The 57,671-nt window shown below is 26.2% G+C and carries 47 protein-coding genes and 2 pseudogenes (1 of these 49 running past the window's edge); 19 read left to right on the forward strand and 30 right to left on the reverse strand.

Annotated elements, in window-relative coordinates:
• Nucleotides 1-172: 172 nt before the first annotated feature.
• The 14 genes from KGF39_RS04325 (at nt 173) to KGF39_RS04390 (ending at nt 18,039) form a co-directional block, all read left to right on the forward strand.
• Nucleotides 173-2,485: a glycosyltransferase gene (locus KGF39_RS04325; RefSeq protein ID WP_227821339.1), complete on the forward strand. Its 2,313-nt coding sequence runs from the start codon at nt 173-175 to the stop codon at nt 2,483-2,485.
• Between the two features lie 66 nt (nt 2,486-2,551).
• Nucleotides 2,552-5,188, forward strand: a complete 2,637-nt coding sequence (locus KGF39_RS04330; protein ID WP_227821340.1) for a YfhO family protein — start codon at nt 2,552-2,554, stop codon at nt 5,186-5,188.
• Nucleotides 5,189-5,248: 60 nt separating this feature from the next.
• Nucleotides 5,249-6,028 (forward strand): glucose-1-phosphate cytidylyltransferase, encoded by a 780-nt coding sequence (gene rfbF / locus KGF39_RS04335; protein ID WP_227821341.1) that lies wholly within the window; start codon nt 5,249-5,251, stop codon nt 6,026-6,028.
• Nucleotides 6,028-7,098 carry a CDP-glucose 4,6-dehydratase gene (gene rfbG / locus KGF39_RS04340; protein ID WP_227821342.1) on the forward strand — a complete coding sequence of 357 codons (1,071 nt, stop codon included), beginning with the start codon at nt 6,028-6,030 and terminating at the stop codon, nt 7,096-7,098. The genes rfbF and rfbG overlap by 1 nt, the downstream gene beginning before the upstream one ends.
• A complete protein-coding gene (gene rfbH / locus KGF39_RS04345) occupies nt 7,091-8,434 on the forward strand; it encodes a lipopolysaccharide biosynthesis protein RfbH (protein WP_227821343.1) in 1,344 nt (447 codons plus the stop codon). Before rfbG ends, rfbH begins: the two co-directional genes overlap by 8 nt.
• Nucleotides 8,435-8,503: 69 nt before the next feature.
• On the forward strand, nt 8,504-8,872 hold the full coding sequence (locus KGF39_RS04350) for a GtrA family protein (RefSeq protein WP_227821344.1): 369 nt from the start codon (nt 8,504-8,506) through the stop codon (nt 8,870-8,872).
• Nucleotides 8,873-8,953: 81 nt separating this feature from the next.
• On the forward strand, nt 8,954-10,666 hold the full coding sequence (locus KGF39_RS04355; protein ID WP_227821345.1) for a thiamine pyrophosphate-binding protein: 1,713 nt from the start codon (nt 8,954-8,956) through the stop codon (nt 10,664-10,666).
• A gap of 9 nt (nt 10,667-10,675) precedes the next feature.
• Complete coding sequence (locus KGF39_RS04360) at nt 10,676-11,602, forward strand: NAD-dependent epimerase/dehydratase family protein (protein ID WP_227821346.1); 927 nt, start codon at nt 10,676-10,678, stop codon at nt 11,600-11,602.
• Nucleotides 11,599-12,549 carry a glycosyltransferase family 2 protein gene (locus KGF39_RS04365; protein ID WP_227821347.1) on the forward strand — a complete coding sequence of 317 codons (951 nt, stop codon included), beginning with the start codon at nt 11,599-11,601 and terminating at the stop codon, nt 12,547-12,549. The genes KGF39_RS04360 and KGF39_RS04365 overlap by 4 nt, the downstream gene beginning before the upstream one ends.
• A gap of 102 nt (nt 12,550-12,651) precedes the next feature.
• On the forward strand, nt 12,652-14,250 hold the full coding sequence (locus KGF39_RS04370) for a glycosyltransferase family 2 protein (protein ID WP_227821348.1): 1,599 nt from the start codon (nt 12,652-12,654) through the stop codon (nt 14,248-14,250).
• Between the two features lie 51 nt (nt 14,251-14,301).
• A complete protein-coding gene (locus tag KGF39_RS04375; protein WP_227821349.1) occupies nt 14,302-15,258 on the forward strand; it encodes a glycosyltransferase family 2 protein in 957 nt (318 codons plus the stop codon).
• Nucleotides 15,259-15,307: 49 nt separating this feature from the next.
• The gene (locus tag KGF39_RS04380; RefSeq protein WP_227821350.1) at nt 15,308-16,705 is read left to right on the forward strand and encodes an undecaprenyl-phosphate glucose phosphotransferase; all 1,398 of its coding nucleotides are present in this window, start codon (nt 15,308-15,310) and stop codon (nt 16,703-16,705) included.
• A gap of 46 nt (nt 16,706-16,751) precedes the next feature.
• Entirely contained in the window at nt 16,752-17,189 is a 438-nt protein-coding gene (locus KGF39_RS04385; protein ID WP_227821351.1) for a small multi-drug export protein, read from the forward strand.
• A gap of 142 nt (nt 17,190-17,331) precedes the next feature.
• On the forward strand, nt 17,332-18,039 hold the full coding sequence (locus tag KGF39_RS04390; protein WP_227821352.1) for a PIG-L family deacetylase: 708 nt from the start codon (nt 17,332-17,334) through the stop codon (nt 18,037-18,039).
• Between the two features lie 180 nt (nt 18,040-18,219).
• Here the strand turns inward: KGF39_RS04390 and KGF39_RS04395 are convergent, their stop codons facing one another.
• The 5 genes from KGF39_RS04395 to KGF39_RS04415 all read right to left on the reverse strand — a co-directional run bounded on the left by KGF39_RS04395 (nt 18,220) and on the right by KGF39_RS04415 (nt 22,746).
• Complete coding sequence (locus tag KGF39_RS04395; RefSeq protein WP_413927066.1) at nt 18,220-18,975, reverse strand: IS256 family transposase; 756 nt, start codon at nt 18,973-18,975, stop codon at nt 18,220-18,222.
• A 6-nt stretch (nt 18,976-18,981) separates the two neighbouring features.
• Nucleotides 18,982-19,242: a hypothetical protein gene (locus tag KGF39_RS04400; RefSeq protein WP_227821353.1), complete on the reverse strand. Its 261-nt coding sequence runs from the start codon at nt 19,240-19,242 to the stop codon at nt 18,982-18,984.
• A gap of 125 nt (nt 19,243-19,367) precedes the next feature.
• A complete protein-coding gene (locus KGF39_RS04405) occupies nt 19,368-19,943 on the reverse strand; it encodes a flavodoxin family protein (RefSeq protein WP_227821354.1) in 576 nt (191 codons plus the stop codon).
• A 189-nt stretch (nt 19,944-20,132) separates the two neighbouring features.
• Nucleotides 20,133-20,555 (reverse strand): 4Fe-4S dicluster domain-containing protein, encoded by a 423-nt coding sequence (locus tag KGF39_RS04410; RefSeq protein ID WP_227821355.1) that lies wholly within the window; start codon nt 20,553-20,555, stop codon nt 20,133-20,135.
• Nucleotides 20,556-20,568: 13 nt separating this feature from the next.
• Complete coding sequence (locus KGF39_RS04415) at nt 20,569-22,746, reverse strand: molybdopterin-dependent oxidoreductase (RefSeq protein ID WP_227821356.1); 2,178 nt, start codon at nt 22,744-22,746, stop codon at nt 20,569-20,571.
• A gap of 280 nt (nt 22,747-23,026) precedes the next feature.
• Here KGF39_RS04415 and KGF39_RS04420 point away from each other — a divergent pair, with 280 nt between their 5' ends.
• Nucleotides 23,027-26,206: an SNF2 helicase associated domain-containing protein gene (locus KGF39_RS04420; RefSeq protein ID WP_227821357.1), complete on the forward strand. Its 3,180-nt coding sequence runs from the start codon at nt 23,027-23,029 to the stop codon at nt 26,204-26,206.
• 134 nt (nt 26,207-26,340) lie between these two features.
• On the opposite strand, the gene KGF39_RS04425 is transcribed toward KGF39_RS04420, so the two are convergent.
• The 5 genes from KGF39_RS04425 to KGF39_RS04445 form a co-directional block, all read right to left on the reverse strand.
• Entirely contained in the window at nt 26,341-27,096 is a 756-nt protein-coding gene (locus KGF39_RS04425; RefSeq protein ID WP_227821358.1) for an alpha/beta fold hydrolase, read from the reverse strand.
• A 390-nt stretch (nt 27,097-27,486) separates the two neighbouring features.
• Nucleotides 27,487-28,980: a DEAD/DEAH box helicase gene (locus KGF39_RS04430; RefSeq protein WP_227821359.1), complete on the reverse strand. Its 1,494-nt coding sequence runs from the start codon at nt 28,978-28,980 to the stop codon at nt 27,487-27,489.
• A gap of 326 nt (nt 28,981-29,306) precedes the next feature.
• Nucleotides 29,307-29,849, reverse strand: coding sequence for an N-acetylmuramoyl-L-alanine amidase (locus KGF39_RS04435; protein ID WP_227821360.1), 543 nt, complete (start codon nt 29,847-29,849; stop codon nt 29,307-29,309).
• A gap of 303 nt (nt 29,850-30,152) precedes the next feature.
• Nucleotides 30,153-31,100, reverse strand: a complete 948-nt coding sequence (locus KGF39_RS04440; RefSeq protein ID WP_054274145.1) for a DUF11 domain-containing protein — start codon at nt 31,098-31,100, stop codon at nt 30,153-30,155.
• Between the two features lie 27 nt (nt 31,101-31,127).
• Nucleotides 31,128-31,622 (reverse strand): hypothetical protein, encoded by a 495-nt coding sequence (locus KGF39_RS04445; RefSeq protein WP_227821361.1) that lies wholly within the window; start codon nt 31,620-31,622, stop codon nt 31,128-31,130.
• Between the two features lie 257 nt (nt 31,623-31,879).
• On the opposite strand from KGF39_RS04445, the gene KGF39_RS04450 reads away from it, so the two are divergent.
• The gene (locus KGF39_RS04450) at nt 31,880-33,136 is read left to right on the forward strand and encodes an MFS transporter (RefSeq protein ID WP_227821362.1); all 1,257 of its coding nucleotides are present in this window, start codon (nt 31,880-31,882) and stop codon (nt 33,134-33,136) included.
• Between the two features lie 681 nt (nt 33,137-33,817).
• Here KGF39_RS04450 and KGF39_RS04455 read toward each other — a convergent pair.
• The 10 genes from KGF39_RS04455 to KGF39_RS04495 form a co-directional block, all read right to left on the reverse strand.
• Nucleotides 33,818-36,121, reverse strand: coding sequence for a glycoside hydrolase (locus KGF39_RS04455; RefSeq protein ID WP_227821363.1), 2,304 nt, complete (start codon nt 36,119-36,121; stop codon nt 33,818-33,820).
• 47 nt (nt 36,122-36,168) lie between these two features.
• The gene (locus KGF39_RS04460) at nt 36,169-37,062 is read right to left on the reverse strand and encodes a glucosaminidase domain-containing protein (RefSeq protein WP_227821364.1); all 894 of its coding nucleotides are present in this window, start codon (nt 37,060-37,062) and stop codon (nt 36,169-36,171) included.
• A 218-nt stretch (nt 37,063-37,280) separates the two neighbouring features.
• Nucleotides 37,281-39,578, reverse strand: a complete 2,298-nt coding sequence (locus KGF39_RS04465) for a glycoside hydrolase family 65 protein (protein ID WP_227821365.1) — start codon at nt 39,576-39,578, stop codon at nt 37,281-37,283.
• The gene (gene pgmB / locus KGF39_RS04470) at nt 39,575-40,255 is read right to left on the reverse strand and encodes a beta-phosphoglucomutase (RefSeq protein WP_054274151.1); all 681 of its coding nucleotides are present in this window, start codon (nt 40,253-40,255) and stop codon (nt 39,575-39,577) included. Before pgmB ends, KGF39_RS04465 begins: the two co-directional genes overlap by 4 nt.
• 94 nt (nt 40,256-40,349) lie before the next feature.
• Nucleotides 40,350-40,604 (reverse strand): hypothetical protein, encoded by a 255-nt coding sequence (locus KGF39_RS04475; RefSeq protein WP_227821366.1) that lies wholly within the window; start codon nt 40,602-40,604, stop codon nt 40,350-40,352.
• 44 nt (nt 40,605-40,648) lie between these two features.
• Complete coding sequence (locus KGF39_RS19830; RefSeq protein WP_255643241.1) at nt 40,649-40,777, reverse strand: hypothetical protein; 129 nt, start codon at nt 40,775-40,777, stop codon at nt 40,649-40,651.
• Between the two features lie 227 nt (nt 40,778-41,004).
• Nucleotides 41,005-42,888, reverse strand: coding sequence for a glycoside hydrolase family 13 protein (locus KGF39_RS04480; protein WP_227821367.1), 1,884 nt, complete (start codon nt 42,886-42,888; stop codon nt 41,005-41,007).
• Between the two features lie 256 nt (nt 42,889-43,144).
• Nucleotides 43,145-43,966 (reverse strand): histidinol-phosphatase HisJ family protein, encoded by an 822-nt coding sequence (locus tag KGF39_RS04485; protein WP_227821368.1) that lies wholly within the window; start codon nt 43,964-43,966, stop codon nt 43,145-43,147.
• A gap of 191 nt (nt 43,967-44,157) precedes the next feature.
• Complete coding sequence (locus KGF39_RS04490) at nt 44,158-44,511, reverse strand: hypothetical protein (protein WP_227821369.1); 354 nt, start codon at nt 44,509-44,511, stop codon at nt 44,158-44,160.
• Nucleotides 44,512-44,580: 69 nt separating this feature from the next.
• Complete coding sequence (locus tag KGF39_RS04495) at nt 44,581-46,023, reverse strand: cell wall-binding repeat-containing protein (protein ID WP_227821370.1); 1,443 nt, start codon at nt 46,021-46,023, stop codon at nt 44,581-44,583.
• Between the two features lie 598 nt (nt 46,024-46,621).
• Here KGF39_RS04495 and KGF39_RS04500 point away from each other — a divergent pair.
• Both KGF39_RS04500 and KGF39_RS04505 read left to right on the forward strand, forming a co-directional pair.
• Nucleotides 46,622-47,833, forward strand: coding sequence for an ROK family transcriptional regulator (locus KGF39_RS04500; protein WP_227821371.1), 1,212 nt, complete (start codon nt 46,622-46,624; stop codon nt 47,831-47,833).
• Nucleotides 47,834-47,924: 91 nt separating this feature from the next.
• The gene (locus tag KGF39_RS04505; RefSeq protein WP_003433890.1) at nt 47,925-48,440 is read left to right on the forward strand and encodes a ferritin; all 516 of its coding nucleotides are present in this window, start codon (nt 47,925-47,927) and stop codon (nt 48,438-48,440) included.
• 260 nt (nt 48,441-48,700) lie between these two features.
• Here KGF39_RS04505 and KGF39_RS04510 read toward each other — a convergent pair whose 3' ends face one another.
• Nucleotides 48,701-49,309, reverse strand: coding sequence for an acetate--CoA ligase family protein (locus KGF39_RS04510; protein ID WP_308463830.1), 609 nt, complete (start codon nt 49,307-49,309; stop codon nt 48,701-48,703).
• 162 nt (nt 49,310-49,471) lie between these two features.
• Between KGF39_RS04510 and KGF39_RS04515 the strand changes: the two genes are divergently transcribed.
• Nucleotides 49,472-50,125: a TetR/AcrR family transcriptional regulator gene (locus KGF39_RS04515; protein ID WP_227821372.1), complete on the forward strand. Its 654-nt coding sequence runs from the start codon at nt 49,472-49,474 to the stop codon at nt 50,123-50,125.
• Between the two features lie 119 nt (nt 50,126-50,244).
• Here the strand turns inward: KGF39_RS04515 and KGF39_RS04520 are convergent.
• The 9 genes and pseudogenes from KGF39_RS04520 to KGF39_RS04560 form a co-directional block, all read right to left on the reverse strand.
• Nucleotides 50,245-50,580 (reverse strand): annotated as a pseudogene (locus KGF39_RS04520) (esterase family protein); the annotation flags it as partial.
• Nucleotides 50,581-50,657: 77 nt separating this feature from the next.
• Nucleotides 50,658-50,807: a hypothetical protein gene (locus tag KGF39_RS04525; protein ID WP_227821373.1), complete on the reverse strand. Its 150-nt coding sequence runs from the start codon at nt 50,805-50,807 to the stop codon at nt 50,658-50,660.
• A 119-nt stretch (nt 50,808-50,926) separates the two neighbouring features.
• Nucleotides 50,927-52,093, reverse strand: coding sequence for an AI-2E family transporter (locus KGF39_RS04530; protein ID WP_227821374.1), 1,167 nt, complete (start codon nt 52,091-52,093; stop codon nt 50,927-50,929).
• 148 nt (nt 52,094-52,241) lie between these two features.
• On the reverse strand, nt 52,242-53,606 hold the full coding sequence (locus tag KGF39_RS04535) for an aldehyde dehydrogenase (RefSeq protein WP_227821375.1): 1,365 nt from the start codon (nt 53,604-53,606) through the stop codon (nt 52,242-52,244).
• A 315-nt stretch (nt 53,607-53,921) separates the two neighbouring features.
• Nucleotides 53,922-54,089 (reverse strand): hypothetical protein, encoded by a 168-nt coding sequence (locus tag KGF39_RS20170; protein ID WP_227821376.1) that lies wholly within the window; start codon nt 54,087-54,089, stop codon nt 53,922-53,924.
• 73 nt (nt 54,090-54,162) lie between these two features.
• Nucleotides 54,163-54,447: a flavodoxin domain-containing protein gene (locus KGF39_RS20175; protein ID WP_227821377.1), complete on the reverse strand. Its 285-nt coding sequence runs from the start codon at nt 54,445-54,447 to the stop codon at nt 54,163-54,165.
• Between the two features lie 48 nt (nt 54,448-54,495).
• A complete protein-coding gene (locus KGF39_RS04550) occupies nt 54,496-54,993 on the reverse strand; it encodes a MarR family winged helix-turn-helix transcriptional regulator (protein WP_054274170.1) in 498 nt (165 codons plus the stop codon).
• Between the two features lie 239 nt (nt 54,994-55,232).
• Nucleotides 55,233-55,859 (reverse strand): annotated as a pseudogene (locus KGF39_RS04555) (HflX GTPase family protein); the annotation flags it as partial.
• 19 nt (nt 55,860-55,878) lie between these two features.
• Nucleotides 55,879-57,671: the 3' portion of an ABC transporter ATP-binding protein gene (locus KGF39_RS04560; protein ID WP_227821379.1), read on the reverse strand. It continues 40 nt past the right edge of the window; the window shows 1,793 of its 1,833 coding nt (coding positions 41-1,833); the start codon falls outside the window, past its right edge — the gene reads right to left on this strand; its stop codon occupies nt 55,879-55,881.

The following is a 57,671-nucleotide window of genomic DNA, read 5'->3' on the forward strand; positions in this document are numbered from 1 at the left end:
AGAAAAAGATAGTATTATAGAAGAAAAAGATAGTATTATAGAAGAAAAAGATAGCATTATAAAGGAAAAAAATTTGCATATAGGTGAAGTAGAAAGTAATAAGTTATATAGAATAACAAAGGCTATTAGTAAAAGAATAAATAAGTAGACTTAATATATTAGGAGAAAGTCAATGAAAATAGATGTAATTGTACCAATTTACAATGCTTATGATTATACTGTTAAGTGTGTAGAATCTGTTTTAAATAATACAGATTCTACTAAGTATAATTTAATTTTAGTTAATGATAAAAGTACTGACAATAGAATTGATGTATACTTAGAAAATTTGAAAAGTAGTAATATTGATAATTTATACATTTTAAATAATGACAGTAATCTTGGATTTGTAAAAACTGTAAATAGAGGAATGAGTTTTAGTAATAATGATATTGTGTTATTAAATAGTGATACTGAAGTAACAAAAGATTGGTTAATGAAGATGAGCAGGGCAGCCTATTTAAACGAAAATGTAGCTACTGTTACTCCATTAACAAATAATGGGACAATATGTTCTGTGCCTGAGTTTTGTAAAGACAATGAATTACCAAAAGACTTAACTTTGGATAATTATGCATATATAGTGGAAAAAACTAGTTTAAAATTATACCCAGATATCCCAACTGCTGTAGGGTTTTGTATGTACATAAAAAGGAAAGTAATAAATGAAATTGGAATGTTTGATTCAGAGACATTTGGTAAAGGATATGGAGAAGAAAATGATTTTTGCTGTAGAGCTATAGAAAATGGATATTCGCATATACTTTGTGATGATACTTTTGTTTATCATAAAGGAAGTACATCATTTTTAGGGGAGAAAGAAGAACTTTGCAAAAAAAACTTAAAAATACTAAATCAAAGATATAAGTACTATGATAGGATGATAAATGACTTTGTTAAATCTGATGTTTTGAAGCCTATTTCGGATAATATTAATCTTCAATTAAAAATTAGAAATAATAATAAAAATGTTTTATTTATTTTACATAATGATTTTCTCAAAGGTATAAATCATCCTGTTGGTGGCACAGAATATCATGTTAAGGATTTAATTGAAAATATAGATGGAATTAATTTCTTTGTAATGTATGTATCTGATAATAAAATTAATTTGCAATTGTTTAACAATAATTCAAAACAGATAGGTTTTAATATTCCTATAAAAAGTTTAATAACAAATTTTACATTTGGAAGTACTAACTATAAAATTAATGTTGAAAAAATCATAGAATATTTTGATATAGACTGTATACATATTCATCATTTTAAAACAAATACTTTTGATATTATTGATATAGCAAAAGAAAGAGAAATACCTATTTATTTAACTATACATGACTTTTATTTAATCTGTCCAACTATAAATCTACTAGATGAAGAGAATACTTACTGTGAAAATATAAGAGGAAAAGAAAAATGCAATAATTGTTTAAAATCAAAACTTGGATGCTATACAAATGTCTTGCCTGTTTGGAATAGAAAAGTTTATGATAACTTAAAAAGATTTGATAAAGTATTTACTCCTTCAGAATCCTGCAAAAAAATAATAGATAATTATTATAAGGAAATATATGAAGATTATAAAATAGATATAGAAGTTGTAGAACATGGGCTTGGAGAAAAGTATCTAAGTTCTGAAAGAAAAAATAAAAATGATAATTTTAAGGTAGCCTTTATAGGTGGGATATCTGTTCATAAAGGTAGTGGGATAATTTACGATTTGGTAAAAAAAAATAATGATAAAAATATTGAATGGCATATTTTTGGAGATATTGGAGATTCGAAATTAGATGTATTATTAGATAAGCATATTATAAAGCATGGTAGATATGATAGAAACAATATAGAGAAATTACTTAATGAATATCAAATAGATTTAGTTTGCATATTATCGATATGGCCAGAAACATATTCTTATACTTTGAGTGAAACTATTTTAGCAGGAATTCCAGCTTTAGTAACTGATATTGGAGCATTAGGTGAAAGAGTTAAAAAATATGAATGTGGTTGGTGTATTTCAAGAAACTTAAATTATAAAGAAATATTAAATTCAATTTATTCTATAAAATCTGATATTGATTCTTATAATGAAAAAATTGAAAATATAAGGAATATAAAACTTTTAAGTAAACAAGAAATTGCTTCTAAATATAAACAATATTATTTAGATTCAAGAAAGAACTATTTTAAGTCAAACTTATATTATAATCGTGAAATGTTTGATTTATATTTAATTAGTAATGATGAATATGAAATTGAAAATATTGAGAGCATGTCTAGAGCAATTCAGTTTATAAAAAATGAAAATAACAATTTAAAACAAGAGATATTAACTATGAAAAATACTTTAGGATGGAAGATATTAAATTGTATACGTATAAAATTTCCTTTTTTAAAAAAAGTAACAAGAAAATTTTTATATTTTATAAAAACTTTTAAGTCATAAAACTTTATTTGAATCAAAAAAATAGATTAGAGGGAGATGAGTACAATAAAAAATATTCTAAAAAAAATGACTAATGATAAATGTTTTGTTATATTAAATTTTATAGTTATTATAATATGCTCAATTATTTATTTTAAATATATAAGTTTAGATAAAATATACTTACTTACAGATGTTGGTGCTGATAATATAAATTATCATTTACCTGTATATCAATATATTATAGAAAAAATAAAAATAGGAACAGAACTACCATTTTGGTCATTTAACATAGGGATTGGGACAAGTACACTTACAATTCAAAACTTTATTTTTGATCCATTCAATATAATATTACTTTTATTTTCAGTAAAAGATATTTATTATGGTTTTGTCTTTATTGTTATTTTTAAAATATATTTTTCCACAATAATTTTTTATAGATATTTAGAAAAAATAAATATAAAAGGAAAAAGTTCATTAATTGGAGCAATAATGTGGGGATTTAGTGGATATATGATTTTATGGTGTCAACATTATATTTTTGGAACAACAACAGTATTTTTTACATTAATAATGTATTCTTTTGAAAGATATATTAAAGATAATAAAGCAATAATGTTTATAATTTCGATAGCACTATTAGCTATTAATTCAGAATATATGTTATATGCTGTTAGTATATATATATACATATATATGGTATTAAGATATATATGTATATATGGTAAAGATATAAAAAAAATTATAAAAAAAATTATGAGAGTATCTTTATTATATATATTAGGTATTGGAATTAGTGCTGTTGTTTTTATACCTTCTGCATATGTAATTTTATCTTCACCAAGATTATCTTCAACTGTAGATTTTAGTGTTTTTTCAACATGGGATTTTAGTAAATTAGTCTCTATTTTTATAAGATTATTTTCAGCTAATCTTTTAGGAATAAACAATTATGTAGGGGCATTAAGGGACTATTATGAAACAATGATATTAAGTAGTAGTGTGTTAGTAGTGTTATTGATACCACAGTTGTTTATTATTGTACGAAATGATAAAAGAAAAAAAATTATATTAGTATGCTCAAGTTTAATGATTATTTTAGGAATTTCGTTTCCATTAGTATCATATATATTTAATGCTTTTTCAGCTGTTGCAACTAGATGGACGTATTTGATTACTTTTACCCTTATTTTAGGTACATCTATATCAATTGATTTTATAATTAAAAATAGGATGATTAATATTAAATTATTAATATATCAATGTATAGTAAGTATCTTGTTATTAGGTTTAGGTATAATATATTTATTTAAATATACAGGAAATATCAGCAACATTGTATTATTCAAAAAATCCTTATTACTATACATTGTGATATCTTTAATTATGGTATTATTTGTTTTTATGTTATATAAATATACAAAATATGAAGTTTCTATAAGTGTTGTAATAGTTATTTTAATTTTTGAAATTATATCTAATAACTATGCAACTGTAAATTCTCGACTAGTATTGGAAGATTCATTTATTAAATCTAAAACAGGATATAATGATAATACCTATGATGTAGTTGAGTATCTAAAGAAAATGGATAGGAATTTATTTTATAGAATAGAAAAAAATTATAGCTCAGTATTTTTAAATGATGCGATGTATCAAAATTATTATGGAACAGCATGCTATAATTCATTAAATTCACCAAGTTATACGGAATTTTTAAAAGAATTTAATTCATTATCTTTTAATAATAATTTTTTATATCCTTTACTTGAACGAGAAAAATTAGATAATTTCTTAGGGGTAAAATATATACTTTCATTAAATGAAATATCTAGAGATGATACTGAGTATTTAGGAAAATATAATGATATAAATATATATTTAAATAAAAAAGCTCTTCCATTAGGTTTTACATATGATTCATATATAACTAGACAAGAATTTGATGAATTAGATATTTCTTCAAAAGAAGATGCAATTTTAAATAATATTATACTTGATGATAAGGTTAAGTATATGAAGAAAGGAAAAATACCTCAATACAAGAATATAAGTAGTTTTATTTATGATTATAAAAATGTAGATGTAATAGATAATAATAAAAGTTATATAGAATATAAAGTGGTAAATGATGATCCAAATGTAAATATATTACTAGGTAATGAGGAACGGAATGGTATAACATTAACCTTAAATATTGACAGTGAACAAATTGGAGTAGGTCAAGTTTTTTACAAAGATAGCAATAGTGACTTTTCAGAGGATAAATCTATAAAGTTTAATGTATTTCCAAACAAAAAAGAGTATAATGTTTTTATAAACTATAAAGATATAGATAAATTAAGAATAGATGTTGGAAATTATAATGAAAAAATTAAATTAAGTAATATTAAAGTTAGAAAAGACGAAAATGAAGATTTTCTAAACAATAAAAATGTTTTTGAAATTACATCATTTAAAGAGGATAAAATAAAAGGGACAATACAATCTAGAAAAAAAGAGATTATAAATTGGACAATACCATTTGATAATGGTTGGAGAATAAAAGTAGATGGGAAAAAGGTCAAACCATTGAAAGTAAATATAGGTTTTTTAGGTGCAGAATTGGATGAAGGAAAACATGAGATTGAATTAAAATATATTCCACCAGGATTGATATTAGGAAGTTTTATTTCACTTATTTTTATTGTTATTACATTTATATTTAGAAAAAGATTTTAACCTAATAAGATGTAAACAAAAACTATATTATTTTTTCAAAAAGAAAAGGGGGATATTAAGATGAAAGTAGTTTTATTGGCAGGAGGATTTGGAACACGCATAAGTGAAGAAAGCTATTTAAGACCAAAGCCAATGATAGAGATTGGTGATATGCCTATATTATGGCATATTATGAAATTATATTCTTTTTATGGATACAATGAATTTATTATTTGTTGTGGGTATAAGGCACATGTAATAAAAGAATATTTTGCAGATTATTATCTTCATAGAAGTGACATAACATTTGATTTTACAAATAATAATAAAATGACAGTACACTCAAATGTAGCAGAGCCATGGAAAGTAACATTAGTTGACACAGGTATGGATACAATGACTGGAGGCAGAGTTAAACGTATTAAAAAATACATTGGAGATGAAACATTTATGTTAACTTATGGAGATGGTGTTTCAAATGTAAATATTAATGACTTAGTTAACTTCCATAAAAAACATGGAAAAATAGCAACAATGACTACAATAAATATAGGTCAACGCTATGGAGTGCTTGAAATAGATGATGATAATAACATAAATTCTTTCAGAGAGAAGTCTGATAATGATGGAAGTATGATTAATGCAGGGTTTATGGTATTGAATCCAAAAATATTTGATTTTATAGAAGGTGATTTAACTGTATTTGAGAAAACTCCTTTAGAAACCTGTGTAAATAGAAAAGAACTTGTGGCTTATAAACATTTAGGTTTTTGGAAATGTATGGATACTCTGCGTGATAAACAACAGCTAGAATTATTATGGGAATCTGGAAATGCACCATGGAAAGTGTGGAATGACTAATGTTTGATGTGGAATTTTATAAAAATAAAAAAGTTTTAGTTACAGGACATACAGGGTTTAAAGGAAGTTGGCTTTGTAGAACTCTTATACTTTTAGGTTCAAATGTAACTGGATATTCCTTGGAACCAAATAAAAATAACAATTTATTTTATATATCAGAAGTTGAAAAAAATATGAATTCTATTATAGGAGATATAAGAGACATGAATTCTTTAATGAAGGTTTTTAAGAATGTAAAACCAGAAATAGTATTTCATTTAGCAGCACAACCAATAGTTAAAGAATCATATAACGATCCTCTGTATACATATGAGACAAATGTAATGGGTACTGTTAATATTTGTGAGTGTATTAGACAAAGTTCTTGTGTCAAATCATTTTTAAATATAACAACAGATAAAGTATATAAAAATAGAGAATGGGAGTGGGGGTATAGAGAAAATGAATCATTAGATGGATTTGACCCTTATTCCAATAGTAAATCTTGTTCTGAATTAGTAACACATAGTTATAAAAATTCATTTTTTAATGATTTAAATGTAGCTACATCTACTGCAAGAGCTGGTAATGTTATTGGTGGAGGAGATTTTGCTAATAACAGAATTATTCCAGATTGTATAAGAGCGGTGATAGAAGATAAAGATATTGTAATATATAATCCTAATTCAATAAGACCATATCAACATGTGTTAGAAGCCATATTTACATATTTACATATTGCTCAGATGCAATACATTGATAAAAAATATTCTGGTTATTATAATGTTGGTCCAGACGATCAAGATTGTATAACAACAGGAGAATTGGTTAACTTGTTTTGTTCAAAATGGGGTAACAATGTTAAATGGATTACAAAACAGGTGGATGGTCCACATGAAGCTAATTTTTTAAAATTAGATTGTTCAAAGTTGAAGTCTGTGTTTGGATGGAAGCCAAAATGGGGGATAGAAGAAGCTATAGATAGAACTGTAGAATGGTATAAAATGTACCTAAAAAATAGTAATGTATTAGAGTGTATGGATAAACAGATTTATGAAATTTTAAGAGTAGGAGAAAGTAACAATGTTTGAAAATATGAATGAAAAAGAAGCAAGAGTAGAAATTCTAAATATGGTTGAAAATTATTGTAATACCTATCATAACATATCAAAAGAATTTAAGGAAGGAGAGAAAATACCATATGCATCTAGAGTATATGATAGTCATGAAATGATAAATTTAGTAGATAGTTCTTTAGAATTTTGGCTAACATCTGGAAAATATACAGAAAAATTTGAAACAGAATTCTCAAACTATTTAAATGTTAAATACTGTTCATTAGTTAATTCGGGATCTTCTGCAAATCTTATTGCTTTTATGTCTCTGACATCACCATTATTAGGTGATAGAAAAATTTATCCAGGTGATGAAGTAATAACAGTTGCTGCAGGGTTTCCAACCACTATTACTCCAATTATACAATATGGAGCAATTCCTGTATTTGTAGATGTTACAATTCCACAATATAATATTGATGTAGAAAAATTAAAGGATGCCTTATCTGAAAAAACAAAAGCAGTTATGATAGCACATACATTAGGTAATCCATTTGACTTGAAGTCTATAAAGGAGTTTTGTGAAAAATATAATTTATGGTTAATAGAGGATAATTGTGATGCATTGGGCTCTAAATATATGATTGATGGTGAAGAAAGATTTACAGGGACTATTGGAGATATTGGCACATCTAGTTTCTATCCTCCACATCATATGACTATGGGAGAAGGGGGAGCCGTATATACTAACAATTCATTATTAAATAAGTGTATTAGATCTTTAAGAGACTGGGGAAGGGATTGCGTATGCAAGTCTGGTAATGATGATTTTTGCGGACAAAGATTTAATAATAAATATGGAGAGTTACCACTAGGATACGACCATAAATATGTATATTCTCATTTTGGGTATAATTTAAAAGCTACAGATATGCAAGCAGCTATTGGGTGTGCACAATTGGAAAAAATTAAAAGTTTCACTGAAAAGCGTATATACAATTTTAATAAATTGAAAGAAGGGCTAATGGATATTCAAGAAAAAATAATTCTTCCAGAAGCTTGCCCTAAATCAACCCCAAGTTGGTTTGGTTTTTTAATTACTTGCAAACAAGGTGTTAAAAGGAATTTAGTCGTACAGTATCTTGAGAAAAAAGGAATTCAAACTAGAATGTTATTTGCTGGAAACTTAATTAAGCATCCATGTTTTGATGAGATGAGAAAAGAAATGAGTGGTTTTAGAGTAGTTGGAGACTTAACTAATACAGATAGAATTATGAATGATACATTTTGGGTTGGTGTGTATCCTGGAATGACAGAAGATATGCTTAATTTTATGATAAAAACAATTAGAGAGTCTGTTGATTTAGTTTAAGATAATAAATAAAAGAAAAGGTATAAATATGATATTTGATATTAAGAATAAAAAAAAATTTTAAATTTAATGTGTCAATTTACAAAGTTTGGTATAGTTGGTTTTTCTAATACAATAATATTTTTATTAGTTTATTATGTATTAATATTTTTTAAAGTGAACTATTTAATTGCTAATGCTATTGGATTTATTATAAGTGTAATTAATGCATATTATTGGAATAGTAAATATGTATTTAAGAAAAAAGAACATAGGAACCATAAAATAGCGTTTATTAAGGTATTCTCATCTTATTTTTTAACTTTCTTATTGAGCACACTATTTTTAATTATTATGGTAAAATATATGGATATATCAAACACTATTGCGCCCATTATTAATTTATGTATTACGATACCATTAAATTTTCTATTAAATAAAGTATGGGCAATGAAATAAAATTAAAAAATACTTGATAGAATTAAAGAGTAATTATGTTGAATTATATACTTTAATAAACAATTTAGAAGGGAATAAGCTATGAAAGTTTCAGATTATATAGTAGAATTTTTTATATCAAAAGGAATAACTGATGTATTTGGATATCCTGGAGGAATGACAACTCACTTGATGGATTCATTTAATAAATACAAAGATTCAATAAAGTCTCATGTAAATTATCATGAGCAGGCTTCTTCTTTTGCAGCCTGTGGATATGCACAATCTTCATTAAAACCTGGTGTTGCTTATGCAACTAGTGGTCCTGGTGCAACAAATATGGTTACAGGTATATGTAATGCATACTTTGATTCAATACCAGTTATTTTTGTAACTGGTCAAGTTAACACTTATGAATCAAAAGAGGGTTTAAATGTTAGACAAAAAGGATTTCAAGAAACTGATATAGTAACTATGACAAATATATGTACAAAATATTCAACAAAAATTGTTAGTGAATATGACATAAAGTATGAGTTAGAAAAAGCATATTCAATTGCTATGAGCGGAAGACCAGGACCTGTTTTATTAGATATTCCTATGAATATACAAAGGATGGAAATTAATTTAGAAGATTTAAAAAGCTATGAAGAAGAAAGTATAGAATATAATGTAGATGATATGGTTTCTTTAATTTATCAAGAGTTGGAAAAATCGAAAAAACCATGTATTCTTGCTGGTGCAGCAATACAAAATAGTGGAATGGTGGACGTTTTTAGAAAACTTATAAGTAATTTAAAGATACCAGTAGTAACAAGCATGATTGCTATTGATACTATTAATCGTAATGATGAGTATAATTTTGGATTTATAGGTGCATATGGAATGAGATACTCTAATTTTATTTTATCTAAATGTGATTTAGTAATAACTTTAGGGACAAGATTAGATGTTAGACAAACAGGTGTTACAAAAGAAAATTTTGCAACAAATGCTAAAATTATAAGAATTGATATAGATGAAGGAGAACTTACAAATAAAATTCACAAAGATGAAATTCAATTAATATCAGATTTAAAAACAATATTGCCAAATTTGTATGCTGAATCTAAAGAATGGATGGCAAAAGGTATAAATTTTTATAAATGGTTAGATACATGTAATATCATGAAAAAAAAGTTAGCAAATATAGATGAGAGATATCCTAATAAAATTATAAGAAAATTAAGTGAATGCATACCATCAGATTCAATTATAACAACAGATGTAGGACAAAATCAAGTTTGGATAGCACAATCAATAGAAGTGGACAATATGAGAGTGCTTTTTTCTGGTGGCCATGGAGCAATGGGATATTCTTTACCAGCTTCTATTGGAGCATATTATGGAACAAAAAAAAATGTTATAAGTTGTAATGGAGATGGAGGTATTCAAATGAATCTTCAAGAGTTGCAATTCATAGCACGCGAAAAGCTTCCTATAACTATTTTAATATTTAATAATTATTCTTTAGGAATGATTAGACATTTCCAAGAAATGTATTTTGATAAGAATTATGTACAAACAAATTCAACGAGTGGCTATACAGTTCCCGATATGGAAAAAATTGCATTTTCTTATGGAATAGATTATCATAAAATAAATAAGATTGAGGAGATGAATGTAGATATTATGACAAGTGAAACGCCTAAAATAATAGAAATAGAACTAAGTGATACCACATATGTTTTTCCTAAATTAGCAGTGGGTAAATTAAATCAAGATCAAGAGCCTGAAATTGATAGAGATTTATATAAAGAACTAGAAAGTTTATAGTGGATAATTATGAAACAAATTGTGATAACAGGAGCTACTAGCTTTATAGGGAATAATTTAATAAAAAAATTTTTAGAGTATGACTATTATATTTATGCAGTAGTCAGACCTAATACTAAAAATATTAACTCAATAATAAAACATAAGAATGTAGAAATTATTGAACTTTCTATTGAAGATATGTGTGAACTTTCTAAATTTATATCAGGTGAAATTGAATTCTTATTCCATTTGGCATGGGAAGGTACTAGAAATCCATATAGAGATAATAGTATTATACAAGAAAAAAATTATAAAGCATCAATTCAAGTTATAGAGGAAGCTAATAAATTAGGATGTAAAAAATTTATTGGTATTGGTTCTCAAGCGGAATATGGTATAGGTAATGAGAAGGTTGATGAGTTATCTGTAACTAACCCATTGACTGAATATGGAAAATATAAGTTAAACACTAAAGAATCATGTGAACAAATAGCTTTAAAAGTAAATATGAAATTTATATGGGCTAGAATATTTAGTGTATATGGAATACATGATAATAATAAAACCTTAATCATGTATTGTTTAAGGCAAATGCTAAAAAATGAAGAGGTTTTATTGACAAAATGTACACAAAAATGGGATTTTACATATGTAGATGATGTTGTAAATGCTTTGTTTGAATTAGCTATACAAGATTGTGAAAACGGAGTTTACAATATATCAAGCGGAAATACAAAAATATTGAGTGAATTTATATTGGAAATGAAAGAAATAACTAACTCTAAGAGTAAGTTGAGTTTTGGCATAGTACCATGTGATGTATCGAATTCAGTTGGATTTGAACCCATAGTAAATAAATTAAAAAAAGAAACTGGATGGGAAGCTAAAATTAGTTTTAAAAAAGGAGTACAAGAGTTAGTAAAATATATGAAAAATAAGGAAGCAGAATTATGAAAAAAATAAGTGTACTTATTCCAACTTACAATGAAGAAGAAAATGTAGTGCTATTAAGTGAAATGATAATAAATGAGTTTAAGACTAAGCTAAATAAATATGATTATGAGATAATATTTATAGATAATTATTCAGTTGATGATACTAGAATTTTGATACAAAAATTATGTAATGAAAATAAGAACATAAAAGCAATTTTTAATTCAAAAAACTTTGGTCAATTTAATTCTCCATATTATGGATTATTGCAAACAAAAGGTGACTGTACTATTTTAATGTGTGCAGATTTTCAAGAGCCAATAAGTATGATTTCTAAATTTGTGAATGAATGGGAAAAGGGCTATAAAGTTGTTATTGGAAAGAAAGTAGCAAGTAAAGAAAATAAAATTATGTACTTGATGAGATCTTTCTACTATAAGCTTATAAAAAGATTGTCAGATATCGAACAAATAGAACATTTTACTGGTTTTGGTTTATATGATAAAAGTTTTATAAACATTTTAGCTCAATTAGATGATCCGACACCATTTTTGAGAGGTATAGTAGCTGAATTTGGAATAAAGAGAAAAGAAATAGCTTATGAACAAGAAAAAAGAAGAGCTGGTAAAACAAATAATAATTGGTATAGTCTATATGATGCTGCTATGTTAAGTTTTACTTCTTATACAAAAATAGGTCTTAGATTAGCAACTATATTAGGATTTATATTTTCTGGGTTAGGTTTAATTGTAACTTTTGTGTATCTGATGCTAAAATTAATATACTGGGAAAGATTTGTTGCAGGTGTTACACCTATTTTAATAGGTATTTTCTTATTTGGATCAATTCAATTATTTTTTATAGGTTTATTGGGAGAATATATAATGAATATGAATACCAGAATTATTAAGAGGCCATTAGTTATTGAAGAAAAAAGAATTAATTTTGAAGATATGAATAAGAGTTAAATAGTATATATTTGGAATTAATTTGATTTAATTATAAAGTCAGTAGTAGGATTGTAAATAGTGTTTATATTTTTATTAAAGTGTTAGGAGTTGAAAATTTTGATGTCATTTTCCATTAGTAAGATAATAAATAGTATTAAATATTTAGGAATTAAGAAAACATACTATAAGGGAATTAATAAATTTTATGTAAATAATATAAATAAGATTTATTACCAAAAAAACAAAAATATATCACTAAATCATGAAAATAAATTTGAAAATATCAAATTTAGCATAGTTGTTCCTATATATAATACTGAAGAAAGATTTCTGAGAGAGATGATAGAGTCTGTATTAAATCAAACTTATAAAAATATTGAGCTTTGTATTGCTGATGGAGGAAATCAAATTGATAATCAAAAAATAATTTTAAAATATCAAGAAAAAGATAATAGAATTAAGTATAATAAGATTGGTTTTAATGGCGGAATTGCATTTAACACTAATAAGGCTATAGAGATTTGTAGTGGAGACTATGTTGTATTTATAGATCATGATGATTTTATTGATGAAAATTCAATGGCTTGTATTAGTAATTGCATAGAAGCAGAGAAATGTGATGTTTTATATACAGATGAAGATAAGGTTGATGAGGAAAGTAAAATTTTTTTCGAGCCTCATATAAAGCCTGATTGGTCACCAAGATTGTTAAAATCATATAATTATATATGCCATATGTTTGTTGTTAAAAAAGAACTAATTGATGTGCATGGATTAATTTTAGATGGTTATGATGGAAGTCAAGATTATGAATTTATATTAAGAATGTGTAAAAATGCAAATAAAATAGTTCATTTACCTATAGTATTGTATCATTGGAGAGTTAATAAAAATTCTACTGCAGGAGATATATTTAAAAAAAAATATGCTATAGATAAAGGAAAGAAAGTTCTAGAAGACTTTATGAAAATAGAAAAAGTAGATTGTAAAGTTATTTCTAGTGATTATATTGGAGCAAATGAAATAATTTTTGACTTTAACTATAATAATATCATAACAATTATATTATATGGGGAGAAAATAACTATCAAGGAATTAGAAGTTAAATATGAATATATGAAATATGCCCTTAACATTGATTCATTTGATATGTATTTTTATAATTACAAAGAAGAAACAATAATGAATCTAAAGGGCAATGTCTTAGATACAAATATATTTAACAATAATTGGCTTATAAATAAGTATGTTTTAGTTGTTCATAAAGATGTAAAGTTTTTGAGTGAAAATATTTTAAGTACTTTTTTAGGTGAAGTAAATATGGATGATACAGCAATTGTTTTTCCAAAAATTTTGAAAGATAAAAAAACAGTTAGGTCTTTTGGACTGTCAATCAAAAATAAAAAACTACATAGAATATATGAAGATTTTAATAAGAATATACCTGGATATATGGGACGTCTAAACCTTACAAATAATATTTTATTTGCAGAACCAGTAGTATTTTTTACAAAGAAAGATATTTTTTTAGAAAATATTAAGTTTAGTTTTGTAAATGAACAAAATTGGATTGATTTATTAATAGAATTATTTTATTCTAAAAAATATTGTTGTATAACACATAATGTTGAAGTAGTAACAGATTTAAATTTAAATTGGGAAAATGTATATTTAAAAAACTTACAAGAACCATATTTTCAAATAATGGAATACAGTTAAAGACACAATAAAGTTGAGGTTAAAAAATATTTAATAATATGGAGATTTTTTATGGTTGATATAATAATTCCAAACTATAATGGTAGTAAATATCTAAAAAAGTGTATAGAATCTATTCTAAAACAAAAATATAGTAAATTTAGAATAATAATAATAGATAATAATTCAACTGATGATATTTATAATATCATCAAAAATTATAAAAATTTAATATTTAAGAAGTTAGATAAAAATTATGGATTTAGCAAGGCAGTAAATGAAGGGATTAAGTTATCAAAGTCTGATTATGTAGTGCTCTTAAATAATGATACAGAAATTAAAGACGATTGGCTAGAGAAAATGTTAGCGAAAATAAAGTCAGATGAAAAAATATTTTCAGTCTGTTCTAAAATGATAAAATATAATGATAAAACTTTAATTGATGATGCAGGTGATGAATATACTCTATTTTCATGGACAATAAAACGTGGAGATGGAAAAAAAATAAATAGATTTAATAGAGATAAAAGTGTATTTAGTTCATGTGCAGGGGCTGCAATATATAGAAAAGATATATTAGAAGAAATAGGATATTTTGATGAAACCTTTTTTGCATATATGGAAGATGTAGATATATGCTATAGAGCTAAGATAAATGGATATAAGAATATGTATTGTGCAGATGCTCAAGTTTATCATGTAGGAAGTGCAACTTCAGGAAGTAAATATAATTCGTTTAAGGTAAAATTATCTGCAAGAAATAATGTATATGTTATATATAAAAATTTACCTTTTTTTCAAATTCTTATTAATGGCTTATTTATTTTAATGGGTTTTTTAATTAAATATATTTTTTTTAGTAAGAAAGGGTATGGAAAAGAATATAAAAAAGGTTTTATAGAAGGTATTAAAACCTTGAAAAATGTAGAAAAAAATACTTTTAAATTTAAAAATATGTTAAACTATATAAAAATAGAGTATTTACTTATAATTAATATGTTTAAATATATTTTAAGTATAATATTTTAATTATAAGGATATATCTCATAATTAAGATGCATTAGGAAAAGGTGTTATTATGATAAAGGAAAATCAAAAAGTGTTGAATAAAATGCAGATGTTATTAGATATATTGATAGTATTAGTTTCTTTTTTATTAGCTTATATTACCAAGTTTATCTTTTTAGGAGGAATAAATTCCATAGGTATTAGAGGTTATATAATAACAACTGTGTTGTCACTACTTCTGTATTTTATACTATATAATATAGTAGATTTATATAGTACAAAAAGAACTGTAAATTTATATAAAGTAATTAAACAAATAATAATAGCTAATATAATAAGTATATCAATTTTAGCATTTACATTTTTTATAGTAAAATTGGTAAATTATTCAAGAACAGTGTTAATTTTGTTTGTAATATACAATACAATATTAACAAGTATGAGTAGAATAATTATAAGATATGTGTTAAGACGATATAGAAGAAATGGTTACAATCAAAAACATTGTTTGATAATAGGTTTGAATGAGAGTTCTATTAAGCTTGCAGAGAATATAAGTAAAAATAAACAATGGGGATATAATATAGTTGGATACTTAGAAGAATATAACGATAAAGGAAATTATAGATCTAATATAAATAAAGTGCTAGGAAATGTAAATGAGTTAGAAAATATATTGGAAAATAATTGCTTAGATATAGTATTTATAGTATTACAAGAAGAGGAGATTTCAAAGTTAAGACATATAATAAGGCAATGTGAAAAAGCTGGAGTAAAAACAAATATAGTTCCTCATTATTATGAGTGTTTTCCATCAAAACCTTATATGGATGACCTAGATGGTATTCCAATAATAGAGACAAGATGTGTACCTTTAGATAACTATTTTAATAATGCATGTAAAAGGATATTTGATATAATATTTTCAATACTTGCTATACTGATAACTTTTTTAATAATGCTGATTTCAGTAACACTAATAAAAATAACATCTCCAGGACCAATAATTTATAAGCAGACAAGAGTAGGATTAAATAGAAAGAACTTTGATATGTATAAATTTAGGTCTATGAGAGTTCAAGAAGATAAAGTAGAAAGAACTCAATGGACAACTAAAAATGATCCTAGAAAAACAAAGTGGGGATCTATAATTAGAAAAACAAGTATAGATGAGTTACCACAATTTTTTAATGTTTTAAAAGGTGATATGTCAATAGTAGGGCCAAGGCCAGAAAGACCTTTTTTTGTGGAAAAATTTAAAGATGAAATACCAAGATACATGATAAAGCATCAAGTAAGGCCTGGAATAACTGGATGGGCTCAAGTAAATGGATATAGAGGAGATACTTCAATAGAGAAGAGAATAGAGCATGACTTATATTACATAGAAAATTGGACATTTTTATTTGATATAAAAATAATATTTTTAACACTATTTAAAGGAATTGTAAATAAAAATGCATATTAGAATAATAAGTAGTGTTTTTAGGAATCTAAATACAAGGAGAGATAGATTGGAATATATAAATTTAATATTTTTTTCTATGATACCAGTCATAGAACTTAGGGGAGCTATACCAATGGGTTTGGCTCTAGATTTAAATCCATTATTGGTATATTTATCATGTTTAATTGGCTCTACTATAATAGGTATACCAATATTACTAACATTTAGATATATATTAAATTATTTCAAACTGAAAGGATATTTCAAGTATTTAATTGATTTGTTTGAAAATAAATTACGTAAGAGAGCGAAACAGTTAAAGTCAATAAGTGTAATTGGAATAATCTTATTTGTTGGAATTCCGCTACCAACTACAGGAACTTGGAGTGCGGCTGGGATTGCATCATTACTTGAAATGAGATTGAAAGATGTAGTTTTAGGCATATTTTTTGGCAATGCTTTATCTGGATGTATTGTATTTGCAATATCGTACCATATTTTTTAAGAAAAAATTAAAATAGTAAATATTTAAAGATTTTATATATTTTTTATATAATATTTTGCCAGGAGCAAAATATAAAGTAAAAATTATTTGTTATTAAAAACTACAACATTAATAGATTTTTATTAAAAGGGAGGACAGAATATTGGTAGAAGCAACTTTATTTTTTTCACCACATCAAGATGATGAAACTTTAAGCATGGGAAATGCAATAATTGAACATGTTGGAAAAAGTGATACACATGTAATACTATGTACAGATGGTAGTAAATCAATAATAAGAAAGGTATTAGATGATGGAGGAACATGCTCATATCATATAAAAGACATACATAAATATTCTCTGCCAGAAGAAGAATTCTCAAAAGACAGAGATGAAGAATTTAAAGATAGTTGTAAGGAAATGGGAGTTAAAGAAAGTAATATACATATAGAAGAAAATAGAGCTCATGATGGAGAATTGAGTAAAGAAAAAGCAAAAGAAATAATATTGAAATATCTAGATAAATATCCAAATGCAAAAGTAAAAACAGTAACCCCATATAAAGCTAGTGGAATACATGAAGACCATAGAGCTTTAGGTGAAGCAGCATTAGAGTTATATAAAGAAGGAAAAATAAAGGATTTAAGATTTTATGTAGAACCATATGATTATAATGATTTCACAAAAGTTAATCCAAATGTAGACGTATGGAAAGTTTTAAATAGCCAAGAAAATAAACTACTGAATGCTATGAATGTTTATAAAAAATGGAATCCAGAGAATGGACAGTATGCAATAGGATATCATTCTGTAAAATCACACTTTGATGAATTAAAGAAAAATAAGATTCAATATGTACATACACCTTAACATCTAATATATTTATATTACTTAAATATATAGATAGGAGCTGTCGCATGAGCAAATTAAATTTTTACTGATAGGGCTATGGCTTTAAAAATCATAGCCTTATTTTGATATTTTTTCCATTTTTGCAAAAATTATTACCCCTTTAAGAAAATTTCTTAATTTTTTTGAAATATTTCTTTATTAATTTAGAGTTAAAATTCTTTCTTCAAAATAAATACTTAAATGAGCTAAAATTTGAGTCCAATTTCTAATCTTTTGAGTCCATTTTTCCTCTAAGAGCGATAGCTCACTTAACGCTACCTCTTCTGTAATCGCAGCATATACTTTCTTTAAATCTTTTGCAAATTCTTTTCTATTTTTATATGATACATAATTTAAAGTATTTCTAATTTGATGTACAACACATCTTTGTATTTCAGTATCAGGAAATACTGCTTTAATTGCATCAGAAAATCCAACTAGTCCATCTACAGAAGCTATTAATATATCCTTAACTCCTCTGTTTTTGACATCTGTAAGTACCTTTAGCCAATACTTTGAACTTTCATTTTCTCCAATCCATATTCCTAAAACCTCCTTTATGCCTTCTAAGTTAATACCTATAGCTATATAGGCTGCTTTGTTTATTATTCTACCTTCACTTCTAACTTTATAATGTATAGCATCCATAAATACAATTGGATAAATCATATCAAGAGGTCTGTTTTGCCATTCATGAGCTAAAGGTAGAACTCTATCAGTAATTTTAGCTATTAGAGAATGAGATATATCAATTCCGTAAATACTTTTAAGGTGGCTTGATATATCTCGAGTGGACATGCCTTTTGAGTACATTCCAATCACTTGGTTCTCTATTCCTGATATATCATTTTCATAATTTCTAATTACCTTTGGTTCAAAATCTCCATTTCGGTCTCTTGGAATATTTAAAGTTATTTCTCTCTATATTTCTCTTGAAGAATAAATACAGTTCATGTTTGCATATATTATAATTTTCAAAAGTTGTCTAGGGGTTACTCTATTTCCTCTAATTCGAGAATAAGTCTTATATAGTTTTTCTAAGTTCATCTCCTCAATAATTTGACTTAATAACCTTACAGAATCATCTTTTGGAATCATATAATCAATATTTAGTGGTAATTTAAATTGATAATTATCACCATAAATAGTATAATCAAGTTGTATAATGTTTTGTTTTGACATACAATTATTATACAAGAATCCCAGGCTCTTTTGAACTTGGGATTTATTTTTTTTATACAAAAAAGGGCGTAGCACTATTTTCTAGTGCGACAGCCCCTTAACTATGCTCTAAATTAAAATTTTATCTATTCATTGATATCAATGGCTATTTTCATTCCAAGATTATAGGCCTTTCTCAATACCTTAAAATTTTTTCTAGTGGAATTCCTTTCAAATGCTTTGGTTACAACTATAGTTTTGTAGTGATTTAAGCCCATGCCCTTTAAATGTTTTGCAGTATACTTAAAATATTTTTTAAATAAAAACGAAATAGGAGCTGCTTGAGTATAGACCATTATTAACCTTTTTTGACCAAACCTAGGTGTATGCTTAGACTTATTTATCTCTGTTAAAGGATACAATCTATCTAAAAGTAGCTTTGTTTGAGCTGATACCTGACATATATATACTGGCGAACCAATTATTATATATTCGGCACTTTTTATATCTTCATATATGTCAATCATATCGTCTTTAAATGCACAAGTAGGAACTTTTCTACAGTATAGACAGCCTTGGCATCCTTTAATATTCATATCATTTAGATAATATTTTTTAACTTCAACATTATTATCATTTACACCTTTTATTATCTCATCAAGTATTGTGTCTAAATTCCCGTTTTTCCTTGGACTGCCCATAAAGGCTAATACTTTTACCATATTGAGTTCTCCTGTCTAATTTATTTTTCTAAATTTAACCTAAAACACACTTTATTCTAACAATATATTTTATATACTTTATCAGAAAATACTTTATATCTGTTTTATGTTATATTTTATATTACAAAAGTATAGCAAAAGATAATTCTTAACACAAGTATTTAAAAGGAGTATAGCAATTTAATCCAGTTATTTATTAAACTCTAATGCTCCTGTAGGACATACCATTACACAAGGCGAATCCATACCACACTTATTTCTTTCAATGCAACCATTACATTTATTTGCCTTACCATCCTTTCCATAAATCAATGCTCCATATTCACAAGCTTTTTCACAAAGTTTACATCCTATACAGTTTTGATTATCTAATACAACGAACCCATCTTCTTTTCTAAAGCATTCTTTAGGACATACATCTAAACATTTTGGCTCATCACAATGAATACATGATAATGAAAAATATTCTACATTTTCACCTTTTTCCACTGTAAATACATGTCTAAAAAGTTCACCATTATCTATATTATTATCATTTTGATCTATACAAGCAAGTAGACATGCTCCACATGCTGTACATAACTCTTTGTTAAATTTAAATAAATTTTTCATTATATCCCTCCATTTATCTATTCATCTTTTCAATCTTACATTTACAACTTCTATATGCAGGGAATCCACTATAAGGGTCAAAATTATCACAGACAATACTATTTATATCAGCTTCTCTGTATCCATGATACATATGTATATTTCTGTATAAAACTCTGTCAGTAACATTGACCTTTACATTCAAACTTCCTATCTTAGTAGTTATTTTTATATAATCTCCACTAATAACATCCAATTCTTTTGCATCTAGACTAGAAATATCGCAACTAGCTTCATTTTTTAATATTCTTGAAAGTTTGATGTCATGAAGTCTTGAATGTAGTGCATTTGGAATTCTTGCTCCTGATGTCAATAAATAAGTATAATCATCATCTATATCACCATTAAAATCTTTATATGTTGGTAATGCGTCCAATCCAAAATCTTTATACTTTTCAATAATTGTAGATTTTAATTCAAACTTAGATGTACTAGTATCGTATCCATCTCTTGTATATGAGCCTACTATGTATGGCTTAAAATCTCTACATTTTAATGATAAATCACTTTCTTTAAGTTTATCTATATCTACACAGGTATCTTTGAACATATGTCTTATACTTGCTTCATAACCTGCCTTCAATAAATCATCTTCTATATCCATAACATTTGCTAAATCTGAAAGTATTTCTACATCTGATTTTGAATCATATAATGTATCAATAACTTTTTTAGTATATGTAATATATCCCCCTGGATAACTCTTACATTCTTCTCTCTCAAAAGATGTACATGCAGGCAAAAGTATATCTGCATATTTTGATGCATCTGTCATAAATAAATCTACATTTACAAAAAAATCTACAGTGTCCAATGCTTTGAAAAGTCTTCCTGAGTTAGGAAACATTCTAGCATTTATACCATGACAAAACAAAGCTCTTATTTCATATGGTGTCTTTTCTTCTATTTGTCTAGGTAAGTCCATAGCTTGAAATTGAGTCACCATCTCATTCCATAGAGGGAATCTTTCTCCACCAATTCTTTCATTTATATTTTTAGGTAGAACTTCTTTTACGAACTCTTTTTCTAGTGATTGAAATCCACCTATCTTACCAGCAAAGTAATCTTGTTTTGGTATATTACCTCCTATCCTGTCATAGTTTCCTGTTATGGCAGATAAAGACATCATTGCTCTATAGTTTTGGAATCCATTTTGATGATGAACTATTGGAGCTGCACTTTCATTTATACAAAATGGACCTTGTGACAACATCTCTACAGCTTTTACTATATCGTCTTTAGAAACTCCTGTAATTCTACTTACAGTATCTAAATCAAATGATTTTACATATTCTTTATATTCATTAAATCCATGGACATGTTTTTCTATGTATTCTTTATCTATTAAATCTCTTTGTATAAATAAATTTGCCATTCCAAGAGCTAAAGCCCCATCAGTTCCAGGTTTAACTCTTAAATGTAAATCTGCTACTTTTTGAGTTGTTGGTGTTATTCTAGGGTCTACAATTATAAATTTTAAACCTTTTGCTTTTAATTTTGTTAGATTTACACTATTTAAAAATTTAGAGTAATATGGATTAAATCCCCACCCTAAATAAGTTTTTGCATTCTCCATATCTTGCATTGTAAAGTTTCTTCCAGTAGCAACATTTCCAGCCATCTGTGCTGATGTTGAACATGAACTAGATTCTGTACCATAATTAGGAGATCCAAATGAAGATGCAAACCTTTGTAAAAACGGTCTGTACCACTTTCCATAACCTGTAAAAAAAGCTACATGTTTTGCTCCATACTCAGACTTTACTTTATTTAATTTTTCTCCTATTTCTCTATAAGCCTCTTCCCATGATATTGTCTTAAATTTACCTTCACCCCTTTTTCCAACTCTCTTTAGAGGTGTCTTTATTCTATCTTCTCTATAAATATATTCTCTATTACAAAGACCTTTTGTACATAACAATCCTTTATTCATTGGATGCTCTTTTGTACCTTCTATTTTTATTACTTTACCATCTTTAACGTATGCATCGATTCCACAATGTACTCCTGGAGAACAAATATCACATAAAGTTCTCTTTATTTCTATACCAGTTTCCTTACATGGTATTTTAGCTTTAAGTTGTTTGCAACTATCCATATTAATATTTTCCTTTCCTAATAATAAATACAAATTACTAAACTCATTATACATTCTTTTTATTCAAATATCATACTCTATATTTTATGTATTGTAATTTCCAAGAATATTTCTAATAATAAAATTTTATATTTACTAATAATCTATTTGTATAATTATTTTTCACTCATAGTTTATAAGATAATTCAACAAAAATCTAATAGTAAATTGTTATTTACATATATCTTGCAATAGATAAAAACTATTCATATCTACCTTAATTTTAGTCTTAAATTTAGAGTGTAAATTGAATGTATTTAGATTATAATATATACAGTGAGGTAAGGTGAATAATATGAAAATAGATATGATATATAAGTTAATAAGAAGAAATACAGAACCATCAAGATGGTCAAGAGGTGTAAAATACTACACCAACCAACTGGTTGATTATATAGACATAGATATTGATGACCTACAAAATAACCTATTAACATTTCGTGGTGGAGTCAATTCTGAAGATAATTATAGCTTTTATTTTAATTCAATAACTATAGATATAATACATTTTAGGATAATTGAAAGTGATTGTAGTTGTGCTGATTGTCAATCAAATAGTACAAATAAAAGTATTTTCATATGTAAACATATAGTTGCTATTGTGATAAAAAGCTTAAAACAAATAAAAAATAAAAAAGATGTCCCTCCTATTCTAGTAGAAATATTAGGTAGTGATAAAATTTCTAATACTAATTCTAAATCCAGCTTAGACTTAAGTAAACAACTACTTTCTTTTCTAGATAACACTAAAAGGGAAAGAGTTAATTTAGATGTATTGATAAACGTCGATTCAAATAAAGCAATTGCTGAATTTAAAATCGGAATTGATAAAATGTACATTTTAAAAAACATTACTGAATTTGCATATTCAAAAATTAATGGATATGAGTTAGATTTTGGGAAGAAATTTATTTACAACCCCAACATTCACTATTTTGCTGATGAAGATGAGCAGTTAGTAGATATCATAGAAGAATATGGTACAAATCTTTCATACAACTTTTCTTCATCATACTCAAAAAAATTTATGGAAATAAATGCAAGTTCTTTAAAACAATTTTTAAATGCTATTAAATACAAAGATTTTACTCTTATTTTTTCTAAAGAAGAATATCATCCAAAAATATTGAATGATAATTTACCAATAAAGTTTAATTTTAAAAATATAGAAGATAAAATAGTCTTATCTTCTCAAGATTCACTGCCTGTTCCACTTACTAGAAAAAATGATGTACTTTTATATAACGGTAATATCTACTTGTTATCACATAAAAAAGCTCATGATTATTCAAAAGTCTATCAAGTGTTATCAAAATCTAAAGAGTTGAAATTTGATAAAGAAGATTCTAAAGATGTTTTAGGATTGTTAGTTCCTAGATTAAAATCAATAGCTCAAGAAGTTTATTTGGATGATAGCATAAAAAATAATATAACAAAAGATTTTAAAGCTGAGTTCTATTTTGATATAATTGATGGCAATATATGTTGTGATGTAAAGTATATATATAATGATGAAGGCAAAAAATTTGTACTTCCCGACACACAAAAAGAAACTAAAATTGAAAACAAACTGACTTCTTCACAATTTATAAAAGAAAATAATAATTATGTGTTTAAAGGAACAGACTATGACCTATTTACATTCTTAGATTTACAATTAGAATCTTTAAAAGAATTTGGAGATATATATTATTCTGAAAAGTTTAAATTGAAAAAGATATATAATTCTTCATCAATTCAAGCTTCAATCAATCAGACTAATCAAAATTATTTAGAATTTAACTTTAATATATCTGATATAAATCCAAAAGAGTACAAAGCTATTTTAAAAGCTTTTCAAGAAAAACGTACTTTTTATAAACTTAAAGATGGAAACTTTATAGATTTATCAGAAAGAGAGACAAAAGATTTTTTTGAATTAGTTGAAAATCTAGATATAATTGATAAGTCAAAAAATAATAAGATTCATAATAATAAAGCCCTATATATAAATGACATGATACAAAGTAAAAATTTAAAGTTTATAAATGGCAAAAAAGAACTACACAGCATATGCGAAAAATTTAGAAATTTTGATAACATAAATTTAGAAATTCCTCAAAATTTAAAAGCAAACCTTCGTGACTATCAAATAAATGGTTTTAATTGGTTTAAAGTTTTAGATTATTATAAATTTGGTGGTATATTAGCTGATGAAATGGGGCTTGGTAAAACAATACAGACTATTACATTTTTATTATCATTAGCCAATAAAAAAAGTCTAATTGTGACACCAACATCACTCATTTATAATTGGAAAAATGAATTTGAAAAATTTGCCCCAGATATAAAAGTTTTATTGATACATGGAAGCAAAAGAGATAGAGAAAAATGTTTTATGGAGTTAGAAAATTTTGATGTAATACTTACAACATATGGTACTCTTAGAAATGATTTAGAAAAATATAGTGAAGTAAAGTTTGATTATTGTATAATAGATGAAGCTCAAAATATCAAAAATCCAGTAGCTTTAGTAACTGAATCTGTAAAAAGTATAAATGCAGAAAACAAATTTGCACTTACTGGTACACCTATGGAAAATAATCTGCTAGAATTATGGTCTATATTTGATTTTGTAATGCCTGGTTATTTATATAGTAAAGCAAAGTTTCAGGAATTGTTCATAAATAAAGAAAATAATGTTAAAAATTTGAAAAAACTAATAAAACCTTTTATTCTTAGAAGAAGTAAAAAACAAGTTATGAAAGAGCTTCCAGATAAGATTGAGAAAAACTTTTTTGTTGAATTGAATAAAGACCAGAAAAAGATATATAGTGTATATGCAAAAGATATACAAGATAAAATAAAAGATAAAAATCTAAATAAAGATAAAATAGTTATCTTTTCTTATTTAACCAAATTAAGACAACTTTGTTTAGAACCAAGCATAGTAGTAAAAGATTACAATAAAAAAAGTTCAAAAATTGAAACATGTTTAGAAATACTTAGGGATAGTATAAACGAAAACCACAAAATATTGTTGTTTTCACAATTTACTTCTGTACTTAAGAGCATAAGTAAAGAACTTGATAGGTATAAAATTAAATACCATTATATAGATGGTAAAACTAATGCTAAAGAGAGACTTGAACTTGTAGATGAGTTTAATAATAGTATGGATAAAAAAGTTTTTTTAATATCTTTAAAAGCAGGTGGAACTGGATTAAACCTTACAACTGCTGACATGGTAATTCACTTTGACCCATGGTGGAATCCATCAGTAGAAAATCAAGCTAGTGATAGAGCTCATAGATTTGGACAAAAAAATTCAGTACAAGTTATAAAACTAATTGCTAAAGGCACTATAGAAGAAAAAATAATAAAGTTACAAGAAAGTAAAAAAGAACTTATAAACCAATTTATAAATGGAGAACTTTCTAATGAAGGTGTATTAAGAAGTCTATCTGATGATGAGATAATGGATTTATTTAATTAAATTATTTAATCTTAAAGTTCCACTACATAAATTTATTCTAAAACTTATGTAGTGGAGCTCTAAAGCTTATGTAAATAGAATTTGATATTATATTCACTAAAATAGATATTATCAATACATAATAAATACACTAACTATTCTTTTAAAAATTTTTTTGCTACATTTGAAAAATTTAGTCCATTTGATAAAATTGCAGGATGACCACCTTCATCAAACAAGTGCATTTTACCATTTTTAATTTTTTCAATAAGCCCTAAAAACAAATTTTCATAAAAGTCATAAGTTACAAATTCATCTTTTCTACTACCAGTTAAAAGTACCTCTGATTGAATAGTCTCTAGCGGTTTATGAAAAAATTTTTTTATAGTTTTATAGTGTTCAAGAATAGCTTCTGTATCATTATCCACAACTTTTTCCCAGTTTTCTCCTTGATTATAAATATAAAAAGCTTTTGCACCATCATCTTGTTTCGATGCTTCACGCTCTATTTTCACATTTTGCACAAATGACTCTAGAGGAACTTCTCCTTCAAAACTATCTGCAATTACCTTATTCACTAAATCAGGTCTTTCAAGTGCAACATTTAGTGCAACAAGAGCTCCTCCACTACTACCAATTATGTTTACTTTTTTATAATTCATTTTTTCTAAAAAACATATCACTTGCATAGCCTCATCAAACCATAAGTCAGCAGAAAACTTATCAACCATTTGAGATTTTCCATGACCTACAAAATCAATTAATATTACTTTATATTCATCTTTATAAAAATCGATTATATCGTTAAACATCTTAGAAGAGGCTGTATTCCCATGTAAAAAAAGTAATGGTGTACCATCTCCAATTTCATTATAGTAGCACTGTTTGTTATTATAGTTAAAATATGCCATATATTCCCCCCTTTAATATTTCTATAATATATATTTATTACTTATATTTAAAATAACTATTATCATTATTAAGGATAGTATAATTCAAAATATAGATAAAATCAATAATCCCTTTATTTTATTTGTTGTTTATTTAATTTATTCCAATTTAACTTCTATAAAATTTCTTTTTTGTGCGAAAATGTTCCTTCCATTTACAACAATCATTCAAATGAATTCTTTGTGTACTTCGCTTAGTCCGTTTCCGAAATATTTCATATAACACCTCTTAATTAAATTCTTTTTCCTATTAATTTTATTTTATCTAAACAAATAATAAGTTCTTTCTCATTTTTATAAAGATATAAAACTAATTCACTTGATTATACTTAGTTAATAGCAATAATTAAATTATCGTATATCTCTTTTCACCTTAGCCATCTTTTTCTTTATAGGTATCTCCTTATATTTTTTTAATATCAAATCTCCCTTATAATTTAATATATCTACATATGAACATAAATCTTGAACTTCAATTACACCTATATCATCATTAGTGATACCTTTTATATTACTAAATGCTCCAACTACATCTAAGACTCTTATTTTCTTCTTTTTACCAGCATTTAAATATAATTTAACAACTTCACTTTCTGTATTTGGTTTTATCTCTTTACTTTTGTAAGAATTTTTATCAGCTTTTTTTCTCTTTGATACTTTTTTTAGGATTGCTTTTGAATGTTCTTCAAATAAAACTTTGCCCTGCGTAATTCTACTTTGTTCTATATCTTTTAATTCATTTATTTTATATCCTATATACATTTCTATACTCTCTATATATTTTTCATCCTTTTCAGTTACTATAGTAATAGCCTTTCCACTATTTCCTTTTCTTCCAGTTCTACCTATTCTATGTATATAGTTTTCTTTGTCTTGTGGCACATCATAATTTATTACTAAAGAAATATCATCAATATGTATTCCTCTCGATGCTACATCACTACTAACTAATACATTAAACTTTTGATTTTTAAAATCCTTAATCACAAAAATTCTTCTTTCTTGCGATAAATCTGCATGTAACTCTCTTATCAAAAAACCTTCTTTACTCATTTTATTATATAATTTAGATACTTTTTCTTTAGTATTACAAAATATTATTACACTTTTTGGATTTTCGCTGTATATTAATTCTTTTAAAATGATATACTTCTCTCTTTCATTTGCCTTGATTATTTTGTCATCTATTTGTCTTGTTCTTTGATTGGTATTACTTTCATTTTCCTTTATATTTATAACACTGTAATCTGGCATATATTTTTCACATACATATTTTATCTCTTCACCTATTGTAGCTGAGAAAAGACCTACTATCTTCTCTTTAGGTAGATTTGTTAATATATTTTCCATTTGTTCAACAAATCCTTTATTAAACATTTTATCAGCCTCATCTATTACTAAATATTTTATGTTTTCCAACTTAACAGTACCTTTATTTATATGGTCAATTATTCTACCTGGAGTAGCTACAACAATATGAACCCTTTGCTTTAACTCAGCTATTTGTTCTTTTATAGATTGTTTGCCAAATATAGCACTACATCTCACCTTTTTTAGCCTTCCTATATTTGATACCTCATCTTTTACTTGCAAAGCTAATTCTCTTGTTGGAACTACTATAAGAGCTTGAATATTATTGCACTCTACATCTATATTCTCACATATAGGTATTGCAAAACTTGCTGTTTTTCCACTTCCTGTATTTGACTTCACTGCTATGTTTTGACCATCCAACAATTTTGGAATAACTTCTACTTGTACTCTAGAAGGTATATTATATTCTAAACTCTTTAATGACTTAAGTATCTTTTCATTTAATTTAAAACTTTCAAATGTATATTTCATATATTCCCACCTTGTTATATTTATCTTGTTTCTTATATTTTTCTACATTATATTATTATAATACAAAGTTGTGATATTTTTATATTATTTATTAGATTGAAGATAAAAATAGATATTATACAAAGCTATAGTTTAACACCAAATCAATTAAATTTTTACATTTAAATACCCCTTGAAAATACTGATAAATCAATATTTTCAAGGGGTATTTCTTGTTGATAACTAAACTAATATATCTTTTGTAAGTTTAAATTATACTAATATATTGTATTTTAGTTTGTATCTAAGATTAAAAGGTATTAATCAACACCTAAATCACCGTAATCTCACATATTTATATCTTTATTCAATATACCTTCTGTAATCAATCGTGCTATATAATCATAACCTGCTTCATCTGCTTTGTTACAATCATCCACATTATCACAGAAAAAACTTTCAATCTGTATTGCAACTGGATTTGTATTTCTCAATATATATAAATTTTCTCTTTTTTTAGCTCCTCTATTTTTAAATAATTCTCCAAGTCTATTAGATACTCTTTTAGCATATTCTAAACCTTCATTACCATAATAAAGCACTTCTGTACCAGATTTTGTTCCGTCACCTTTATTTAAATGTAGCTCTACTAACAAATCGTATTTACCACTATTTACCTTTGGAACTCTATAGAAAAACTCTTCTCTCTCTGACATAAAATGTCTTTCTGGGCAAATTATTACATCTACTGTATTACCTTGACTTATAAGCATCTCAGCTAATATAGGAGCTAATTTTTTGTTATAATTATATTCATCAACTATACCATTTACACCTGTACTTTTACCACCTTTTAGTATACTATGACCTACTGTTATGCATATTTTCATTTACTTTTTTCACCCTCTTTTAAGCCATTTTTTATATAATAGTAATATAATTTTAAAGTTATTACTAATAATAATATATTAATTGGAGAAGGCAAAAGTTCTCTGTGATTATCATTTTTTCAACATATTTGTCTTATTTTATCGTAAATCTATACATTTGAAATATTATATTACACATAATACTTATCATTATTTAAAACTAACAATTTCTATTAATCATTTGCATCTATAAGACATATGATAATATCTTTCTTCCTTTAATCAAAGACTAATGCAACAAATTCAAATTTTAGGTTTGAATAATTAATAATACAATAATAGTGATGTATTTATAAATAATTCATCTGGATTCAATTCATTTATTGATGTATGTTCAATTTTTATATTTATCTCTTTCATATCTTCATAAACAATTCCAACTGGTGAACAAATTAAACAAGAAAATCCAAAAGTTTTCATTATCTTTTTGATTTTATTGTCACTAAAACTTATTTGTTTTCTATAATCACTTATATTTTCATTATTATTTTGTACATCATTGTTATAATAATCATCTTCTTGAATATTATTAGATTTTTTTACCATTTTAAATCTACTCCGATTTTTATAACTATAGTCCATTTCAAACTCTATACTTCCAAAAACTATTAAATCACATAGTTTCGTATCTTTGCCTTTATTTATAGAGTTTTTCATAATTTTAACATCAAATACTTTACTATTTATATTTACTTTTAATATTTCCTTTAAATTTTTAGGTGCCTTTAAAGTATTACTTATATTTAACTGCTTAAAAACAGTTTTATTTATACTCGTATAGACTTTATTGCTTTCTACTGATATTCTTGTTGGAAATTTTTCTAAATCATACTTATAGTAATAGTATATATTGGCATTATTCTTTATAACTCTATATGACGAATTTGGCAAAACCACACTTTTAAAAGATATTATTTTTTTGCAACTTGCATCTATTCTTCCTATGTAAAAACCTTGTTTTGGGTCTAATCCACACTTTATAATACCATTAACTTTTACAGTATTATTTATAAACTCTATATATTTAGAAATATAGTCTTTGAAAAATATATTTCCAGTTTTATACCTACTCATATTTGTAACAATAACAGTATAGGTCAAAATATCAAATACAGATGCACATTTTTTATCAACATATTTTTCTACTTTTAAAATACTTCCACTTACATCATTTGAAAAGACATCATTAAAAGTAGTTTTCGCTATTCTCATTGCATCCACCTTTCTATAATTTAAAGATTACTCTCTTTTAGAATTATTTTCATAACTTATAATTGCAGTCACACTAATAAATAAATTATTATAATCTAAAATAGACGTTGTCATGTCTTGTATAAAATACTTTAAATTAATTTTATCTTTATTTTCTGTCTTTCTAGGCATTTGTATAAATGTGCTAAATGGTATTTTCAATTTAAGTATATTTTTTTTGTTAGAATTTTTATTTCTCTTATTACCTACATAATCTAGTATTACATCAGTATCTATATCGCCAACTAAAATCAACTTCTTTCCTGTCATTTGCTCATCTTCTAATGATGCACATTGCATAGTATCAATAAGACTTATATTATGAACATTCATATTGCAAACAGATGCATCTAATGAATTTATTACATATTTTTTAGAAGCTAATTTAAAATTTTTATATGTATTAAACTGAGATAAATAAAAAGTATTTTCTAGTCTTTCACATCTTTCAAAATTATAGATTACCTTATTATTTTCATACATAATCACATCAATCTCCCTATATCTATATATTAATACTATTCATAAAAACTACTTCAAATTACCATTTTTAATTATTCACTATCTAGTTGCTGCTCATTTTAAGACATCATAATTTTTGACATGCATTAATTTCTATTTGACAGTAAAAATCTATCTTGGCATTTTTCATTTTATATACCCATTGACTTTTTTTATATAATTGATTATAATTTTTATAGACTGACGGTCAGTCATAAAAAAAGAGAGGTGTTCTATAAATGCAAAATTTAGATAAAATAAATAATTCTTTTAACAAAAACTTTAACCTTATGATATTTGGTCAAATTATATCTATACTGGGTTCATCATTATTAAGATTTGGTCTTTCTACTTATATTTTAGACATAACAGGGCGTGCAGATATTTTTGCAACTTTATATGCAATCTCAAATATCCCCCTTCTATTGTCTCCAATTGGCGGTGCAATAGCTGACATATTCAATCGTAGAAATCTAATGGTTATATTTGATTTTATGAGTTCTATAATTATTCTCACTTTTATCTGTCTTTTTTCTACTCTAAATAATTCTATTGTATTAATTGGTATTGTTATGATAAGCCTATCTATTATTAGTTGTATGTATCAACCTACTGTACAGGCAAGTATACCTTTAATAGTAAATGAAAAAGATTTAGAACAAGCCAATGGAATTGTAAATGGAATAGGTGCACTCTCAAGTATGTTTGCTCCTGTACTTGGAGGTATTTTATATGGTCTTATTGGAATTAAAATGCTTCTTATTATAAGTTGTATTGCTTTTTTTTTATCAGCAGTAATGGAAATGTTTATTTATATACCTTTTAACAAAAGAGAATTTAATGGAGACATAATAATGACCATAGTTAGTGACATGAAAAAAGGCTTCTCTTATGTTATAAAGCAACCTTATATTAATAAAGCTATGATTCTAGCAGCTTCTTTAAATTTATTTTTAACTCCATTCTTACTTGTAGGAATACAATACATTTTACGTATAACAATGCATAGTAGTAATAATATGTATGGCATAGGGATAGGAATTATTGAATTTAGTAGTGTTTTAGGTGCACTTTCAATAGGTCTGTTTGCTAAAAAAATGAAAATGAATACACTATATCGCTGGTTAATGCTAATTAGTATTTTGATGATACCAATGGCCATTTCTATTTCACCTTCAATGCTTAGACTAGGATATTATCCATCTTTTATATTACTATTTATTTGTGTTATACCTATAGCCATGTCTATGACAATTATTACTATATTCGTTTTAACTATTGTTCAAAAACAAACACCTAATGAATTATTGGGGAAAGTAATGGCTACTATTACAGCTGTATCACAGTGTGTTGCTCCAGTTGGTCAAATTATGCATGGAAAATTATTTGAAGTTTTCAGTTCTAAAGTTTATATACCTATAGTATGTATGTTCATAATTATGCTATCAATTTCAATCCTTGCTAAATATCTGTATAAGAATGAATCAAAAGCATAAAATATAAAAGAATAAAAAAACATTTAATTGTTTTATAAAAAGCAACAGATAAATAAAGTATGACACATTATTATTTGTTGCTTTATTCATTAGAACTATTTTTATTAAATATACAATTATACTTCTATGTCTTCAACTTTTGAGATAAGCCATAAATACGAAAGACTAGCTAACACTGCTGCTACTATCCAGACAGTAATAAAAGGAATATATGTGTGAATCATAGTTGTTACAATGTTTGATAACCTCTTGATTATCAAATACTTTTACCAAATCTTGAACTTTAATGATTGTATTTATCTTCTTTAATATTTTCCTTTCTCTATGAATCAGTCTTTGTTTTTAGTGTTTATTAAACCTTTCAAATTTGATTCTTTCATAAAATAATATCACTTTAAATAGACAATATAGTATCTTATTCAAAAATACTATCTTCAATTTAAAAAGTCAATATATTGTCTAAAATAAATTTTATATTTATTGAAAGGTACAATGGGTATGGTATATATTGAAATAATTCAGATATTTAATATTACTTGGGCAAGGTTTTCAATATTAAAAATAATATAAAAATAGTGACTATCTTAATTATTAAAATTAATACAGTCACTATTTTGTATAGTCTAATTAAATATCATTTTATTTTATATGTGAGTTTAATATAATTTATTTTAATTAAATCTATTGTTCTGGTTTATAAATAACTTTCTTATTATTATCATATATTACCAAAGAATTTGATTTTACAATTTCATTTTTATACTTAACATCTTTTTCAGAGAAATTAGCCACTACTTTTAAATCATCTCCATATTTAGTCATTTGAACTAGTCTATCATCAGAAATAAACTTAAAATCTGTCATTTCTCTTTTAATAGCCTTTTTATTAAACTCTGACCATACTTTATCGTGAGAAATTATTTCTCCTTTATGTTTTTCCCATTCAGTTCTATCTATATAATACATAGGTGGTGTATTATATAGTACTTCTTTCATCATTCTACTTCCAACTTCTCCCTTAATTTTGAGAGTTCCCCATAGCCATTGATGAGAAGATACAACAGAATCATTATAAACTAATCTAAATAAGGGTAAAGAATAAGTTGGGTCTATAAATATTTTTTTATATTTTTCTTTTACAGGTATCTGTTTTGAAAAGACTTCTGGTACTCCTCCTGTTGGAGAATAGTATCTACCAACATAATATTCACTTTCTTTGTTCTTACTCATATCTTTATCTACCCAAGCAAATGCTGGTGTCTCAAGCCCATGTGCAAATGCTATAGTACTACTTGAAAAGTCATTTCCTCCTTCTGAACCTATAACCATATTAGCATTATCTCTTATATATGACATTCTTTCAAGTCTAGCCTTTAAATCTTGTGACTGTGTTGTTATATGATTTGGAGAATAATCATCATATATTTCTCCTGTAGCATCACAGTCTATAAACCAAGAATTAAATTCATATCCTTCATCCAATATACTTTGTACTCTATCTTTTACACTTGGTAAAGATAATGTAGGATTTAGCTTTCTTCCTTCTCCTTGAAATCCAGTTTCTTTTTCACCTTTTTTATTTTCTATAGTAGCATTTTCATATAGTGACTTATCTTTAAATGATGCTGTACTCCATTTTTCTTCTCCTGGCTTGTGTATAGAATGGTATGAATCATATGGTCCTACAAGATAACCTAAATCATTAGCTCTTTTAACCATTTCTAGAGAGATATAACCTTCCTCCATATCATCAAATCCTATCCAAGCATTTTTAATACTAGATTTATTTATATCATTAATCACATCAACAGTATTATATTTTGCCCATGTAGCAACATCATTCACAGCATATCCTAATTTTGATTTTAATAACTTCTTGTTAAACTCTATAAGCTCTACCCTACTTAATTTAGATACATCTTTATCCAATACTTTTTTTATCTCTTTATCCTTGCTTTCAAAAACTTTTTCATTATAAAAAGTATTCATCTGCATAACTTCATTAAATGCTTGTACTATTTGATTCTTTTGATATTTATCTATATAATCTTGAGTTTTTATTTGATTTATTACTTTTAAAAATTCACTATCGCCAGACTTCATACTTAAAAGCTCTTTTATCCAATTAGTCAAATTATCTGATAAGTTTTCTTTTAATTTATTCCATTTAATGTCATTTATTGTGATTATAGATTTATCTCCAAAATAAATCTGTGGCGCTCCATAAAGTTTTTTAATATTTTTATTTTCCTTAGATTTTTCTTCTAATGTTTTAAACTCTCCTTTATCAACTATATATTTTTTATAAGTTTTTGCTACATCTGTAATATTCTTATTAGTCAAATATATCTTAAACCCATACTCTTTATTTTTATTGATACTTGGATATTCATGTTTAAATGTAAAATTAATCTTATCTTTAGAACTAAATTCAATTATATTATTAAATTCATTTTCAATAATGTAAAGTACAGAATATTTTTCCTTGTTTACTGCGAAGAATTGCATTGAAAAAGATTCTATAACACTATAAGTTGACTTATTTAGGTACTCCTTCCAATCCTTATCATTACTTGGTATAAACTTCCCCTCATAAAGTGGTAGTACATAGCTTTCACCTTCAACTTTAGGCCAATTGAAACTCGTTTCTTTTTCTGAATTAGATTTAATATTTACATCTAAATAGCTGTCCTCTTTTTTTATATTTATGTCTATATTTTCATCAGGATATGTCCATGATGCTTCTGTCTTCGTCTTTTTAAAATTTGATACTTTCCTTTCTTTTGATGGTTCAGATATCTTTTCTTTTGAACCATCAGATTCAACTGATACCTCAAATGTTTCAGGTTTCACCTCAAAACTAAAATCTAAATTTTTAACACTATTAATGGATGCTGTGTTTTTAGTCACCTCACCACTACTGCATCCACAAATAGTAGTTACAACAACCATACAACCTATAAATATCGAGACTATTTTTTTCATAAAAGCCACCTCCTCGATAAATATATCATCCTTGTGTTACGTCGAAGTTACATTTCACTTTGAATTTCACTATCTATTAATTGAAGATTATATTGTTGAATTAGTTCTATCAGACGCATTGCATATATATTATTTCCATTTTCATCCTTTGCAGTACTATAACCTGCTTTTTCTAATGCCTTAGCTTGATATATATACGTTTTTGCATCAAATACACCATTAGTTCTATATCTTTTATTTGTGGCTAAAAACTTTGCATGGTCTTTTATAGATTCATTTTTATCATCATATATTCTAAATTTATCATCTATAATTGTGTCTAAATGTTCTTTTGTTTCTAAAGTTACTGACCTACCTTTCCAAGAAGCATCAGCCTTTATACCAAATAGATTATTATATTGTTTTGCTAAAGTTGACTTGCCCCAACTAGATTCTATTATAGCTTGTGCAATAGTTATAGATGGAAGTATTTTATAATCCTTATAATTTTGTATAGCTTCTGTTTTAATTTCGTTGATAAACTTCATATATTGTGTGTCAGATTTTAACCTTTCTGGTTTTATACCATAATACTTAAGGTCGTCTATATAATTATCAACCAATTTTTTTTGTTTATTATTAAATTCTAAATCATCCAAAACATTACTTAACTTATTTACTTTATCATTTTTAGAAAAACTCTTAACAAATAAATCTGATACTTCTTGTATTTGTGAATCTTTAACATTTTTCAAGTTATTTTTATTTAACACAGCAACAATGGAAGCTACATACTTCCAGTTAACTTGTACATTATTTTCACTTGCTAAATCAGCATATTTTATATACTTACTGACATTTATATCATCCTTATTTATATCTCTAGATGAATATTCCTTCACTAATACACCTATAAAAACTGATATTATCAGTATTATAACAATGAATTTTTTATTCTTCATAAATATTGTCCTCCCTTATATTATCTGCTGAATACAATATATCTTACTTTTGTGACATATTCTTTACGAAATTCTGAAGATTTTATGAAGATTTATGAAATATATTTAATTAAAAGCACGATTATTGTTATAACATATAGTTTTCTATTAAACAAAAAATAGTTAAAATAAATTCATAATTAGATAAACTTATTTTAACTATTTACATAATAAAAATATTATTTAAATCTATTTTTATCAATTTTTATATATTTTTCTAATATATATTTTTTTCCATATACAATAATTTTTATTGGTTTGCCTTTTAAATTTTCTATTTTAATTAAATCACTACATACATCTACATTAATAATATTATCTCTATAATTTATATTGAAAGAATAATTTTTCCACTCTTTAGGCAACTTAGGGTCAAAAGACAGTGTTTCATCCCATGTTCTCATACCTGCAAATCCATGTACAATGGAAAGCCATGAACCAGACATTGAAGTTATATGAAGTCCATCATTTGTATCATTATTGTAATTATCTAGGTCAAGCCTAGCTGTTCTTGAGTATAGTTCATAGGCTTTTTCTAGGTTATCTATTTCAGAAGCAATAATAGAATATATACTAGAAGATAAAGAAGATTCATGGACAGTATATTTTTCATAGAAGTCAAAATTTCTCTTTTTCTCTTCTTTAGTAAATTTATTTCCAAAATAGTAAATTCCCTGTAATACGTCTGCTTGTTTTATAAAACACGACCTAAGAATCTTATCCCAAGACCAATTTTGATTAAGAGGAAGATTTTCTTTTGATAAATCCTTTACTTCTATAAATTCTTTGTCTAAAAAATTATCGTTTTGAATTATTATTTGTAATTCCTCATCATATGGCAGATACATTTTCTTTGATATTATTCTCCAGAATTCAATTTCTTCCCTAGTCACATTATTTCTGTCAATACATTCATTATACTCTTTGTCTAATCGTAAAATATTTTCTACAGCATAATCTAAGCACCATTTAGCTATATAGTTAGTATACCAATTATTATTGATATTGTTTTCAAATTCATTTGGCCCTGTAACTCCATGTATCATATACAAATCTTTTTTTGTAGATAAATGTACTCTACTTGCCCAAAATCTAGCTATTTCTATTATTACATCTATTCCTTTTTCTTTTATGTATTCAAAGTCACCTGTATAATTTGTATAGTTATATATTGCATATACTATACTTCCATTTCGGTGGATTTCTTCAAATGTTATCTCCCACTCATTATGACATTCTACTCCGTCAAAAGTAACCATTGGATATAAAGCACCTTTAAGTCCTAGTTTTTTTGCATTATCCTTCGCCTGTTCTAACTGATTGTACCTATACTCCAAAAGATTTCTAGTTACTTTCTTATCTGCTACACCTAGATACACTGGAACACAAAACGCTTCTGTATCCCAATAGGTAGCACCTCCATACTTTTCTCCAGTAAATCCTTTTGGGCCTATATTTAATCGTGAATCTTCTCCATAATATGTTGAAAACAATTGAAATAAATTATATCGTATTCCTTGTTGACTGATTTTATCTCCTTTTATTTTTACATCTGCACTTTCCCATCTTTTATTCCATAGCTTTGTGTGTTCATTTAATATATCATCATAATCTTTAGATAGCTCTCTATTTAAAATATCTTCACATTTTCTTAATAACTCACTTTCATTATAATCTCTAGTTGAAGTTATGGATACATATTTTTCTATATTTACGACCTCATTTTTTAGAACATCCATTGTTATTGAATTATCACAGTAATTATAATCACTTTTATGAGATATAGATTGTACTTTACCACTTGCCTTAATATGCATCATTGCACCCACAGTGAATACAGGTGTATTAAATGTATTTTCCTTTGTTCGTGAAAGTATACTCCCTTTATATTCTAAAGAATTTGAAGAAATTCCATTCCAAAACTCTTCCTCATAATTTGAATCTTCATTTTTTATATTTGAATCTAAATATGGTATAAATTTTACTTTAGAATCAAAATTTAATGCTTTTATACTGTATTTAATTACTGCTAACTCCTTAACAGATATACTTAAAAATCTAGTGACATTAGCTTCAAATTTTTTATCATTTATATTTACAATAAATCTACGATTTAAAATACCATTTTTCATATCTAATTCTCTATAAAAATCTTCAATTTTACATTTTGCTAAATCTAATTCTACATCATCAATGAAAACTCTTATACCTATATAGTTGACTGAATTAGGAATTTTACCAAAGTATTCTGGATATCCATTTTTCCACCATCCAACACGAGTTTTATCTGGAAACCATACTCCAGCTATATAAGACCCCCTATGTGTATCTCCACTATAATTTTCCTCATAGTTTCCTCTCATACCCATATAACCATTACCTATACTCATTATGGATTCTGCTAATCTATTTTCTTTGATTTCAATATTATCTTGTATAATCTTCCATTCATCTATATTATCAAATAAACATTTCATATAATTCTCCTAACTATATATTCATTATACTTTTCTTGTATATATTTAAAATTTAATTGGCTTGTTGAATCTACAACTAAATTTGCTTTTTTTAAATTATCATAATTTCCAACACCAACAGAAAACATATTGGCTGAGTTTATAGCATCTATCCCTGCACTTGCGTCTTCTATACCTATACAATTTTGTGGATTTACATCAAGCCCTTTCGCTGACATAAGAAATATATCTGGATGTGGTTTGCTGTTTTTGCATTTTGCTGCGTCAGCTATAAAATCAAATTTATCACTTATGCCCAAATGATTTAATACATTTGTTGCATTCTTACTTGAAGAAGATAGACCTATTTTTATATTATTAGATTTTATATCAATTAACAAGCTTTCTATTCCAGATAAAATATCCTCTGAAGTTATATCATTTATTAGCGATACATAATAATTGTTTTTTTCTTCGGCCATTTCCAATTTTTCTTCTTCTGAAAATAAATCTTTTTTGTTTCCAAATTCTAATATTCTATCTAGTGACTCCATCCTACTTATGCCTTTTAAAGATTCATTAAATTTTGTATCTATATTTATACCAACCTTATGTGCTAGCTTTTTCCAAGCCATATAGTGATAATATGCAGTGTCTGTAATTACGCCATCTAAATCAAATATAAATGCTTCAATCATTCTTATTTCCTCTTTCTACAAGAATTTTTATACTAATAATCAACTTATTTTTTTACCTTATCTCTTGTATTTAAGATACTATTTATAGAATTACTTATTTTAGTTCAGTCTTTAATTCAAAATCTACTTCAATTTTACTTTCTTGCACACCATATTTTTTTATTGTTCTATAAAAATTTGACCACATTCTTCCAGAAAAAGCTTTTAAATAGTTTATATTACAAACAAATTTTCCCTTTTCAATTTCTTTCTTATATAATTGTGGTCCCACTATATATGTTGGAAACATAGCCCATGCTTCTTTTCCCCCGTATTTTTTTGCAAGCTTTGTATAGTTTCCGTTCTTCATAACACACACTATGAATACACATACAAACGGATTTTCTTCAAAATCTATTCCAAAAGAAAAAGATATATAAGAAATACATTTACAACAATTCCAACTAATAAAAATATAACGCCTAAAATTAGATTTACATTACCAGGTTTTACTATAACTATATGTTCTTTATAGTCATTCATCTCTTTCCTTCCCCCTACTTATTCAGTAATTACCTATTTTTTACTGAATAACAAATCATTAGAAGTTTTAACATTTGTTTTTGTGCAAATAAAAATTTTACTTAATAAATTTTACTAAAAATAATTTCTCTATAAAATTATACTGAATTTATTTGTAATGATTAATAATTCTTTATTTAAATAGTATAACAATTTATCATGAAAACCAAAATAAATACATTTTTGTATTATTTTAAAATAATAAACTTGTATTTCTTTAACATTATTTCTTCTTTTAAATCAACTATTTCTTCTTCATATAAATCTTTTACTTTTTTATTTGCTAAATAATCTGGTAATGTTAAAGTTATATCTTTAGATGAGTTATTTATTATTATATAAATGGATTCTTTTTTTAACATAATTGTTCCATTTTCTTTATCTACTAGCATCCATTCATTAGACACAGACCTAAGTTCTCTATTTTCTTTACGAAGTCTAATAATCTTCTTCATAAAATTAAATATATCCTTATTCCATTTTTCTTCATTCCATTCCATACATTTTCTTTGTCCTTCAGATATTGAACTTAGTTCTCCTTCCATCCCAATTTCGTCACCATAATATATACAAGGACTCCCTGATTGTATAAACATAAATAAGTATGCAAGTTTAAATTTATCAACATTACCATTAGCGTAGTTCAATATTCTTGTAGTATCATGACTTCCAAGCAAATTAAAAATAACTTCACTAACTTGTATTGGATAGCTTACCATTATATCATTTATCATATACTTAAATTCTTCAGCGTTTATCTCATTTGTGCAAAAGAATTTTTTCATAGCTTCATACATTAAATAATTCATAACTGAATCAAATTGGTCTCCCATCAACCATGGTAAGCTACCATGCCAAATTTCTCCCAATATATATATGTCTGGTTTTATTTTTTTAACCTCTTCTCTAAACTTTCTCCAAAATACATGGTCCACTTCATTTGAAACATCCAATCTCCATGCATCTATATCGAATTCCTGTATCCAATACTTGCCTACACTCAGTAAATATTCTATTACTTCTGAATTTTCTGTGTTAAGTTTAGGCATATATTTTTCACATCCAAAGGTTTCATAAGGTATGTTTTTTTCATCTATTTGTTCTATTGGAGTATCAATTTTACTCATATCTTTTATATAAAACCACTCTTTGTATCGAGAATTTTCCTTATTTTGAACTACATCTTGCCACTGTTTAGAATAATATCCTATATGATTAAAAACAGCATCCAACATTATTTTTATATTTCTCTTATGTGCTTCTTTTATTAGTTTTTTTAGAGTATCTTTATCTCCCAATGTAGGGTCTATCTCCATATAATCTATAGTATCATATCTATGATTTGTTTTTCCAACTGTAATAGGACAAAAGTAAATTCCATTTATTCCTAAATCACTCAAATAATCTAAGTGTTCTAACACACCTTGTAAATCTCCACCTGTAAAATTGTCTCCTGTTGGAATAGCCCCCCATTCTTCCACTCCTGTTGGGTTTATAGATGGGTCACCATTTGCAAATCTATCTGGAAATATCTGATACCAAATAGTCTCCTTCACCCAATTTGGTACTTTAGGTATATCTATATAGTTTAAATATGGATATCCAAAGAAATTACTTATTTCACATAGTTCTTTTTCATCATTTTCATTTCCTAATTCTACTATTCTTTTTTCTGTAAATAAAATCTTTTCTTCTTGACCTTCTATTATAAAACTATATCTTGAACGTTTATTTAAAGGTTTGCACTTAGCTATCCAATAATCAAATAAATCAGTTTCTACTTCTTTGCTCATTATTATATTTGTTCCACCAGACCAACCAACTCCAGATGCATTCAAATTTCCTCCTCCTGCACCACCCTTATCCCATACATATTGGTCTCCTATTCTCAAAATTACTCTTTTTACTTCATTTTTTTTAGTTCTAAGTCTTATATGTAATGTTTCTCTATCGTAACCATAGGCATAGTTACTCATTGGTATATGTAATATAGCTTCTTTCGTTAAACTACTTTGAGTTGTTCCTTTGATTTGATTACTTAAAGTTATATTCTCTTTATTTTTATTAGACAATTTAAATTTTCCCTCCTTTATAATAATTTATATAATTTAAAGATAGGTTAATATATTTTACTATTATATCACAATAAAAATATATAATAGTAAAATATATTAACAATAACTATTCAATTTAAAATAAACAATCTCATTTAAACTTAATTTCCTTTAGTTATTTTTGTAAAATAAAAACCTCTAGTATTTTTCTAGAGGATACAATATTATAACTATTAACTTTTTGACTATACATTAATTCACTTCAAAACACGCTCTAAGCTATATTGTTAGATTTAACTTTTTCTATGTCAATAAAATCAGTTTCTCTTTCTTTAAATAAAGATACATATTTAAAATCAAGATACTTAAGCATATCATAAGCCACATCAAAATCTTTACATATATCTTCTACTCTATGAGAATCAGAACCTACAGTAACTATGAATCCTCCAAGTTCTTTATATCTTTTTAATATATCTTCATTAGGATGTATAGCATTTAGTCCATATCTATAACCAGAAGTATTTAGCTCTATACCACTCCCATTATTGATTATTGACTTCAAAACCTCATCAATAACATCTTTAAAGTCATTGTATATAACTCTATTATCTGAATATATTCCATACCTAGATATATAATCCAAATGCCCATATATATTGTAATCTCCAAATTCACGATTAGTTTCAAGTATGCTATTAAAATATTTATAATATGCACCTTCTTTGCTCAGCCCTTTAAAGTACTCATTTGATGGAACAGGTATATTATCAATTGTATGAGTTGAACACAATATAAAATCAAAAGGATTAGAATTTATTATTTCTTCTATTTTATTTTTTAGATGTTTTCTATAACCAACTTCAACACCTAGTAATAACTCTATGTCCTTTTTATATTTTTCTTTAAACTTATTAAATACTGGAACATAGTCATTATAATTTATACAAAAACCTCTATCTTCATCATGTTCTAAATGGTCTGTAAAAGTTAAATATCTAACACCAATACTTATAGCCTTTTTTATTGTATCTTCCATTGAATCCTTTCCATCACTTGAAAAATTAGTATGAATATGATTATCTATTAAATTCATATTATCCCTCCCTTTATTTTATCTATCTTAATTATACAACAAGTTTATTGTATGCAATTGTTAAAAGAAAATTATAATGGTTAAATTTTATTTACATATTTATCTTTTTACACAAAAAAGAAGTATCTATGTTTGATTTTAGAAAATCATTAAAGATACCTCCCATTTATTCCATTTATATAGCCTTCAATTTAACTTTTAAAAGTCTTAATTTTGTAATAGAGCTTAGCTGTTATATGTCCAATCATATAAAAAGCTGCATACAGTAAAACATATATATATGCTGAATCGTTTAAAAATATATACATTAATACTATATAAGTTGATAAAGACACAATAAGTGATAAAATCCAACTAATTTTATTTAATGCACAAACTATCCCTTGTATAAAAAAAGAAATTGGAAAAATCAAAACCAGCCCTATTACAAAAATTCCCATAGATTGAATATCTGGAATATTAAATATATCTGTAGCAAAAGTTAAAAATATTAATACCATTATGATTGTAGGAAATATGATACTAAAAATGCTACTCTTTTTCATAATAATCATCCCTTATTTCTTGACTATTTGATAAGCTTAAGTAAGCATATCCTTAAATTAATACTTCAATTACTTTGTTAACTCAATTTCTCTCATCATTCTAACTAAATCTTGTCCATATTGACCTCCAGCCCAATTATTAGATAGACTTTCAACTGTTTTGGCTTTCCCAAATAAAGATTTTTCATGTCTAGGGTCTACTGGATTTGAAAGTGGATAACCATCTTGTCCTGCATATAAGCATAAATGTTGAATTTGAGCTAGTATTCCTTCTTCCCAAGTATCAAATCTTGAATGTGAGTTCTTATCAGTATCAGAACCACCTACAGAAGTCTTAAGTCCACAAGGATTTTTAAATGATGCATCTAATACTCCACCAAAATTACAAAAACCAGTTTCTTTTGCAGATTGAGCTACTGCTAAGACAGGATTCACACCTTCCTGAACAGCAGTATCATATAATATTGGTATTAACTCTATAAATAAATCATTAGCTCTTTTAGATTTAGCCCATTTTAAGCAAGCTTCTAAGCTAGCTGTTGGCTGACCTAATATGCTTGTCTCATTTTTCATAGGTGAGTCACCTTTTGTAGATGAATCACCATTATTTTGTGCAGAAGAAACACACTTATTATACACACTATCACTTATTGAACCTAATCTAGTAATCTTATCTGCTCCTGCTAATATAGACTTATCACTACTTTCAGACACCAATACAATTGGATTTTCCTTAGCAATTGTAGAACCTGTAAGTGCATTTACTAAATCATATCCATCACTTAAATAAAATTCTGATGCATCTGGATAAAATTCTTTTATAACTTTCTTATTTGTGTCATATCTATCTGAACCACCAAGTCTTTTAGCATTAGTTTTGTTAACTAGGCTAGTACTCATAGATATACTTCCACCTACTGCATATGTTTTTACATTACTTGTTGAAAAAGGCACACTCTTTCCATCGGTAAGTACGATAGGCGCTACGTCTCTTACTGACACAGGTGCAGCACTTATAGTATCTGCTTCTCCTTTATATGCATTAGTTAGTATCATTTCATCAACTTTTTTAATACCACTTACCTCTTTAGCAACACTATAACTAGTCTTTATTCTGTCATCTCCGCCCAGTCTAGTTACTTGTGCTCCTGTTTTTTTCAGTTCAGTTTCAACTGACTTACTTATTGATAATTCTTTACCTATTATGTATATTTTTTTAACATTTTTTAATCTTTGTCTTGTTTCATTTGGTATTTTATTTTTTTGTGCAAGTAAAATTGGAGCATCAACAGCACCAGCAAGACCACTCGCTGAAAGACCATCTGCTATAGAATTATCCATATTTACCATGATTGCTGTATCATAACTCTTTTTATCTGCTATTAATCCAGCAGTCTCATATATATTGTTACCTTTAATCGTATCTGATGTTAATGCATTTACATTAGGCACATTTATTAGAAATATAGCTAATGTTAGACCTAATGTTAAAACTCTTCTAATTGTTCTCATATTCTTCCCCCTTGATATATCAAGTTTAATTCAAAAATGACTATAGCATAGTAGTACATCTACGCTATAGTCATTTATTATAATTTAATAATTATATATTTGTTATTATATCATAAATTACAAAAAGTTTCCATAATATTGTATAGATTAAAGGAAAAATTTACATTTTAGTTACAATTTCCCATATTTTACTTCTATTTTATATATATATGGTAACAATTTGTAATAAAAATCAATATTTATATTCTATATTTATTGTACTGCTTTACAAAATGAAATTTTATTGTATACAACAAATAGATTACAGCTTTACATAATCTATTTATTAATAAATCTTTTATCAATATCATTAAGGATGCACCCTGCATCAAGTTTATTATGTTTCAATTTTTTGATTAAGTATTTACTATTTATTTATATGTCAATCTACTTTTCTACCTTTAATTTAATTCTAACATATTTTTTATGTGTTTTATGATATATAATATGATATATTCTAATTAATGATATTTTCAAGTAAAAAAATGTTACTCTATTATAAAGTGATAGTATGCTTGAAAATAAATAAAACACTTAACTTTATTTAAGGAGATTTACGATGAGTAACAAACAAGGTTCTAATATAAAAGATGTAAAAATTAAAAATAAGTTAATAATATTGAAATTACTTTCTACAAATACACCTATGTCCAGAGTTGATTTAGCTAAGTCTACAGGTCTTACTAAAATGACTTTATCAAATCTAGTTACTGAACTTATTAATGAAAACATGATTAGAGAAATAGAGTCATCAACTTTAAATGCACATTCATCAGGTCGTAAACCTATTTTATTGGATATTTCTAATATATCACCTTGTATCTGTGGAATTCTAATAAGAAGAAATATATGTAAGGTAATTATTTCAGATTTGAAAGGTAATATTGTAAAACAACTTTCTGAAACTTACCCTAAATATCTATCAAATGATGTCTTAAAAGATATAATAAAGAGAATGTTTACTAAAATAATGAAAATCAATAATAGAGATATAATTGGAATTGGTATTTCTTCAATAGGTCCAGTAGATAATATAAATGGTACCATACTAAATCCTCCAGACTTTGGAAATGTATCAAACCTAAATATAGTAGATTTTATAAAAGAAATGTCTGATTTTCCAATATTTTTGATAAATGATGCTAATTCGGGTGCATTAGCAGAAAAAATGTATGGTTTAGGTAAGAATATATCAAATTATATATACCTACACATAATGAATGGTATTGGAGCTGGTCTAGTTCTAGAAAATAAACTTCATACTGGTAATCTAGGACAGAGCGGGGAAATAGGACATACATCAATTAATTTTAGTGGACCATTATGTAGTTGTGGTAATAATGGATGTCTAGATTATTACACAAGTGTCAGTAATCTAATTAAAAGAATTGAATCATTGAGCCATATTTATCCCAACTCTCCATTAATTAACTGTAAAGACTTTTCTTTAGTCAAGTTAATAGATGAGGCAAATAATAAAGATGCTCTTTCTATGTTTTTGCTTGATGAATTTTGTACATATGTATCATATGCATTGATTAATACACTTACATTGATTGATTGTAGTTCTATAATAATAGGCTATGACTTTAATATCCCTGGTACATTTATAGAAAATACATTATTAAAAAAATTGACTGCTTCAGCAAGTTTTTCTAAATATAAAAAAATAAGTGTAAGACATTCAAATTTTGGAGCAAATGCACCACTAATCGGCTCTATAGCCATTGTCAGTTATAATTTTTTTAATGGTAGTATAAATTTTTATTAAATATGTAAAATATTTAAACACTTTTATTGAATATTTTTCCATTTAATATTATTATATTTTATAAGAGCATTTAAAATTTGGAGGTATAAAAATGATTTCAGCTAAAATGGAAAAATTACTTAACGAGCAGATTAACCATGAATTATATTCTGCGTATCTTTACCTTTCTATGTCTTCTTACCTTGAAGCAGAAGGACTTAAAGGATTTTCTAATTGGTTTTATGTTCAATATAAAGAAGAGACAGACCATGCTATGTTTTTTTACAAATACTTACATAATGTAGGAGGAAAGGTTCAGCTTGATGCTATCCCAATGCCAGATTCAGACTTTACTTCTGCAATGGATATTCTTGAGCGTACATTGGCTCATGAAAAAAAGGTTACAGCTTTAATAAACAATTTAGCAGCTGTAGCAAACTCTGAGTCAGACTTTAGAACTTCTCAATTCTTACTTTGGTTTATATCTGAACAAGCAGAAGAAGAAACAAATTGTGAAGACAATATAAAACGTGTTAAACTTGCTGGAGAGGGTGGTCTATTCTTTGTTGACCAAGAATTTGCTAATCGTACATACGCAGCTCCAACAAATCCACCTGTGACAATATAATGTTTAAAAATTTTTAATATAATAAATAAGGTGTTTTAATGAAAATCAAGATTGATTCTGCCCATTAAAACACCTTTTATTATTCGTTTTATATGTAGTATTTTATTGTTTATACAGTACTATTTCACAATTAGACTTAAAACTATACTTTAAAATATTTTAACTTTAAATTTGGGGTGACTGAAAATCATACTATTTAATTTATAAAATGTGATTTTCAGCCGGTGCTTTAATCATGGTTGAATACCAAAACTTATAAACTATTTATATTTAACTATTAAGGCGTCTACTGCACATACACCTTTTCCTTTAGGATATACAAACATTGGATTTAAATCTATTTCCTTAACCTCATCCTTATTTTCATAAGCATATTTTCCTAACTTAACCATCATATCTGCAAGAGCATCAATATCGCAAGGTTCACTTCCTCTATATCCATTTAAAAGCTTAAATGATTTTAATTTTTTAAGCATCATGATAGCTTCATCGTGATTTATAGGTAGTGGATATAAAGTAGTATCTTTAAATACTTCTACAAATACGCCTCCTAAACCAACTAGTAACATTGGGCCAAATTGGTCATCATTAGTTATACCAATAATAATTTCTATTCCACTTTCTACCATTTCTTGAACTAGTATACCATCAATCTTAGCATCTGGTTTTTCTTTTTTTACATTGGCTAAAATCTCATTATATGCATCTACTGCCTCATCTCTATTCTTAATCCCTATTTTAACTCCTCCAACATCAGATTTGTGACTTAAGTTTGACAGTTTATTAGAATTATTATTTTGGCCAGCACCATTATGTACAGGAGTAATATTTGCACCATTTGTAATCGGACTTTCCTGGAAAGGTGCTATCTATGCTGTTATAGTTAGTATGATATTGGCATTATTAAATATGGTTGGCATTCTTACTGTCTTTGACAGAATTTTAATTCCTATAATAGATGGTTCTATTACAATATTTATAGTTAGTAAATTTTCAAAAAAAGATTGAAAAGAGAGGTATACACAGTAAATATGTCAAAATCAGAAAAAGGCAAAGAAACAAAAGCTAGTATTATAAGTGCTGCTAGAGAATTATTTTTTGAACAAGGTTATCATAAAACGACAACTAGGCAAATTGCAGAAAGAGCTAATACAAATTTAGGTCTAATAAGTTATTACTTCTCAAGTAAAAGCGAAATAGGAGCTATAATATATGAAGATATAAGAGATGAAATGCATTCTTTAATCTATAACTATCATGAAGAAGGTACTATGATGATGTTCTTTCTTGCTATGAATGCTGACCTTTGTTTTCTTCTAAAAAATGAAGCATATCGGAATTTTTATTTGGATATAGCTTATGAAGAAGCTATTTTAAGCTATCAACGAAATGTAACTGAAATGGTTATGAAAAGATATGTTAATGATAAAGAATCTATAGAACATGATGAGTTAATACTTTCTTGTATTGGTATACTTGCTATGAAACCTGAGATAATTAGGGTTTATATTTCGCACAAGTACGATATATCTTCTCAAGCTGTAATAAAGTATTTTACAAAACAATTTCTCATTAACCTTGGTCATAGCACTGATTTATGCGAAGATATTTTAGAAGAGCTGAGTAAATACTATATAGATATAGTTGATAACTTCACTCCAATAATAACTCGCATAAGAACTTAATAGAATTTTATCGGATTCTTAGAGACTGAAATTTTAAAATCGCAATTGGATTTTAGGTTTTCAGTCTTTACTATATCTAAAGATATTTTAGAGTATTTTTTCTTAATAGTGCAAGTATTCTACACAATCATATCTATAAATTTTTTTATCCATAAATTCCAAAGACGCCATTCATGACCTCCAACACACTCTTCATATGTAATATCTATATTTAAAGACTCTGCATACTTCTTAAATGTCTGATTATTTTTATATAAAAAATCTCTATCACCACAGAATTGATAAATTTTAGGAATATCTTCATTTCTTTCTTTAAGATTCTTAAGTATGTAGAGCAAATTATTCTCACTATTTCTAGCACCTTCTGTTCTTCCAAAATCATGAAATAGGATATCTGCGTTAGTTTCTATTTGTTGATTTTCTAACTCATGAATCATATCAGGTGAACCAGAAAAACTTGCAACTGCTGAAAATTCTTTTGGTTTTGAAAGTGCTAACTTTAAAGCACCATGCCCTCACATAGACATTCCAGCTACAAAGTTATCTTCTCTCTTATCTGATAGAGGAAATATAGCTCTTTACCAATAAAAAGTTCTTTTCCATTTGCTACAGGTAAAACTACAATTACATCAGTTTCTCCTCCTGTATATTTAGATTTAAATTTACATTCTATAAATGCCACAAAAAACACCTCTTCTATAATGATTTTATATCTAAAAAGCACCAAGAGTTTAGCTTTCTCAGTGCTTTAAATATTTCTTAACTTATATATTTTTAACTACAAATAACATCTGTTTTTGGCTACATATAATCGGAAGTATCTGTTGGTAATCCCTTCTTATCCAATTTCTCTTCAACAATATCTTTAATTATAGAATAAATCACAGCAAACATAGGAACTCCTATAACCATTCCAATAAAACCTAATAGCTTTCCTGCAACCAATAATGAGAATAAAATCCAAAATGCAGATATACCAATTGAATCTCCAAGTATTTTAGGTCCTATAATATTTCCATCTATTTGTTGTATTATTAATATAATCAACAATAACCATAATGCTTTTATAGGAGAAACAAACAATACTATTATTGTAGATGGTATTGCTCCAAATAAAGGCCCAAAGAAAGGGATAATATTCGTAATACCAATTATAACTGATATTAATAATGCATATGGCATTTTAACTACTGTAAGTATCACAAATGTTAAAATACCTATAATGAATGAATCTAATATCTTACCGCCTAGAAATCTTCCAAATGTATAGTTACTTCTGTGAGTTAACTCTAAAATTCTAGAAGCTTGTGTTTCTGTAAATAGGGCATAAGTTATTTTTTTACTTAATCCATAAAATTTTTCCTTATCAATTAGTAAGTATACTGAAACAATTAGTCCTAACACAATGTTCCATATACTAGAAGCTACATTCTTTAATATATTTCCTAATATTGGTATTAAATCTGTTACAAATTTTATGATGTATGCAACAAACTCATTCCATTTGTCTACTGCCAAACTAAAGTATTGTTCATCAAGATTTAAATCAATCATTAATTTATCAATAAGCTTAGTTGCATTATTTACATACATAGGTATATCATTTGCTAGTCCAACAATACTCTCAATTACTTGAGGCAATACGAAATACATAAATAAGTAAAGTATCAATGCGGCTGTTGCATATGTTAATAAAAGACCCAATCCTCTTTTTGATTTTTGTTTTAGGTTTTTTAATTTCTCACTTTTTATAAAAACTCTATCTTCATAAAACTTTAAAATAAAATTAAGAAGATATGCAATAGCAAATCCTATTATAAAAGGCTGTAAAGTTGTAAATATAGCATCTAAATTATTAGAAAACACATCAATTTGTGATGATACTAGATAAAATATAATACTAGAAGCAGTTATTATAAATGTATAAATTGCTATCGTTGTGTACTTTGTATTCCAATTAATTTTCATTTTTTCCTCCTTATTTCTATATAATTAAATTTTATCACAAAATCACCACTATTATAACAAATATGCCAAATTAAAATTTTAATTGCATAAAGTATATTCAAAATACAAACTTTTAATTTTATTTATGTTCATTTTTCTACAATATAAGCTACATTATCTTTTTAAGAATCTTAATTAATTTATCATTATATGGCGCATATCTAATAGGAATATCCAAATTTAATTTTTTTAACACACTCTTATAATGTGTAAATGTATCAAATCCAGATTTTCCATGATATGAACCCATACCACTTTCACCAACGCCACCAAATGGCAAGTAATTCGTAGCTATATGCGTAATTGTATCATTTATGCAACATCCCCCTGATGGAATCATTTCTAAAATTTTATCTTCTAGATACTTATTTTTTGTAAAAATATAAACGGCTAATGGATTTGGTCTTTTTATAATTTCTTGTATGACTTCATCCAAATCTTTGTAAGTTAAAATAGGAAATATAGGACCAAATATCTCTTCTTTCATTATATTATCATCCCAATTAGCATTGTCTACTATAGTTGGTTCTATTTTTAATGTTTTACTATTATAACCTCCACCATATACTACTTTATCTGTATCAATAAGAGATACTATTCGCTTAAAATGTCTTTCATTTATGATTTTAGGAAATTGCTCATTATTACATGGATTATCTCCAAAATACTTATTGATATAATTTTTTATTTTTTCTATTAATTCCTCTTTTCTATCTTCATGCACTAAGACATAATCTGGAGCCACACAGGTTTGCCCTGCATTTATTAGTTTTCCCCATGTAAGTCTTTTTGCAGTAAGGTCTATATCTGCATCTTTTAAAATAATACACGGACTTTTTCCTCCAAGCTCTAAAGTTATAGGAGTCAAATAATTTGATGCCGACTTCATAACTATTGTGCCAACATTAGTACTTCCTGTAAAAAATATATAATCAAATCTTTCTAAAAGTAATTTTTCACTTTCTTCCTGATTTCCTTGAACAACTGCAATATATTCTTTTGAAAAGTTATTTTCAATTATGTCATTAATAATATTGGATGTTGATACAGCGTATTCAGAAGGCTTTACTATGATGCAATTTCCTGCTGCCAATGACCAAACTAATGGTATAAGTGCTAATTGAAAGGGGTAATTCCAAGGTGACATTATGAGCGTAACACCATAGGGTTGTGGAATAATCTTAGATATAGATGGAAAATTAACCATACTTGATCTAACTCTTCTTGTCTTACTCCATTTTTTTATATTCTTTATAGCAAAATCTAATTCACTATAAAACATACCTACCTCTGTCATAAAACCTTCAAATTCCGATTTATTTAAATCTTTCTTTAGTGCTAAAAGTATTTTTTCTTCATTTTGTAATACAACTGACTTAAGTTTCTTTAACTGCTCTAAACGAAACGATATATCTCTTGTTTTACCTGTATTATAATATTTTCTTTGCATTTTAACTAACTCTTTTATCTCCATTGTTAGAAATCCTTTCTTTAAGAATTATACCAGTACATTTTTAGAAAAAGATTTAAATTTATCTTAACATTGTTTTTTATATCATAATAAATTCATCTCAATATAACATAAATCTTCCAATAAAAAAAGCCCCCTTATTAAGTATAAGTAAGCTTATAAAATAATTTATTTTAAAATCAACACTTTTTAAAATTATACCCTTATTGAAACAATTAAATTATCCATCTTTAATAATATTATTATTTTATAAATAATGTCTAATAAATTTCTATAGAGTCTAACTTTAGATAATAAATAATTGTAAGTATATACCTCTTAAAGTGCTCTTATATAATCGAGTATTGGGTCTAGATTTTCTTTATTACACCAATCAAAAGCTTCTCCAGACAATAAAGGTGCTTCTATTGGTTTAAGACCTTGACGTTCTTTTTTAGCTATAGATTTTTTAAAAAAGCTACAAAGAGTATAGTCTAGCAAAGACATTTTTGTCTCATCCCATGCCCCACGACAATAAAAACAAGGAACATTATTTAATTCACCCTTAAAGTTTACTTCTTTATAATCTCTTTATTACTTCATCATTATATGGAGTAGCTCCTACACCAAATACTACTAGATTTTTTTTCTGTAATTCTTTATAATTTTTTTTAAAAAAAGAAATTCCTGCTATATTACAAGCATAAAGACCTCCTCCTAAAATAATCGTATCATACTTCAAAACCTTTTCTATATTAATATTCTTAGTTTCAAAAATATCACAAGACAATAATTCTGAAAGCCATTTAGCATACTTCTTTGTTGAACCATATTTACTCTTATAAATCACTACTACATTTTTCATATAAATTGCCCCCTTTTTGATACCATACAAAGTTGATTTGACACTTGCTTACTCTCCAAGGTCATTATTTTCTACATAATTCTTTATATTTTCAATTCCTGTACTTAATTTCATAATTCCAAAAAATAATTGTTCCACTTCTTTCTCTGTAAAATCTTTAAATAAAAGCTGTAATACTTTTTCCTGCATACCTCTTACTTTTTCAGAATACTCTTCCACTTTATCTTTTGTTAGAAGACAAGTAGCTCTTGAATCTTTTTCATTTTGCTCAATTTGTATAAAACCTTTCTTTTCTAAAGCAATAGCCAATTTTTTTACATTTTGTCTTGAACACCCCATTAGTTCTCCAAGTTTAGTTAAGGTAAGAGTTTCATCTACAGACTCTGCAATAGCTAAAAGTAACCATTGTTTCATTGTTAGTTCTGGGTCTAATTTATCACATGTAGTTTGAAGTTTATTTTGCATTACAAATATACTTGCAAATATAGCTTGTTTTCTACTATCATCATCTACCATAAATTTTTTCATTAAAGTTTCTACATCCATTATTATATACCTCTCTTTATCTTAGATTTTAATTTTTTAATAATTTCAAATAGTAACTAGTTACTATATATTATAGTAATTAGTTACTACTATGTCAATAAATTTATTTTTATTATAAATAGCAAAACGGCATAGCTTTATGCCATACCGTTTCACAAAATCATATTTTACAATCATTCTATAAGTTATTATAAAATTATACATTAAATATATTTCAAGTTATAATAACTTTTCAAAACTTACTCTAAAACATACTTTCTATACTTATTATATTCTATATTGCTACATTCCACATCTAAAAGAGTCCCTTCTTCTCTGTATTCTGTATTTATAACACTTGTATTCTCATTAAAATAAGAAGCTACATGACCTTTGTCATATGGAATTAAGAGCTTGCATCTTATATAATCTTTAAATATACTATCACAAATACATTTTATCATTTTATCTATGTTTATATTTTCTTTAACCGAAATAAAGAGACCTTCTTTATCTATACCACCTACAACATTATCTAATAAATCTTCATCAATTAAATCAATTTTATTATATATATGAATTATAGGTATATCATTTGCACCAATTTGTTTTAGAGTATCTTCTGTTACTTTAATATGACTTTTATAGCTTGGATTTGAAATATCAACAACATGTAACAATATATCTGCTTCACATGCTTCTTCTAATGTTGATCTAAATGCTTTTACTAAATCATGTGGTAGATTACTTACAAACCCAACAGTATCATACAATAAAAATTCTTTGTTATTTGCAAGAACTATATTTCTAACAGAAGTTTCTAGTGTGGCAAATAGCATATTCTTCTCAAACACTTTCTTTTCTTCAGAATTCTTAATAATACTCATATACTAAGACAATTCTTTATTACATTGCTTCATCTTCTTCAAATTGAGAATTGTAAAGATTAGCATAGAATCCGCCTTTCTTTAGAAGTTCCTCATGATTTCCTTGTTCAACTATATCTCCATCATTCATAACTAGAATCATATCAGCATCACGTATAGTTGATAATCTATGGGCTATTACAAAACTTGTTCTACCTTCCATAAGATTATCCATAGCTTTTTGAATCAGTACCTCTGTTCTAGTATCGACAGAACTTGTAGCCTCATCTAATATCAAGATTTTAGGGTCAGCTAAAATAGCACGAGCTATAGTCAATAATTGTTTTTGACCTTGAGAAACATTACTTGCTTCTTCATTTAATTTCATCTTATATCCATCTGGTAATGTCTTAATAAATCTATGAACATGTGCAGATTTAGCAGCCTCTATAACTTCTTCATCTGTAGCATTCAACTTACCATATCTTATATTTTCCATAATTGAACTACTAAATAACCATGTATCTTGAAGAACCATACCAAACATTTCTCTAAGCTCGCTACGATTGAAATCTTTAATATTATGACCATCAATCAATATTGAACCACTATTAACATCATAAAACCTCATTAAAAGTTTAACTATTGTAGTTTTTCCCGCTCCTGTAGGTCCAACAATAGCAACTTTTTGACCAGGTTTAACATTTACTGAAAAATCATTTATTATAGTCTTGTTTGGATTATATCCAAAGTTAACATTTTCAAAATCAATTTTGCCTTCTAGGCCATCTATTGAAACTGCATTTTCAACAATTTGGTCTTCCTCTTCCTCTTCTAAAAACTCAAATACTCTTTCAGAAGCTGCTGCTGTTGATTGTAGCAAGTTGGCAACCTGTGCAATCTGAGTCATTGGCTGTGTAAAGTTTCTTACATATTGTATAAATGATTGTATATCCCCAACCTCAATAGTTTTCTTAATTGCAAGCCAACCTCCTAAAATTGATACCATTACATATCCTAAGTTTCCAATAAACATCATAAGTGGTTGCATTATACCTGATAAAAATTGAGATTTCCATGCTGAATTATACAAGCTATCATTTAACTTATCAAATTCTTCAATTACTTCATCTTCACAATTAAATGCTTTTACTATTGTTTGACCACTATAAGTTTCCTCAACTTGACCATTTACATTTCCTAAATATTCTTGTTGATATCTAAAGTATTTTTGTGATTTCTTTACTATTCTTGAAATTACAAACATTGATATTGGTAATATTAAAATTGCTACCAATGTCATAATCCCACTTATAGATAACATCATTATCAAAACACCTATCATAGTTGTTACTGATGTTATAAGCTGTGTCATACTTTGATTTAAACTTTGGCTTAGAGTATCTATATCATTCGTAATTCTTGATAATATTTCACCATGTGTCTTAGTATCAAAATATTTCATTGGCAATCTATCCAATTTTACGGAAATCTCTTTTCTTAAATTATAGGATACTTTTTGAGAAATTCCACTCATTATAAATCCTTGTACAAAAGAGAATAATGCACTTATCAAATAAAGGCAAAGTAAAAATGCTAAGATTTTTCCAATTGCATTGAAATCTATACCTACATTTCCTCCAGAAACCTTACTCACTAATCCTTCAAATATCTTTGTAGTTGCCTTACCTAAAATTTTTGGACCTACTATAGAAAATGATGCACTACCAATAGCAAATACAATTACTAAAATTATTGATATTTTAAATTTAGATAAGTATGCAATTAGTTTTCGCATAGTCCCTTTAAAGTCATTTGCTTTTTGTCCTACTC

Source organism: Clostridioides sp. ZZV14-6345, from assembly GCF_020657775.1.
In the GTDB taxonomy this organism is placed as follows: Bacteria; Bacillota; Clostridia; order Peptostreptococcales; family Peptostreptococcaceae; genus Clostridioides; species Clostridioides difficile_D.

Coding starts and splice junctions, on each gene's coding strand:
- KGF39_RS04325 (WP_227821339.1), top strand. CDS start 173: ATGAAAATAGATGTAATTGTACCAATTTACAATGCTTATGATTATACT.
- KGF39_RS04330 (WP_227821340.1), top strand. CDS start 2,552: ATGACTAATGATAAATGTTTTGTTATATTAAATTTTATAGTTATTATA.
- rfbF (WP_227821341.1), top strand. CDS start 5,249: ATGAAAGTAGTTTTATTGGCAGGAGGATTTGGAACACGCATAAGTGAA.
- rfbG (WP_227821342.1), top strand. CDS start 6,028: ATGTTTGATGTGGAATTTTATAAAAATAAAAAAGTTTTAGTTACAGGA.
- rfbH (WP_227821343.1), top strand. CDS start 7,091: ATGTTTGAAAATATGAATGAAAAAGAAGCAAGAGTAGAAATTCTAAAT.
- KGF39_RS04350 (WP_227821344.1), top strand. CDS start 8,504: ATGTGTCAATTTACAAAGTTTGGTATAGTTGGTTTTTCTAATACAATA.
- KGF39_RS04355 (WP_227821345.1), top strand. CDS start 8,954: ATGAAAGTTTCAGATTATATAGTAGAATTTTTTATATCAAAAGGAATA.
- KGF39_RS04360 (WP_227821346.1), top strand. CDS start 10,676: ATGAAACAAATTGTGATAACAGGAGCTACTAGCTTTATAGGGAATAAT.
- KGF39_RS04365 (WP_227821347.1), top strand. CDS start 11,599: ATGAAAAAAATAAGTGTACTTATTCCAACTTACAATGAAGAAGAAAAT.
- KGF39_RS04370 (WP_227821348.1), top strand. CDS start 12,652: ATGTCATTTTCCATTAGTAAGATAATAAATAGTATTAAATATTTAGGA.
- KGF39_RS04375 (WP_227821349.1), top strand. CDS start 14,302: ATGGTTGATATAATAATTCCAAACTATAATGGTAGTAAATATCTAAAA.
- KGF39_RS04380 (WP_227821350.1), top strand. CDS start 15,308: ATGATAAAGGAAAATCAAAAAGTGTTGAATAAAATGCAGATGTTATTA.
- KGF39_RS04400 (WP_227821353.1), bottom strand. CDS start 19,242: ATGTCAAAACAAAACATTATACAACTTGATTATACTATTTATGGTGAT.
- KGF39_RS04405 (WP_227821354.1), bottom strand. CDS start 19,943: ATGGTAAAAGTATTAGCCTTTATGGGCAGTCCAAGGAAAAACGGGAAT.
- KGF39_RS04410 (WP_227821355.1), bottom strand. CDS start 20,555: ATGAAAAATTTATTTAAATTTAACAAAGAGTTATGTACAGCATGTGGA.
- KGF39_RS04415 (WP_227821356.1), bottom strand. CDS start 22,746: ATGTATAATGAGTTTAGTAATTTGTATTTATTATTAGGAAAGGAAAAT.
- KGF39_RS04420 (WP_227821357.1), top strand. CDS start 23,027: ATGAAAATAGATATGATATATAAGTTAATAAGAAGAAATACAGAACCA.
- KGF39_RS04425 (WP_227821358.1), bottom strand. CDS start 27,096: ATGGCATATTTTAACTATAATAACAAACAGTGCTACTATAATGAAATT.
- KGF39_RS04430 (WP_227821359.1), bottom strand. CDS start 28,980: ATGAAATATACATTTGAAAGTTTTAAATTAAATGAAAAGATACTTAAG.
- KGF39_RS04435 (WP_227821360.1), bottom strand. CDS start 29,849: ATGAAAATATGCATAACAGTAGGTCATAGTATACTAAAAGGTGGTAAA.
- KGF39_RS04440 (WP_054274145.1), bottom strand. CDS start 31,100: ATGAGAATAGCGAAAACTACTTTTAATGATGTCTTTTCAAATGATGTA.
- KGF39_RS04445 (WP_227821361.1), bottom strand. CDS start 31,622: ATGTATGAAAATAATAAGGTAATCTATAATTTTGAAAGATGTGAAAGA.
- KGF39_RS04450 (WP_227821362.1), top strand. CDS start 31,880: ATGCAAAATTTAGATAAAATAAATAATTCTTTTAACAAAAACTTTAAC.
- KGF39_RS04455 (WP_227821363.1), bottom strand. CDS start 36,121: ATGAAAAAAATAGTCTCGATATTTATAGGTTGTATGGTTGTTGTAACT.
- KGF39_RS04460 (WP_227821364.1), bottom strand. CDS start 37,062: ATGAAGAATAAAAAATTCATTGTTATAATACTGATAATATCAGTTTTT.
- KGF39_RS04465 (WP_227821365.1), bottom strand. CDS start 39,578: ATGAAATGTTTATTTGATAATATAGATGAATGGAAGATTATACAAGAT.
- pgmB (WP_054274151.1), bottom strand. CDS start 40,255: ATGATTGAAGCATTTATATTTGATTTAGATGGCGTAATTACAGACACT.
- KGF39_RS04475 (WP_227821366.1), bottom strand. CDS start 40,604: ATGAAGAACGGAAACTATACAAAGCTTGCAAAAAAATACGGGGGAAAA.
- KGF39_RS19830 (WP_255643241.1), bottom strand. CDS start 40,777: ATGAATGACTATAAAGAACATATAGTTATAGTAAAACCTGGTAATGTA.
- KGF39_RS04485 (WP_227821368.1), bottom strand. CDS start 43,966: ATGAATTTAATAGATAATCATATTCATACTAATTTTTCAAGTGATGGA.
- KGF39_RS04490 (WP_227821369.1), bottom strand. CDS start 44,511: ATGAAAAAGAGTAGCATTTTTAGTATCATATTTCCTACAATCATAATG.
- KGF39_RS04495 (WP_227821370.1), bottom strand. CDS start 46,023: ATGAGAACAATTAGAAGAGTTTTAACATTAGGTCTAACATTAGCTATA.
- KGF39_RS04500 (WP_227821371.1), top strand. CDS start 46,622: ATGAGTAACAAACAAGGTTCTAATATAAAAGATGTAAAAATTAAAAAT.
- KGF39_RS04505 (WP_003433890.1), top strand. CDS start 47,925: ATGATTTCAGCTAAAATGGAAAAATTACTTAACGAGCAGATTAACCAT.
- KGF39_RS04515 (WP_227821372.1), top strand. CDS start 49,472: ATGTCAAAATCAGAAAAAGGCAAAGAAACAAAAGCTAGTATTATAAGT.
- KGF39_RS04530 (WP_227821374.1), bottom strand. CDS start 52,093: ATGAAAATTAATTGGAATACAAAGTACACAACGATAGCAATTTATACA.
- KGF39_RS04535 (WP_227821375.1), bottom strand. CDS start 53,606: ATGGAGATAAAAGAGTTAGTTAAAATGCAAAGAAAATATTATAATACA.
- KGF39_RS20170 (WP_227821376.1), bottom strand. CDS start 54,089: ATGTCTTTGCTAGACTATACTCTTTGTAGCTTTTTTAAAAAATCTATA.
- KGF39_RS20175 (WP_227821377.1), bottom strand. CDS start 54,447: ATGAAAAATGTAGTAGTGATTTATAAGAGTAAATATGGTTCAACAAAG.
- KGF39_RS04550 (WP_054274170.1), bottom strand. CDS start 54,993: ATGGATGTAGAAACTTTAATGAAAAAATTTATGGTAGATGATGATAGT.